The 57,671-nt window shown below is 65.7% G+C and carries 35 protein-coding genes and 1 riboswitch (1 of these 36 cut by a window edge); of the genes, 21 read left to right on the forward strand and 14 right to left on the reverse strand.

The window, feature by feature from the left end:
* From sprA to EAH73_RS15455, 3 genes are all read left to right on the forward strand, one after another.
* On the forward strand, positions 1–4,458 hold the 3' portion of the coding sequence (gene sprA / locus EAH73_RS15445; RefSeq protein ID WP_240047283.1) for a cell surface protein SprA. Its footprint begins 3,171 nt before the window's first position; the window shows 4,458 of its 7,629 coding nt (coding positions 3,172–7,629); the start codon falls outside the window, past its left edge; its stop codon occupies positions 4,456–4,458.
* Positions 4,459–4,714: 256 nt separating this feature from the next.
* Positions 4,715–5,095, forward strand: a complete 381-nt coding sequence (gene gcvH, locus EAH73_RS15450) for a glycine cleavage system protein GcvH (RefSeq protein WP_140468102.1) — start codon at positions 4,715–4,717, stop codon at positions 5,093–5,095.
* 21 nt (positions 5,096–5,116) lie between these two features.
* On the forward strand, positions 5,117–5,533 hold the full coding sequence (locus tag EAH73_RS15455) for a VanZ family protein (RefSeq protein ID WP_140468104.1): 417 nt from the start codon (positions 5,117–5,119) through the stop codon (positions 5,531–5,533).
* Between the two features lie 180 nt (positions 5,534–5,713).
* On the opposite strand, the gene EAH73_RS15460 is transcribed toward EAH73_RS15455, so the two are convergent.
* Positions 5,714–6,262, reverse strand: a complete 549-nt coding sequence (locus EAH73_RS15460) for a hypothetical protein (protein WP_140468106.1) — start codon at positions 6,260–6,262, stop codon at positions 5,714–5,716.
* Between the two features lie 351 nt (positions 6,263–6,613).
* Positions 6,614–7,513 carry a YicC/YloC family endoribonuclease gene (locus tag EAH73_RS15465; RefSeq protein ID WP_140468108.1) on the reverse strand — a complete coding sequence of 300 codons (900 nt, stop codon included), beginning with the start codon at positions 7,511–7,513 and terminating at the stop codon, positions 6,614–6,616.
* A gap of 243 nt (positions 7,514–7,756) precedes the next feature.
* On the opposite strand from EAH73_RS15465, the gene EAH73_RS15470 reads away from it, so the two are divergent.
* From EAH73_RS15470 to EAH73_RS15490, 5 genes are all read left to right on the forward strand, one after another.
* Positions 7,757–11,122 (forward strand): carboxypeptidase regulatory-like domain-containing protein, encoded by a 3,366-nt coding sequence (locus tag EAH73_RS15470; RefSeq protein ID WP_140468110.1) that lies wholly within the window; start codon positions 7,757–7,759, stop codon positions 11,120–11,122.
* A 144-nt stretch (positions 11,123–11,266) separates the two neighbouring features.
* Complete coding sequence (locus EAH73_RS15475) at positions 11,267–12,466, forward strand: glycosyltransferase (protein WP_140468112.1); 1,200 nt, start codon at positions 11,267–11,269, stop codon at positions 12,464–12,466.
* A 368-nt stretch (positions 12,467–12,834) separates the two neighbouring features.
* Entirely contained in the window at positions 12,835–15,306 is a 2,472-nt protein-coding gene (locus EAH73_RS15480; RefSeq protein WP_140468114.1) for a TonB-dependent receptor, read from the forward strand.
* Positions 15,307–15,517: 211 nt separating this feature from the next.
* Positions 15,518–16,864, forward strand: coding sequence for a PepSY-associated TM helix domain-containing protein (locus tag EAH73_RS15485; protein ID WP_140468116.1), 1,347 nt, complete (start codon positions 15,518–15,520; stop codon positions 16,862–16,864).
* A 168-nt stretch (positions 16,865–17,032) separates the two neighbouring features.
* Positions 17,033–18,301, forward strand: a complete 1,269-nt coding sequence (locus tag EAH73_RS15490; RefSeq protein WP_140468118.1) for an erythromycin esterase family protein — start codon at positions 17,033–17,035, stop codon at positions 18,299–18,301.
* A gap of 131 nt (positions 18,302–18,432) precedes the next feature.
* Here the strand turns inward: EAH73_RS15490 and EAH73_RS15495 are convergent, their stop codons facing one another.
* Positions 18,433–21,975, reverse strand: coding sequence for a gliding motility-associated C-terminal domain-containing protein (locus EAH73_RS15495; RefSeq protein WP_140468120.1), 3,543 nt, complete (start codon positions 21,973–21,975; stop codon positions 18,433–18,435).
* A gap of 98 nt (positions 21,976–22,073) precedes the next feature.
* Between EAH73_RS15495 and EAH73_RS15500 the strand changes: the two genes are divergently transcribed.
* The 3 genes from EAH73_RS15500 to EAH73_RS15510 all read left to right on the forward strand — a co-directional run bounded on the left by EAH73_RS15500 (position 22,074) and on the right by EAH73_RS15510 (position 26,118).
* The gene (locus EAH73_RS15500) at positions 22,074–23,264 is read left to right on the forward strand and encodes an endonuclease/exonuclease/phosphatase family protein (RefSeq protein WP_140468122.1); all 1,191 of its coding nucleotides are present in this window, start codon (positions 22,074–22,076) and stop codon (positions 23,262–23,264) included.
* A 138-nt stretch (positions 23,265–23,402) separates the two neighbouring features.
* Positions 23,403–24,908 carry a cysteine--tRNA ligase gene (gene cysS / locus EAH73_RS15505; RefSeq protein ID WP_140468124.1) on the forward strand — a complete coding sequence of 502 codons (1,506 nt, stop codon included), beginning with the start codon at positions 23,403–23,405 and terminating at the stop codon, positions 24,906–24,908.
* A 190-nt stretch (positions 24,909–25,098) separates the two neighbouring features.
* Entirely contained in the window at positions 25,099–26,118 is a 1,020-nt protein-coding gene (locus tag EAH73_RS15510; RefSeq protein ID WP_140468126.1) for a M28 family peptidase, read from the forward strand.
* 75 nt (positions 26,119–26,193) lie between these two features.
* Here EAH73_RS15510 and EAH73_RS15515 read toward each other — a convergent pair whose 3' ends face one another.
* Complete coding sequence (locus tag EAH73_RS15515) at positions 26,194–27,102, reverse strand: LD-carboxypeptidase (RefSeq protein WP_140468128.1); 909 nt, start codon at positions 27,100–27,102, stop codon at positions 26,194–26,196.
* A gap of 109 nt (positions 27,103–27,211) precedes the next feature.
* Here EAH73_RS15515 and EAH73_RS15520 point away from each other — a divergent pair, with 109 nt between their 5' ends.
* The 5 genes from EAH73_RS15520 (at position 27,212) to EAH73_RS15540 (ending at position 33,080) form a co-directional block, all read left to right on the forward strand.
* Positions 27,212–27,652, forward strand: coding sequence for a hypothetical protein (locus EAH73_RS15520; protein WP_140468130.1), 441 nt, complete (start codon positions 27,212–27,214; stop codon positions 27,650–27,652).
* A gap of 117 nt (positions 27,653–27,769) precedes the next feature.
* A complete protein-coding gene (locus EAH73_RS15525) occupies positions 27,770–28,999 on the forward strand; it encodes an alpha/beta hydrolase fold domain-containing protein (RefSeq protein ID WP_140468132.1) in 1,230 nt (409 codons plus the stop codon).
* Positions 29,000–29,337: 338 nt separating this feature from the next.
* Positions 29,338–31,011, forward strand: coding sequence for a MutS-related protein (locus EAH73_RS15530; protein ID WP_140468134.1), 1,674 nt, complete (start codon positions 29,338–29,340; stop codon positions 31,009–31,011).
* Positions 31,012–31,191: 180 nt separating this feature from the next.
* Positions 31,192–32,310, forward strand: coding sequence for a Gfo/Idh/MocA family protein (locus tag EAH73_RS15535; protein ID WP_140468136.1), 1,119 nt, complete (start codon positions 31,192–31,194; stop codon positions 32,308–32,310).
* Positions 32,307–33,080 (forward strand): hypothetical protein, encoded by a 774-nt coding sequence (locus EAH73_RS15540; protein WP_140468138.1) that lies wholly within the window; start codon positions 32,307–32,309, stop codon positions 33,078–33,080. Before EAH73_RS15535 ends, EAH73_RS15540 begins: the two co-directional genes overlap by 4 nt.
* Before the next feature lie 35 nt (positions 33,081–33,115).
* On the opposite strand, the gene EAH73_RS15545 is transcribed toward EAH73_RS15540, so the two are convergent.
* From EAH73_RS15545 to EAH73_RS15570, 6 genes are all read right to left on the reverse strand, one after another.
* Complete coding sequence (locus EAH73_RS15545) at positions 33,116–33,844, reverse strand: ABC transporter ATP-binding protein (protein ID WP_140468140.1); 729 nt, start codon at positions 33,842–33,844, stop codon at positions 33,116–33,118.
* 115 nt (positions 33,845–33,959) lie between these two features.
* Complete coding sequence (locus EAH73_RS15550) at positions 33,960–34,802, reverse strand: ABC transporter permease (protein WP_140468142.1); 843 nt, start codon at positions 34,800–34,802, stop codon at positions 33,960–33,962.
* A 43-nt stretch (positions 34,803–34,845) separates the two neighbouring features.
* Positions 34,846–35,880: an aliphatic sulfonate ABC transporter substrate-binding protein gene (locus EAH73_RS15555; RefSeq protein ID WP_140468144.1), complete on the reverse strand. Its 1,035-nt coding sequence runs from the start codon at positions 35,878–35,880 to the stop codon at positions 34,846–34,848.
* A gap of 41 nt (positions 35,881–35,921) precedes the next feature.
* Positions 35,922–36,953 (reverse strand): homoserine O-acetyltransferase family protein, encoded by a 1,032-nt coding sequence (metX, locus tag EAH73_RS15560; RefSeq protein WP_140468146.1) that lies wholly within the window; start codon positions 36,951–36,953, stop codon positions 35,922–35,924.
* Positions 36,954–37,053: 100 nt separating this feature from the next.
* Positions 37,054–38,436, reverse strand: coding sequence for an O-acetylhomoserine aminocarboxypropyltransferase/cysteine synthase family protein (locus EAH73_RS15565; protein WP_140468148.1), 1,383 nt, complete (start codon positions 38,434–38,436; stop codon positions 37,054–37,056).
* A gap of 350 nt (positions 38,437–38,786) precedes the next feature.
* A riboswitch (SAM riboswitch) is annotated at positions 38,787–38,902 on the reverse strand.
* Positions 38,903–39,068: 166 nt separating this feature from the next.
* Positions 39,069–39,335, reverse strand: coding sequence for a LysM peptidoglycan-binding domain-containing protein (locus EAH73_RS15570; RefSeq protein WP_140468150.1), 267 nt, complete (start codon positions 39,333–39,335; stop codon positions 39,069–39,071).
* A gap of 203 nt (positions 39,336–39,538) precedes the next feature.
* Here EAH73_RS15570 and EAH73_RS15575 point away from each other — a divergent pair, with 203 nt between their 5' ends.
* Together EAH73_RS15575 and EAH73_RS15580 are read left to right on the forward strand one after the other, a co-directional pair.
* Positions 39,539–39,958, forward strand: a complete 420-nt coding sequence (locus EAH73_RS15575) for a hypothetical protein (RefSeq protein WP_140468152.1) — start codon at positions 39,539–39,541, stop codon at positions 39,956–39,958.
* A gap of 144 nt (positions 39,959–40,102) precedes the next feature.
* Positions 40,103–42,724, forward strand: coding sequence for an erythromycin esterase family protein (locus tag EAH73_RS15580; RefSeq protein WP_140468153.1), 2,622 nt, complete (start codon positions 40,103–40,105; stop codon positions 42,722–42,724).
* Here the strand turns inward: EAH73_RS15580 and EAH73_RS15585 are convergent.
* On the reverse strand, positions 42,705–43,811 hold the full coding sequence (locus EAH73_RS15585) for a YbhN family protein (protein WP_140468155.1): 1,107 nt from the start codon (positions 43,809–43,811) through the stop codon (positions 42,705–42,707). The genes EAH73_RS15580 and EAH73_RS15585 overlap by 20 nt on opposite strands.
* Before the next feature lie 138 nt (positions 43,812–43,949).
* Positions 43,950–46,919, reverse strand: coding sequence for a TonB-dependent receptor domain-containing protein (locus EAH73_RS15590; RefSeq protein ID WP_170214092.1), 2,970 nt, complete (start codon positions 46,917–46,919; stop codon positions 43,950–43,952).
* A gap of 238 nt (positions 46,920–47,157) precedes the next feature.
* On the opposite strand from EAH73_RS15590, the gene dxs reads away from it, so the two are divergent.
* Positions 47,158–49,104, forward strand: a complete 1,947-nt coding sequence (dxs, locus tag EAH73_RS15595) for a 1-deoxy-D-xylulose-5-phosphate synthase (RefSeq protein WP_140468157.1) — start codon at positions 47,158–47,160, stop codon at positions 49,102–49,104.
* 282 nt (positions 49,105–49,386) lie between these two features.
* Here the strand turns inward: dxs and EAH73_RS15600 are convergent, their stop codons facing one another.
* The gene (locus tag EAH73_RS15600) at positions 49,387–53,379 is read right to left on the reverse strand and encodes an FG-GAP-like repeat-containing protein (protein ID WP_140468159.1); all 3,993 of its coding nucleotides are present in this window, start codon (positions 53,377–53,379) and stop codon (positions 49,387–49,389) included.
* A gap of 1,305 nt (positions 53,380–54,684) precedes the next feature.
* Here EAH73_RS15600 and EAH73_RS15605 point away from each other — a divergent pair.
* Both EAH73_RS15605 and EAH73_RS15610 read left to right on the forward strand, forming a co-directional pair.
* Positions 54,685–55,548 (forward strand): aldo/keto reductase, encoded by an 864-nt coding sequence (locus tag EAH73_RS15605; RefSeq protein WP_140468161.1) that lies wholly within the window; start codon positions 54,685–54,687, stop codon positions 55,546–55,548.
* Positions 55,549–55,702: 154 nt separating this feature from the next.
* Positions 55,703–56,272: a DUF4136 domain-containing protein gene (locus EAH73_RS15610; RefSeq protein ID WP_161599569.1), complete on the forward strand. Its 570-nt coding sequence runs from the start codon at positions 55,703–55,705 to the stop codon at positions 56,270–56,272.
* Between the two features lie 8 nt (positions 56,273–56,280).
* Here the strand turns inward: EAH73_RS15610 and EAH73_RS15615 are convergent, their stop codons facing one another.
* Positions 56,281–57,456 (reverse strand): Gfo/Idh/MocA family protein, encoded by a 1,176-nt coding sequence (locus tag EAH73_RS15615; RefSeq protein ID WP_140468165.1) that lies wholly within the window; start codon positions 57,454–57,456, stop codon positions 56,281–56,283.
* Positions 57,457–57,671: the final 215 nt, after the last annotated feature.

Below are 57,671 nucleotides of genomic sequence, written 5' to 3' on the forward strand. Positions count from 1 at the left end.
CAGGTGAACGACTCGGACCCGAGCCCGCTCAACGCGCCGACGAACAACACCACCGGCGGCCGGCTGGTCATCAACCTCGGCAACGTGAGCGAGGACCTGTTGCGCGATAGTAACCAGCACGAGTTTGAGAACGGCTTGCCCACGCCCGACCAGGCCGACCCCGCCACGCTGGTGCAGCCCACCATCTGGGGCCAGGTGAGCACCCAGCAGTTCCTGACCGATGCATTTTCGGCCGCGCCGGGGGCCCGGGCCGTGCAGGACGTGGGCCTCGACGGGCTGAACGACGTGGCCGAGCAGGCCTTTGCGGCGCAGGCGGGCAGCAACATCCCGGGCGCTTACGGGGCCGTCAACGACCCCGCGGCCGACAACTTCCGCTACCACCTCGACGGGTTTTACGACGCCAACAACGTCAAAATCCTGGGCCGCTACAAGAACTACAACGGCTACGACGGCAACTCGCCCGAGGGCAGCCAGGCCACGTCCACGGCCTACCCCGACAAGGAGGACCTGAACCGCGACAACGTGATCCAGGACGTGGAGCAGTACCACGAGTACAGCATTCCGCTGGGGCCCAGCACCGGCACCAACGCCCTGACCGTGGGCCAGAACTACATCATCGACAAGGTGACGACGCCGCCCATCACGAACAGCGGCGGCGAGTCGGTGACGTGGTACCAGTTCCGCATCCCCATCCGCGACCCCAACCAGCGCATCGTAGTGAACGGCGCAACCAGCACCACCGACTTCGGCTACAAGTCCATCCGCTTCGTGCGCATGTACATGACCGGCTGGCAGCAGCCGGTGGTGCTGCGCCTGGTGCAGCCCCAGTTCGTGGCCAACCAGTGGCGCCGCTACAACTACCCCATCGCGCAGGCCCAGAGCAACTTGCCGGTCAACATCACCACCGACGCGCGGGCCTTCAGCATCTCCACCGTGAGCGTGGAGGAAAACGGGCAGTCGGCCACGCCCGGCGCCATCCCCTACGTGACGCCGCCCAACATCATCCGCGACACCGAGTACGGCAGCTCGGCCGTGGCGCGGGTGCAGAATGAGCAGAGCCTGCGCCTGTCGGTGACGGGCCTGAGCGACGGCTACGCCAAGGCAGCCTACAAAAACCTGACCGTGAACATGCTGCGCTACAAGCGCCTGCGCATGTACCTGCACGCCGACGCCGAGGACCCCAACATCCGCGACGGCGACGTGCGCGGCTTTGTGCGCATCGGTACCGACTATACCCAGAACTACTACGAGTACTCGGTGCCGCTGGTGTTCACCCGGGCCGGCCAAACCGCGCAGCTGCAAGTGTGGCCCGAGGCCAACAACATCGATGTGGCGTTTCAGGACTTCATCGATGCCAAAGCGCTGCGCAACAAGCAGTCGCCGGTGAACTACCTGGTGCCCTTTACCGTGACGCTGCCCAGCGGGGCCACCGTGACGGTGGTGGGCAACCCCGACTTCTCGGCTGTGCAGGGCTGCATGATCGGCATTCTGAACCCGACCTCGGCCGACGTGGGGGCCAAGAGCGTGAACATGTGGGCCGACGAGCTGCGGGTGTACGACTTTGAGCAGCAGGCCGGCTACGCCGCCAACGCCCGCATGAACGTGAAGCTGGCCGACCTGGCCACCGTGACGGCCACCGGCAGCTTCACCAGCATCGGCTTCGGCGGCTTGCAGGACAAGGTGCAGCAGCGCTCGCTCGACGACGTGATGCGCGGCGACCTGAACGCCGTGGTGGCCGCCGACAAGTTGCTGCCCGCCCAGCTGCACTTGCGCGTGCCAGTGCTGCTGCAAGTGGGCGCCGAGCGCCGGGCCCCCGAGTACGACCCCCTCGACCCCGACACCAAGTTGCGCCAGAGCCTGGAGAAATTTACCGACGCCGACGCCCGCGCCGACTACAGCAAGAAGGTGATTGACATGACCACCACGCGCAGCCTCTCGCTGCTGAACGTGCGCAAGGAGCGGGTGGTGGCCGCGCCGCCCCTCGGCGGGGGCCCCGCAGTGGCCCCGCGCCAGCCCAAGCCCTGGGACCTCGAGAACATTGCCCTGAGCTACTCCATTGCCGAGCGCCAGCACTCCGACGTGCGCACCTCCAGCGACTACACGCGCTCGTTTCAGGCGGCAGCGGCCTACACCTTCCAAACCACGCCCAAAAACTACACGCCCTTCGCCCAGGTGAAGGCCCTGAGCAGCCCGTACCTGAAGTTTTTGCAGCAGATAAACTTCACGCCGCTGCCCACGCGCTTCAACTTCCGCATCGACTTGGACCGGCGCTATAACGAGCGGTTTTTGCAGCGCGTGGTGAACCCCGGCGAGGTACCCACCACGTTCGGCATTGCTGGCGTGTACCAAAAGTCGTTCTACATCAACCGCATCTACGACCTGAACTGGGCCCTGACCAAGGCCCTGAACATCGACTACACCGCCACCAACCGCGGCGTGATTGACGAGGGCGTGGGCCGCGCCGTGGGCACCAGCCAGGAGGCCATCGACAACCGCACCCTCATCCGCCAGCACCTGCTGGCTGGGGGCCGCACCACTAACTTCTTCCAGAAGATAGCGGCCACCTACCGCCTGCCGCTCGATAAGTTTCCGCTCACCGATTGGGTAAGCGCCGACGTGCGCTACGCGGCTAATTACACCTGGCAGGCGGCCTCCACGGCCCTGCGCGCCCCCAACCCGCGGCTGCTACCCGACGGCACCGCCGACCCCACCGACACCACCACTGTGGTGCTGAACCTGGGCAACACCATCCAGAACAACGCCGAAATCGGGGCCAACGGCCGCATCGACCTGGTGAAGCTCTACAACAAGGTGAAGTTTCTGAACATCATCAACAACGCCCCGCCGCCGCCCCCGCGCCCCGCGCCGACCGCCCCTGGGGCCCCTGGGGCCCCAGGGGCCCGCCCCACGCCCGACGCCACCGCCCCCCGCGACACCACGCCCGTGCTGGTGAAGGCCGTGAAGGCCGTGCTGCGCTCGCTGATGACGGCCCGCTCCCTCAACTTCACCTACGCCCGCTCCAGCGGCACGCTGCTGCCCGGCTACCTGCCCAGCACCACGGCCTTTGGCCTCACCGACTACCGCAAATCCGGCCTCCTGGCCCCGGGCATTCCGTTCATCATCGGCAAGCAATATGCCCTGCCCGACCTCTACGACTACGCCAGCCGCAACGGCTGGTACACCGGCAGCAGCGAATACCTGAACACGCCGTTCAGCAACCTGCTGACCGAAAACCTGACCCTGCGCACCACCCTAGAGCCGTTCCGCGACTTCCTCATCCAGGTGGATGCGCGCCGGCAGAAAGTGGAAAACAGCGAAGCCTACTACCGCAACCGCATTGATACGCTGAGCCTGCTGGCCGCCCGCGACCCGGTAACGGGCAACAAGATCCTGGACCCCACGCAGGCCCAGGCCCTCACTTCGGGCTCGTTCAGCACCAGCACCATCACCATCAACACGCTCTTCGGCGACCTGAGCGCCAACGGCGAAGTATCGAAGGCCTTTTCGCGCTTCGTGACCAACCGGGGCTTCATCCAGAATCGGCTGGCGCAGGCCAACCCGCCGCGGGTGGGGCAGCCCATCCCGGCCGCCGCCACGGGCTACTATAGCTACAACTCGCAGGACGTGCTCATCCCAGCCTTCCTCGACGCCTACCACGGCCGGTCTTCGGACGGCTACCGGGCCAAGAAATTCAACCTCTTCGACCAGCTGCCCATCCCCAACTGGAACATTGGCTACAACGGCCTCTCGCAGCTGCCTTTTTTCCGCAACTACTTCGCTTCCTTCACCCTCAACCACGCCTACAACTCGAGCTACAACGTGGGCTCCTACACGTCGTCCACGATCTACAACAACAACAATTTCGACTTCCCCACCCGCGCCAGCGCCACTGGGCAGTACATTCCCTACTACGTCATCGGGCAGGTGAGCATCGTGGAGCACTTGTCGCCGCTGATTGGGGTGAACTTCCAGACACTGAACAAGGTAACCGGCCGCGTGGAGTACCGCACCGACCGGGCCCTGGCCCTGAACGTCACCAACGCCCAGGTGACGGAGCTGCACACCACGGCCCTGGTCATTGGCTTCGGCTACGTCACCACCGGCCTGAAGCTGCCCTTCCGGGTGGGCGGCGAGCAGCGGGTGCTGAAAAACACGCTCAACATGAAGCTCGACCTGAGCATCAACGACAACACCACCATCCAGCGCAGCATCGTGAACGTGGTGGACCCCGCCGACGCCACCACCCTCATCTTGGCCAATGTGGGCACGCCCAGCAGCCAGATCGTGAACGGCTCGCGCACGCTCCAGCTGCGCCCCACCGTCGATTACCTGCTCAACACCCGCCTGAACCTCCAGTTCTACTACACCCAAACCATCACCACGCCCCGCGTCAGCAACGCCTTCCGCAACGCCACCACCGAAGGTGGCCTGCTGCTGCGCTACAGCCTGACGCAGTAAGTGAGGAAGCAGTCATGCTTACCTGGCGTCCGCGCAGCCGAAGCATCTTTCCCGCAGCAGTAAATCAATCGTTGAAAGATTGGATTAGCCAGCAGGAGAGATGCTTCGACTGCGCGGACGCCAGGTAAGCATGACCGCCTGTTTAGATAATTTTCCGGGGCCCTAGTTCGGGTGGCCGCGCCGGCTTGCCTACTTTTGAGCCTTGGTACGCCTTGGCTGGCCCACTTACTCATTCGCCCATTCACTTCCTCACCGCATGACCCTGCCCACCACCCTGCACTACACCAAAGACCACGAATGGATTCGCGTGGAAGGCGACGTAGCCATCGTTGGCATTACCGACCACGCGCAGCGCGAGCTGGGCGACATTGTGTACGTAGACATCGATACCGTTGACAAGGAAGTGGCCCAGCACGACGTGTTTGGCACCGTGGAGGCCGTGAAAACGGTGTCCGACCTGTTCAGCCCCATCACCGGCACCGTGCTGGAGGTGAACCCCAAGCTGGCCGACGCCCCCGAAACCGTGAACTCGGACCCCTACGGCGACGGCTGGATGGTGAAAATCGCCATCGCCAACCCCGCCGAGCTCGAAGGCCTGCTCAGTGCCGAAGCCTACGGCGAGCTGGTGGGCGCTTAGGGCCCCCAGCCCCCGCTACTGATGCCGAATCCGCTGTCCCCGGCCCGCCGGGCCTACGCCGCGCTGCCCCTGCTGTGGGCGGTCTTCATGCTGCTGCTCACCCTCACGCCGTCCCGCGACATGCCCGATACGCCGGCCTGGACGCTGCTTTCCTTCGACACGGCCGCCCACGCGGGCGTGTTCAGCGTGCTGGCTGCCCTCAGCTGGTTTTCGCTCCGGCGGCAGCGCCGCTGGCCGGTGCTGGCCCAGCAGGCCGCCGTGGTGGTGCTGGCCGGCTGCGTTGCCTTCGGGGCCCTCATCGAGGTGCTGCAATACGTGATGGCCCAGGGCCGCCACGCCGAGCTCTCGGACCTGCTCAGCGACGGCATTGGGGCCCTGCTGGCCTTGGTGCCGGCCGTTTTCCTGGCCCGCCGCCCCCCGGTGGCCGCCTGGGTATAGCCAATTCGGGTGAGTTCCAACTCTTGAACGGAGCGGTCCTCTTTTTAAACAGCCGTAGGACGAAATGCCACTCCGTTCTACGGCTGTTTGAAGAGAACCCAAAAACTGCTGCAGATTACAACGCAAAAACCCCCTCTGCTGGCAGCAGAGGGGGTTTTTGCGTTGTAACTCCGAGGTGTTCTATTTGCCGGTCTCCGTGTTGGCCTTCACGGAGAGCATGATTTGCTTGGCCACGGGCTCCCACTCGGGCTTCTGGCGGTCGGCGCAGTTGAAGGTGCAGATCATGAGCTTGCCCTGCACGTCGGTGAAGAACACCAGGGTGTACACCTGGTGGCCCATCTCGGGCTTCATAAACTCGAGGTAGCCCACTTTGTGGTTGTTGATGTTCTTCACGCCGTCGCCGAACCAGGTGGCGTCTTTGTACTGCTTGTGGTAGGTTTTGGTGAACGTAGTGGCGTACACATCCACCATGTCCTGGTCCGCTTCGTTGTCGGAGTAGTTGAAGGCCAGGCTCACCAAGTTGTTGTTGGTGAAAATGACGCTGGGGCGGCTCTGCGCCTTGGCGTAGTTGAAGTCCATCTGCTGCTCGCTCATCACCTCGAAGCCCTTGGGGATGAGGATTTCCACCCGCTCGCTGAGCACGTGCTTTTTGATCAGTTCAATCTCGGACGCGGGCCGCGCAGCCATCAGGAAAAGGCCCAGGAAGCAGAGTAAAAGTGTGGATTTCATGGGACTGGGGTTTCAGGTGGAGTTGCGAAGAGGGGGGAGGGAGGACGAAATATATAAGTCCTTCTGTAAAATTACCACATCTTGGTAAAACAAAAAATGCCCCGTTCGCCCTGAAATCCCTGGGGCCCCAAAAACCCCTTATCTGCACAGTGCAAGTCATTTAGCTAAATACGGCCAATTTACTTGAATAAGGCCTATTGCCTGATTCAACATCATTTAAAAGCAATAATTAACAACGCTTTATTGCTAGTGAGTAATATGTTGAATATGCATTATTTGCCATGAATAATGCAAATATATTTTTACCATTTAACGTTCGCTTAAACCGCTTGGCGGCGGGCTGGCACGGGCCTAGAGAATGTTGTTCAACTGCTCCTTTATTTTCTCCAATTCCTCCTTCATGCCCACCACCAGGTGCTGCACGGTGGCGTCGTTGGCCTTCGAGCCGATGGTGTTGATTTCGCGGCCGATTTCCTGGGCCAGGAAGGCGAGCTTTTTGCCCACGGCCTCGTCGGGCTGGTGGGCGGCCTGCTCGAAGTAGGTGAGGTGGGCGGCGAGGCGCACCTTCTCCTCGGCAATGTCGAGCTTTTCTATATAGTAGAGCACTTCCTGCTCGAAGCGGGTGGCGTTGAACTGCTCGTGGCTGGTGAGCTCGGCCAGGTGGCCCTGCAGGCGCTGGCGCACGTGGGCAATGCGGGCGGGGTCGTGCTGCTCGACGGCGGCCAGCTGCTGGCGGATGGTGGCCACGTAGCCCAGAATCTCAGTAGTGAGCGTGGCGCCCTCGTCGCGCCGGAACCGCTGAAGGGCCCCCAGGGCCTCGTGCAGCAGCGGCTGGAGCTCGGCCCAGGGCACGTCGTCGGCCACCGTTTCCGCGTCGCGGGCGTCTGAGGGGCTCGGGATGACGCCGGGCAGGCGCAGGGCGGCGAGCAGGGTGTCTTCGCCGGCGGGCAGGCCCAGGCCCTCGGCCACGGCACGCAGCTCATGGAAGGCGGCCACCAGGGCCTCCTTATTAAGGACGGCGGCGGTGCGGGCGGCGGCGGGCCGCACGAAGTCGAGGGCGAGGTTGACTTTGCCGCGGAGCAGCTCCTTGGCCACGGCGTTGCGGATTTCGAGCTCGTGGGGCAGCAGGAAGCGCGGCAGGCGCAGGGTGAGGTCGAGGGTTTTGGAGTTGAGCGATTTCAGCTCGACGGTGGCGGTGTAGGCGTCGGTTTCGCGGTGGGCCTGGCCGTAGCCGGTCATGGAAATGAGCATCTTTTCAGTTAACAGTTATACAGTGGGCAGTGAACGGGGCGCGGGTGGGCCCGGGGGCCCCGGCGCGGCGCGGGCAAAGGTCGGCACGGCGGGCCGGGGGCCCTAGGCCGGGCTGCTGGGGCCCCAGCCAATGTTACCAATAGATGAAGCCTATGTTAATAACACAACGATTAAGCAACATGCATTCCTGAAATCGGCCAAATGCGGGCCGGAACTTTGTAGCCGAAACCAACCCCGCATTTTATGCTCCCCAACCGTACTGTTTTCTTTCGTGGCCTCCTGCTTGTGCTCCTGGCCTGGACGACGACTGCCCGTGCGCAGGTAACCACCTCGGCCATAGGCGGCAAGGTGACCTCTGACAAGGGCGAAGACTTGATTGGCGTGACGGTGGTGGCCACCAACGTGCCCACCGGCGTCAAGCGCGGCACCGGCACCGAGCCCGACGGCCGCTTCAGTATTCCGAACCTGGGCCCCGGCGGGCCCTACAGCGTGACGGTGACCTACGTGGGCTACAAGGAGCAGACCATCGGCGGCGTGTTCCTGACCCTGGGCAACACCACCCGCCTGAACGTGGTGCTGGTGACCGAAACCCAGCAGCTGAACGAAGTAGTGGTGGTGGGCAACACGGAAGCCACCAAAACCGGCGCCGGCACCAACGTGGGCCGCGCCGCCATCCAGCAGCTGCCCACCATTTCGCGCAGCATCCAGGACTTCACCCGCCTCGACCCGCGCAACTCGAACGGCTCGTTTGCCGGCAGCTCGTTCCGCTATAACAACATCACCCTCGACGGGGCCGTGAACAACGACGCCATCGGCTTCTCGCCTTCGCTGGGCGGCCAGGGCGGCACCAGCGGCCTACCCGGTAGCTCGGCCCGCGCCAACCCCATCTCGCTCGACGCCATCCAGGAAATTCAGGCCCAGGTGGCCCCGTTTGACGTGAAGCTGGGCAACTTCACCGGCGGCTCCATCAACGCCGTGACCCGCTCGGGCACCAACGACTTCCACGGCTCGGTGTACGGCTACGGCCGCAACCAGGGCATCACGGGCCGCAGCATCGACGGCGCCGACACCAAAATCGGCTCGGCCTACCACGACTACCAGACCGGCGTGCGCCTCGGGGGCCCCATCATTAAGAACAAGCTGTTCTTCTTCGGCAACTACGAAATTGCTCGCCGCAACGAGCCCCAGTTCTACGCCGCCGGGGCCCCTGGCTCGCCTGTGTCGCTGGACCTGGCCCAGGCCATCACCAGCAAGTTGCAAGACACCTACAACTACAACGTGGGGGCCTACGGCGACTACAACATCTACGCCAACAGCAACAAGCTGTTTGGCCGCCTCGACTGGAACGTGGACGATAAAACCAGCATCACGCTGCGCCACAACTACGTGAAGTCGGAAGCCACCAACCTGGAGCGCTCCAACAGCTTGTTCAAGTTTGGCTCGCAGGACTTTGTGCAGAACAACCTGCAAAACTCGACGGTGCTGGAAGTGAAGTCGAACTTCAGCAACAAGCTCTCCAACAACCTGATCCTGGGCTACACCAACATCCACGACTACCGCTCGCTGCTGGGCGGCCAAGCCAGCGTGTTCCCGGCCGTGCAAATCAACAACGTGGGCCTGAACGCCAGCAACGGCTACCTGGGCTCGAACCAGATTCTGCTGGGCTCGGACCGCGAGGCGAGCATCTTCAACACCCGCACCAAGACCTTCGAAATTACCGACAACCTGACCTACTACACCGGGGCCCACGCCCTGACGCTGGGCACCCACAACGAGCTGTACAAGGTGGACTACGGCTTCATCAACTCCTGGAACGGCCGCATCGAGTACAACAACGTAGCCCAGTTCCTTGCCGACCAGCCCAACCGCATCCGCGGCACCTACAACGTGGCCGACAACAGCTACGCCAACAACTACAACAACCCCTCGGCTCAGTTCAACATCAACCTGTACTCGGCCTACCTGCAGGACGAGTGGACGGTGAGCGACCGCCTGAAAATCAGCCCCGGCATCCGCTTCGACCTGAGCTCGCTGCCCACCCCGCCGGCCCTGAACGCGGGCCTGGTGAATAACCCCGCCAACGACGCCCGCACCCTGAACCAGACCTACCAGCACACCAACTGGACGGATTTGAAAAACAACATCCTGGGCAAAGTGCAAGTATCGCCCCGCCTGGGCGTCAACTTCGACGTGAAGGGTGACCAGAGCGTGGTGCTGCGCGGCGGCACGGGCTTGTTCACGGGCCGCATCCCGTTTGCCTGGCTCGGCTATGCCTACTACAACAACGGCATCAACTACAACTCGGTGGATTTGAACAACATCCAGCCCAGCGGCACCTCCACCACGGGCCCCAAGTACCTGCTGAACCAGGACCCGAACCAGATTTACGCCCAGCTGCCCGCCTCGGCCCGCAGCACCACGGAAGTGAACCTGATCGACAACAACTTCAAGATGCCCCAGGTGTGGCGCTCGTCGCTGGCCCTCGACCTGAAGCTGCCCGGCGGCGTGCGCGCCTCGGTGGAAGGCCTCTACACAAAAGTGATTCAGGACGTGAAGTTTGCGAACATCAACCTGATCGACAACGCCACCTACTTCGCCCAGGGCCCCACCGAAACGCCCCGCTACTCGGGCTACACTTTCCCCGGCACCACCACCGCTGCCACCAAGGTGAACACGGCCTTCTCGAACGCCTTCTTCCTCACCAACACCCAGCAGGGCTACCGCTACCAGCTCACGGGCTCGCTCGGCAAAACGTTCGCCAACATTTTTGACGCCAACGTGGCCTACACCTACGGCAAGAGCAAGGATATCAGCAACGGCATCCGCAACTCGCCCCAGAGCAACTGGGAGCTGAACCCGGCCCTGAACGTGAACAACCCCGGCCTGGCCTACTCCAACTTCGACCTGCGCCACCGCGTGGTGAGCTCGCTGAACCTGCACAAAAACGTGGGCGAGCGGTTCACGGCCTACGCCACCGCCGTGCTGACCTTCGCCAGCGGCTCGCCGTTCACCTACGTTTACAACAACAACTTCTTCGGCAACGGCCAGCAGAACGTGCAGCTGGCCTACATCCCCGGCTCGGCCGCCGACATCACCCTGGTGTCGCGCGCCAGCTCCACGGCCGCCTACACCGTAGAGGCCTCCGGGGCCCAGTACGCCGCCCTGAGCAGCTTCATCGACAACGACCCCTACCTGAAAACCCGCCGCGGCCAGTACGCCGAGCGCAACGGCGCCCGCACCCCCTGGAACGACCAGGCCGACGTGCGCTTCATGCTGGAAACCCGCCTGGGCAACCTCTCGCCCAACGCCGCTGGCGTAACCCCCGCCGGCCACACCATCCAGATTTCGTTCGACGTGGTGAACGTGGGCAACATGCTGAACAAGAACTGGGGCCGCCAGTACTTCGTGCCGAACACCTTTAACTCGACGCTCGGCACCGGCCTCTCGCAGGTGGCCTTCGCCGACGCTGCCGGCAACATCTCGACCACCTACAGCGCCGGCACCTTCAACCGCCCCGCCTTTACCTACAACGGCTCGCCGGCCACCTACGCCATCGACCAGCTGGCCTCGCGGTGGCAGGGGCAGCTGGGCCTGCGCTACTCGTTCTAAGCCGCTCTTCTAGGTTAGCCGCGGCGGACCCGACCGCCCCGCCCGGCCCAAAAGCAAAGCCCGCCCGCAACGGCGGGCTTTACTTTTGGGGCCCCGGCGCGCCTGGCCGGGGCCCCGCGCGCGGCGGTTCCTTCGGCTTCCCTCATGAGAATCCTGCACCTGCCCAAGTGGTACCCGCACCGCTACGACGACCAGGACGGCGACTTCGTGGAGCGGCACGTGGCGGCCATTGCGGCGGCGGCCGGGCCGGCGGCGCAGGTGGCGGTGGTGTTTGCCGCCGTGGCGCGGGGGCCCCTAGCTGGCTTCATCGAGGAAGAAATTGACCAAACGGGCCCCGTGCCCACCTGGCGCTACTACTACCGCGCCCGCCCCACCGGCTGGGGCCCCCTGGACAAGGTGCTGAAGCTGGGCCTGTGGCTGGCCTGCCAGCGGCGCGGCTACCGGGCCGTGCGCCGCCACTGGGCCGGCGCGCCCCCCGATTTGGTGCACGCCCACGTGCTGCTGCGCACCGGCCTGGCCGCCTGGTGGCTGAAGGCGCGCCACGGCATTCCCTACCTCGTCAGCGAGCACTGGACGCTGTACTTGCCGGCGCGGGCGGCGCAGGTGGGCTGGGCGCGGCGGTGGCTCACGCGGGCGGTGCTGCGGCGGGCGGGGGCCCTGCACGCCGTGTCGCGGGCCCTGGCCGATGCGCTGGGGGCCCTGGGTGCCCGCGCCCCGCGCACGGCCGTCATCGCCAACGTGGTGGATGCGAACTTATTCCGGCCCAGTCCGGCCGGGGCCCCCAGCCCCGACCAGGCCCGCCGCCTGCTGCACGTGGCCGCTTTCCACGACCGGGTGAAGAACCTCTCGGGCGTGCTGCGAGCGGTGGCCGCCCTGCGCCCGGCCTGGCCCGGCCTGCGCCTGCGGGTGGCCGGCTATGGCCCCGACGAGGCCGCCCTGCGCCACTGCGCTGCCGCGCTGGGCCTCCTGGCCGACGGCACCGTGGTGTTTTTGGGCAAGCTGCCGCACGCCGCCGTGGCGGCCGAAATGGCGCAGGCCACGGCCCTGGTCTCGTTCAGCCGGGCCGAAACCTTTGGGGTGGTGCTGCTGGAGGCCCGCGCCTGCGGCCGGCCGGTGGTGGCCACCCGCGTGGGCGGCGTACCCGAGCTGTTCGCGCCCGAAGGCGCTTTCGGCCTACTCGTCGCGCCCGACGATGAGGATGCTTTGGCCGGGGCCCTGGCCGAGGTGCTGGCCCGCCCCGGGCAGTTCGACGCCGCCCGCCTGCGGGCCGATGCCGAGGCCCGGTGCAGCCCCGCCGCCGTGGGCGCGGCCTTCTGGGCCCTGTACGCGGAAGTGGTGGCGTAGCGCAGTTTAGGGGCCCCGTGGGGCACTAGCGGCAACAAGCAAACGAACAAAAGGCCGTCATGCTTCGGCTGCGCTCAGCACGACTACTTAGGGGTGGAAAGCTGTTTTTAGCGCAGTAGGGACGTGTGGTGTAGCGCTATCTTGATTGAACAGTCGGTAGGCCAAGGCGGGGCGGTCCGGCGACTTTTTCCGTCGTCGGGCCACGCTGGTGATGCCCCGGGGCCCCGTTTTGCCGGGAGAGTGGTCCGGCGAATTGCCCAAAGGGCTTCGCCGGACCACCTTGTTTTAAGCCACCCTAAATATTATTTGGAATATATCTAAACAAAGACCTAGTTTTGTCAAAGTTTTGAATCATTCTAAATAAATAGATGCGCCAACTCTTACTCCTGACGGTAGCCGTTACTTCCTTTTTGCCGGCCCTGGCGCAAGCCCAGGCCCCGGCTGGGGCTACCACCAGCCCCGTGCGCCAGCGGTTGGGCACCATCAAAGGCATCATCCGCACCAGCGACGGCAAGCCGGCGGCTTTCGTGAGCGTGGGCATCCCGAAGTCGGGCAAGGGCGCTAATACGGCCGAGGACGGCTCGTTCCAGATTACCGGCGTGGAGCCGGGGCCCCACGTGCTGCAAGTATCGTTCGTGGGCTTGCAGCCCCAGCAGCAAACCGTGGCGGTGGCGGCCGGCCAAACCACCCAGGCCGACTTTACGCTGAGCGAAAGCGCGGCCCAGCTGAACGAAGTGGTGGTGACGGGCGCCAGCACCATCAACCGGCCGGCCACGGCCAGCAAGGGCGACATTGCGCCCCTCGACTTGCCCCAGAGCATCGGGGTGGTGAGCCGCACGGTGCTGGCCGACCAGCAGGTGAACCGCCTCGGCGATGCGCTGCGCAACGTGAGCGGCGTGTCGCTAACGCAGCAGCGCGGCGGCGTGGCCGAAACGTTTTCGGCCCGCGGCTCCAGCATCGGCGTGGGCGGCGCGGGCGGTAGCATCTTCAAGAACGGCCTGGTTTCCAACACCCAGGGCTTTCCCGATGCCAGCACCCTCGAATCGGTGGAGGTACTGAAGGGCGCGGCGGCCCTGCTCTACGGCAACGTATCGGGCGGCCTCATCATCAACATGGTCACCAAAAAGCCGCGCTTTGACTGGGGCGGCTCGGTGGAGATGCGCGCCGGCAGCTACGGCTTCTACAAGCCCATCATCGACGTGTACGGGCCCCTCACCAAAAACCTGGCCTTCCGGGTGGTGGGCACCTACGAAAACGCCAAGAGCTACCGCGACGTGGTGACCCAGAAGCGCCTGTACGTGAACCCCTCGCTGCTCTACAAATTCGGGGAGAAAACCGATTTGCTCGTGCAGGGCGACTACCTGCGCTCCAACATCACGCCCGATGCGGGCGTGGGCATCATCAACCAGAACACCGATGCCCGCCTGCCGGACGAAACGCCGCGCGCGCGCTTCATCAACATGAACTGGGCCTACAACGTGACGGACCAGGCCAGCGGCTCGGCGGTGCTGAACCACCGCTTTTCGGACCAGTGGCGGCTGAGCGCCATTGCCGGCGTGCAGGACACCCGCGTGCACGGCTTCGGGGCGGCCGTGCCCAACAACACCATCGCCGCCAACGGCGACTACACCCGCACCCTGAGCGCCGTGAACACCAGCGAGCGCGACTACAACGCCCAGCTGAACCTGAACGGCAAGTTTGATACCGGCTTCCTGCACCACCAGCTGCTGGTGGGGGCCGACGCGCTGCGCATCGTGAGCACCACCACCACGTTTAAGTACCAGGATGCCAGCGGCAAGGTGGGCTCGGCGTACGACAAAATCAACATCATTGACCGCTCGAAGTACGTGGAGCGGCTGGACGTGCCCGGCATCATCGACACGGCCCGCACCACTTCGCCTTCGTACCGCTTCGGCACCTACGTGCAGGACTTGATTACCCTCAGCCCCAAGTTTAAGGTGCTGGCCGGCGTGCGCTACTCGTACCAGAAAACGCGGCAAACCACCATTGCCAACCTCGACAAGGGCCGCGAGCGCGGCGGCGTGGCCGCCGACAAGGTGGACCGGGCCTACTCGCCCAAGGGGGCCCTGATTTACCAGCCCCTGCCCACGGTGTCGTTCTACGCCAGCTACGCCAACAACTTCATCGTCAACACGGGCACCGATATTTTCCTTCAGAACCTGTCGCCCTCGCTGGTGAACCAGTACGAGGCCGGGGCCAAGACGGAGCTGTTCGGCAGCCGCCTGTTTGCCAACGCCACCGTGTACCGCTACCGCAACGGCAACTTCGCCCAAATTGCGGCCCTCGACCAGTTTGGCAAGCCCAACGGCAACACCAACATTAAGGAGCTGACCGGCGAAACCACCAGCGACGGGGTAGACGTGGACCTCAGCGGCAGCTTCGCCACCAACCTGTACTTCAACGTGGGCTACGCCTACAACTACGCCCGCTACACCAACACGGCCGGCGTGACGGGCAGCCCCGTGGAGGGCGAGCGCCTCACCAACAACCCCACCCACACCGCCAACGCCTCCCTCTTCTACACCTTTGTGCAGCCCGGCCTGCGGGGCCTCAAGCTGGGGGCCTCGGCCTTCTACACCGGCCAGCGCCTGGGCGGCAACAACAACACGGTGGGCCAGGCCCCGGCCTTCAACCGCCTCATCGCCCTGGGCGGCTTCACCACCCTCGACCTGAGCGCGGGCTACAGCTACGGGCACTTCTCGCTGCTGGCCAAGCTCTCCAACGTCACCAACCAGCTGAGCTACCTGGTGCACGACCGCTACAGCATCAACCCCATCCCGCCCCGGCAGTTCCTCACCACGGTGGGCTACCACTTCTAGGGCCGTTTTTAGGGCCCCCAGCTTGTCGCCAAGCTGTGCTTGGCCTTGCCTATGCTGCCCCTGGGGCCCCTGGGGCAAGGCCAAGCACAGCTTGGCGGTACAGGCTAGGCGGCGAAGGTGAGCGCTCCGTCGCGGCATTTCGCCCGTTTGTCCTTAATCACTTGACCCACCGGCCCGGCCGGTGGGTTATTTGCTGAAAAATCTGTTCGCCATGAAAGTATTTTTTCGCCGCATTCACCTCTACCTCGGGCTGGCCTCGGGGCTGTTTCTGGTCATGGTGTGCCTCACGGGCTCCATTCTGGTGTTTGAGCAGGAGCTGGAGCACCTCTGGCACCCGGCGCGCTACTACGTGGCGCCGGCCGGGGGCCCCCGCCTGTCGCTGGCCCAGCTCACCGCCGCCGTGCGCGCCGCCAAGCCCAAGGCCCAGCTCAGCAGCTTCAAGCTCTACGCCGACCCCACCCGCACCGTGGAAGTAAGCCTGGCCGGCGGCGGCCCCAAGGGCGGCGGCAAAGGCGAAGGCAGCGGCGAAGGCGGTGGCCGCAACGCAGCGCAGCGCGGCGAGGGCCGCGGCGCAACGGCCGGCGAGGGCCCCCGCGGCGGGCAAGGCCGCGGCGAGGGCCGGGCCGAAAGCCGCGGCGCAATGGCTGGCTCTGCCGAAGCCCGGGGCCCCGGGGGGCCTGCCGGCAAGGGTGGCCCGGGCGGCAAAGGTGGCAAGGGCGGCCCGCGCCTCTTCCTGAACCCTTACACCGGGGCCATTGTGGGCGAGCTGAAGCCCCAGGATTCGTTCTTTCACTTCATCGAGCAGCTGCACCGGGGGCTGGTGGCGGGCCGCGTGGGCAAGCTCATCATGGGCATCAACGGCATCATTTTCCTCTTCATCCTGGGCACGGGCATCGTGCTGTGGTGGCCGGCCGCGCGCAAGGCCCTCACCGCCCGCCTCACCGTGAAGTGGGGCAGCAGCTGGAAGCGCCTCAACCACGACTTCCACATCGTGCTTGGCTTCTACACCTCGGTTTTCCTGTTCATCATGGCCCTCACGGGCGTGGGCATGTCGTTCGATTGGGTGGGCAAAACCATCAACACCGTCACCCACTCGCCCCAGCAGCGCCCCGAGCCGCCCACCTCCACCGTGCCGGCCGAAAAAGGGCCCGCGTTTGGGGCCGATGCGGCCCTGGCCGCGGCGCGCCAGCAGGCCCCGGGGGCCCTCACCTACGCCGTGCAGCTGCCCAAGGAGCCCACCGGCAGCCTCCAGGTCAGCAGCTTGCGCCCCGGGGCCCTCACCGAGCGCGCCACCGACGACGTGTACTTCGACCGCTACTCGGGCCAGGTGCTGCGCCAAACCACCTACGCCCAGCAGCCGCTGGGGCAGCGCATCCGGGGCTTGTTCAAGCCCGTGCACACGGGCGCCATTTTTGGCTGGCCCACCAAGGTGCTGGCCTTCGTCATCGTGTTGCTGGGGGCCACGTTCCCCATTTCCGGCACCATCCTGTGGCTGAACCGCACGCGCAAATCGAAGAAGAAAAGCGCGCCCCGTGGGCTGGCCGTGGAGGTAGGCTAGGGGCCCCAGCGCTCAAGGGCGGCTTGGGTTTTTATTGATGGCCGTGCCGAACGCCGCCGAAGCAGCTTGCCCGCGCAAGTAATTAGGTTTACTGCGGCGGGCAAGCTGCTTCGGCGGCGTTCGGCACGGCCTGCTTTGGATAGTTACTATTACGCACCCCGCTTACCGATGAAATTTCTTAGTACGGTTGCCGGCTTGCTCCTGTGCGCCACCGCGTTTGGGCAAGACGTCCGCTCCTACGTGGCGGCGAATACGGTGCCAATCGCCACGCTCGATGCCACCTCCGACGACTACGCGGACTTAGCGCCCTTTGGCCAGGCCATTGGCGAGGCCCGGGTGGTGATGCTGGGCGAGCAGGACCACGGCGACGGCCCCACGTTTCAGGCCAAGACGCGCCTGATAAAGTACTTGCACGAGCGCAAGGGCTTCACCGTGCTGGCCTTCGAAGGCGACTTCTACAGCTTGACGGCGGGCTGGGATAAACTGGCCAAGCAGCCGGATTCCATCCGGCACTTTTTGCGGCAGAACATCTACTATAACTGGGTGGGTAGTGCAGATTGTCGCTACTTACTTGAGCAGTACATCCCGCAGAGCTTTCAGACCGGCAGCCCGCTCCAGGTGAGCGGCTTCGACTCGCAGCTTTACGCGACATACAGCCTTACGCATCTCCGGCGCGACCTGGATGGCTACCTGGTTAGCCAAGGGATGGACCGCAAATTCCCTTCGGCCGCCGCCTACCAAACGTTTTTGGCGGCAGTGCAAGGGCTGCTGGATAAGGAATCCAAGCCCGCAGCGTATCGCCCCGATATGCGCAAGGCCCTGGACAATGGCCTGCAACTCATCAGCCAAGCCCAACTCGCTGCCCACGACGCCTCTGCCTGGCCGCGCGTGATAGCCAGCCTGCAAGCGTACATCGTGCGGAGCTACCCGCTGCCGGCCCGGGACAAGGCGATGGCCGACAACTTGAAATTTCTGATGACCACGCAGCACCGGGGCGCAAAAGTCATCGTTTGGGCCGCCAATGCCCACATTATGCGATACCCGGACCAGCAGCCCGGCAAAGGCCGGGTCTTTAACTTAGTGATTCGCCAAAAAATGGGCGAGTATTTCGTGCAAGACCCGCAGTGGGCCCGGCAGACGTACGTGCTGGGCTTTGCTTCCTACCAGGGCACCGCCGGCCGGCTGGGCACGGCGCCGTACCCGGTTGCGCTGCCGGAGAAGGACGGCCTAGAAACTTGGATACCCGCGCGCATGGCCTACGGTTTTCTTGACTTTACCCCCTACAACAAGCAATTCAACAACCCAACGGCTCCTTTCTCGATGAAAAGCCCAGGGCATGCCTTGCCACCGGCCCACATTTCGCCGGTTGCGTGGAATTTGGCGTACGACGGCCTGTTCTTCATCCGCGAGATGCAGGCCACGAAAAAAAGAGAGTAGGGCCCTGCCATTTGGGGCCCCGGCTGCCGGGGCCCCAAATGGCTTGTGGTTGGGGCAATTGGGTGGAAGCAACCTTAGCCGCGGCGCGGGGCAACGGCTTGACCCGCGCCGCGGCTGGCTCGCTGGGGGCCCTATTTTATCACTTGCACCCAGCCTTTCACCTGGCGGTCGTCGGCGTCGCGCAGCAGGTAGTAGTAGAGGCCGGCGGGCAGGCCGGCGGCGTCCCAGTTGTTGTGGTAGTCGGCGGTGGCGTACACCTCCTGGCCCCAGCGCGAAAACACTTTCAGGCTGGCCGGCTGGCAGGTGAAGCGCGGCTGGAAGGTGGCGTTCAGCTGGTCGTCGTTGGCGGTGATGACGTTGGGCACGAACACGTCGCCCACTTCCAGCGGCGCAAACTGCGTAATGACCTCGCACCCCGCGTAGCGCGCCGTGAGCTTGATGCGGTAGGTGCCGGCCCGCTCGTAGCGGTGCGTGGGCGCGGCCTCGGTGCTGGCGGCGCTGCCGTCGCCAAAGTCCCAGCTGTAGGTGCCGCCGGCCAGCGCTGGCATCATCACGCAGTCGAACGGCGCGAGGCCGGCGTACTGGGGCGCGGCGGCGCACACGGGCAGGTTCAGGGGCACGTCGGTGAGGCTGGCGGGGGCCAGTACTACGCGGCGAACGGCCGTGGTTTGGCACACGCCCTGCGTCACGGCGTACGTCAGCTCGAAGGTGCCGCCTCGGTTTTGGGTGTTGGGCGGCGTGAACAGGCCGCTGGCGCTCACGCCCGGGCCGCTCCAGGTGCCGCCGGCCGGGTTGCCGCGCAGCTGGAACGGCCGCAGCTGGTCGGCGCACAGCGTAGTGTCGGGGCTGGCAAAGGCTTGCACGGGGCTGGTAACAACTACTTGCTGGGTGGCCGCGCCGCAGGCCAGCGAGTCGGCCACGGTGTAGGTGAGGGTGTGGGTGCCCGCGCCCGCCACCTGGGGCGAAAACGTGTTGCCCGTGACGCCCGGCCCGCTGAAGGTGCCCCCCGCCGGGGCCCCCACCAGTGCCACGGCCGGGCTGCTCACGCACCGGGGCCCCACCGCGGCAAATTCCGGCACGGTGGCCGGCGCCACCTGGTAGCGCACCCGCAGCGTGGCCTGGCAAATGCCGGAGGTAGTGACTTTATAGGTGAGCACGAAGGCGCCGGGGCCGGCCGCGCTGGGCACGAACTGGTAGCCCCCGCCGGCGGTGCGCTGCACACCCGGGCCGCTCCACACGCCGCCGGCGGGCGTGCCGCCCAGGGCCACCGGGGCGGCGCTGGCGCACAGGGCGCGCCGGGGCCCCGCGTCGGCTACTTCGGGCTGGAAGTCCATCTTGAAGGCCGCGTTGTTGCAGTTCGCGCTGCCGTTGCGGTTGGTGTAGGTGTTGGCGCCGGGCGGCACCGGGAAGCCCTGGGTGCCGCCGCAGCCGCCGCACACGGCCTGGTACACAATGCCGCGCTTGTCGAAGCGCGAGGTGCCGCCGTCCACGTGCTCGCCCCGCCCGCCGGCCTCGCCAAAAAACGTGGCGTAGTCGAGCCCCACCATGCCGGGCAGGAACTCGGCCAGGTAGAAGTCGGAGCCGTCGGTGGTGCGCTGGGCGGCGTCGGCCGTCACGGGCAGGCCGCGGGTGCTGCCGCCCAGGTTGCCCGAGTTGGTACTGCCGCCCCAGCCGCTCACGTAAATGCGCTCGCAGTCGTCAACCAAGAAAGCGGTGGGCACGATGTTGACGCCCGTGCCCGACCCAAACACGGTGCTGTAGAGGCTGGTTTTCAGGTCGGCGTCGAGCTTTTGGATGTACTGGCTGCCATTCGCGTTGGTGTACAGGCCGGCCGTGACGGGGAAGTTGCCGCCCAGGGTTTGGCCCAGCAAGTAGGCGTTGCCGGCCGCGTCGAGCTGCAAAAACTGCGCTTGGTCGTAGCCGGCCGTGCCCACGTAGGTGGACCGCTCCAAGGTGCGGCCGTCGGCGCTGATGCGGGCCGCGAAGCCGTCGACGCCGCCGGGCCGGGCCGCGCGGTAGGCCCCGGCGGTGGCCGGGAAGTTGGGGCTGGTGGTGCCGCCGCTCACGTACACCCGGCCCGCGTCGTCGCGCTGCACCGAGTACGCGGCGTCGGCGCCGCTGCCGCCCAGCAGGCTGGCCCACGTCACGGCGCCCAGGCCGGGCGGCAGCTTGCACACCACGCCGTCGGAAGTGCCGCCGCGGTACGTGCCGTTGAAGCCCGCGCCCAGGCCGGGGAAGTTGGGCGAGTTGGTGTTGGCCGCCACGTACACGTTGCCGTCGCCGTCGAGCAGCACGTCGCTGCGGAAGGCCTCGCCGTAGTTGGCCGCCAGGCGCTGGGTGGCGGGCACGCCCGGGTCGGGGTCCAGCACGCCGTCGTTGCCGCTGCCGCCCAGGTAGGTGCTGGCCAGCAGCGTGCCGCCGTCGGCGCTGAGCCGGGCCACGAACATGTCGGCCCCGTTGGCCAGGATGTCGGCCGAGCTGCCGCCCTGGAAGGGCTCCAGCTCCGTGCCCCCGCCGAAGCGCCGGCTCAGGGCCCCCGCGGTGGTGGGGAAGTTAGTTGAGCCGGTGCTGCCCAGGATGACCACTTCGCCCAAGGCGTTGGTCACCAGGCTGTGCGGAAACTCGGTGCCGCTGCCGCCCAGGTACGTGGCCCACACGCGCGCCGCCGGGCCGGTGGCCTGGGTGTTGTACTTGATGAGGGCCACGTCGCACAGGGCCCCAAACTTGGTTTGGAACGCGCCCCGCGTGGCCGGGTAGCCGGGCCCGAAGGCAATGCCGCCCGAGTACAGGTTGCCCGCCGGCCCGTAGGTGGCCGTGAAGCCCCAGTTGTCGTCGGTGGACCCGGTGAAGCTCGAAAAAATCACCTTCGGGTCAATGGTCAGGGCGCGGGCGTGGTCGTAGGGCCCCAGGGCGAAGCGCACCGTGCTGCCGCTGAGCGTGTAGCGGCAGGCCACGGGCTGGTGGCGGCCCTGGGCGTCGGTTTGCCAGGCTTGGGGGGCCAGCTCCGCCACGCGGCCCACGGCGGTGGTAATGGCCAGGTCGCCGGTGGCCGCGTCGAGGGCCACGGCCTGGGCGCCCTCGTAGCGCAGGGCCACGCGGGCGGCGTCGGCGCCGGGGGCCAGGGCGAAGTCGTACTCCAGCTGCTGGCCCGCGTTTTCGTAAATGGCCGCGTCGATGCCCGGCCACAGCCCGGCGTACTGCACCCGCCGGAAGCTACCCACGTTGCGCGCCCAGCGCTTGGCGTCGCTGCCCTGCAAGTAGTTGCGCACCTCGCCCGTGGGCCCCGTGGCCACCGGGTGCGCCTGCCGGCTGGCCCCTTCGAAGTGCACGGTGTAGGCATGGCCCGCCACCTGGTCGCCGGGCAGGGCGGGGGCAGTTTCGGCCGGGGCCCCGCGGTGGCGCGGCAGCGCGGCGGGGTCCACAAAGAGGTAGGTGAGGGCCGCATTTTCGAGAAACAGCCGGCCGCTGGGCAGCGCCGCCGCGTAGCGGGCGCGGGCGTCCCACTGGCCCTTGTTCTCCACAAATTCGAGCGAGGCCGCGCCGGGGGCCGACCGGACGGCCACGGCCGGTGCCGGGCGCGGTGCGGCGGCCAGCGGCGCCAACGCCGCCCACCCCGCGAGCCCAGCGCCCCATAAAAACAGTTGCCGCCCCCGTTTCGAGAAAAAGTGTTTCATAGCACTAAATTGGGCTTCAATATAAGGCCGCCGCGCCGGACTCGGGGCCCAGCGGGCGGCGCCCCGAAGTACCTTTGCCGCTCATCAGTGCTTGGGCCGTGCGCCGTTCGTTTGCTTTTAAAGTTACCCTGCTGGCCCTGGCCTGGCTCGTGCTCGCCATTGCCTGCGAGCGGGTGCCGGCGGGCACGTGGTGGCCGGCCATGTTTGGGGCCCTCACGGTGCCCGGGGCCCTGCTGCTAACGGCCGCGCTGGCCCTGTACTGGCTGCGGCGCGACTGGCGCGTGGCCCTGCTGCCGGCCGTGGCGCTGGCCCTGTGCTGGCCCCACGTGCAGCGCGGGCTGGCCATGCACTGGCCGGACGCCAACACCGCTGGGCCCGGCCAAAATGGGGCCCCGGGCCCTGATTCATTCGCTGAATTTTTGCCTGCCGCCGCGCCCGGGGCCCTGCGGCTGCTCTCGGCCAACGTGCGCATTTTCAACGTGTACGCCGAGCTGCGCGACCCGGACTTCACTTCTTCCAAGGCCTTCATCACCTGGCTGGCCGAGAGCCCGGCCGACGTGCTCTGCCTCCAGGAGTTCTACAACGAGCCCCGCGGCTCGCGCGAAAACGGGCAAGTTTTCCGCAGCGCCGAGCGGCTGGGGCGCGGCAGCGGGCGGCACGCTTTCGTGAGCACGAGCCTCACCAACCGCATCGGGGCCGAGTTTGGGCTGGCCATTTTTTCGCGCTTTCCCATCGTGCGGCGCGGCACCATCCCGTTCGGCAAGCTCAGCCAGAACCACGCCATGTGGGCCGACCTGGCCCGGCCCGCGGGCCCCGAAGGCACCGGCCGGCCCCGCCCCGATACCGTCCGCGTCTTCAACCTGCACCTGCAAAGCATGAGCCTGGCCGAGGGCGACATCGTGGACGCCTCCACCACCAAGGCCGGCCTGCGCGACAAGGCCCCGGGGTTGCTGCGCCGCTTCCGCAACGGGGCCGTGGCCCGCGCCCGCCAAACCGACACCGTGCTGGCCCGCGTGCGCCGCTCGCCCTACCCGGTGCTGCTGGCCGGCGACTTCAACGACCTGCCCTACTCGTACCCCTACGACCAATTCGCCGGGGCCCTCACCAACGCCTGGGCCGCCACCGGCCTCGGCCTGGGCGCCACCTACCACGGCCGCCTGCCCGGCCTGCGCATCGACCAGCAGTTTGCCTCCCCGCAGTGGCAAGTGCTGGGCTGCCGCGTGCACGACGAGATTTTGTGGAGCGACCACTTTCCGGTGGAAGCCTTGTATCAGTTGGCCCCAAAATAGGGCCCCGGGCCTTTGCCGGGGCGCCCGGTCGCCGCGCGGTGCGGAGCGCACAAAATGCCGAACTTTGCGCCGCCGGCCGCCCGAACGAAACAAACCGTTCCCGGGCCCGATTGCTCGCTTTCTGATTTCCTGACCTTCATGGCTCTTTCGCTTTATAACACGCTTACCCGCGCCAAGGCGCCCTTCGTGCCCGTTCAGCCGCCCGTGGTGGGCGTGTACTTGTGCGGGCCCACCGTGTACAGCGAGGCCCACCTGGGCAACGCCCGGGGCCCCGTGGTGTTCGATGTGCTCACGCGCTACCTGCGCTACCTCGGCCACACGGTGCGCTACGTGCGCAACATCACCGACGTGGGCCACCTCGAAAGCGACGCCGACACCGGCGAGGACAAGCTCGAAAAAGCCGCCCGCGCCCAGCGCCTCGAGCCCATGCAAGTGGCCCAGCACTACGCCAACCGCTACCGCGCCCACATGGCCCAATTGGGCTGCTTGCCGCCCGACATCGAGCCCCAGGCCAGCGGCCACATCACCGAGCAAATCGGTATGATTGAAGAGATTATGGCCAACGGCTTGGCCTACGAGGTGAACGGCTCGGTATACTTCGACGTGCCCAAGTACGACGAGCACCACCGCTACGGCAAGCTCTCGAACCGCAGCATCGAGGACCAGCTCGCCGGCACCCGCGACACGCTGGCCGGCCAGGACGAGAAGCGCAGCCCGCTCGACTTTGCCCTTTGGAAAAACGCCTCGCCCGAGCACATCATGCGCTGGCCCTCGCCCTGGGGAAATGGTTTTCCTGGTTGGCACCTCGAGTGCTCAGCCATGAGCCGCAAGTACTTAGGCGCTGAATTTGACATCCACGGCGGCGGGCTCGACCTGATGTTTCCGCACCACGAGTGCGAAATTGCCCAGAGCCAGGGCAGCCACAGCCACACCGACGAGGCCCGCGTGTGGATGCACAACAACATGATTACCGTAGGCGGCGCCAAAATGAGCAAGTCGACGGGTAACTTCATTACCCTCACCAACTTGTTTGTGGGCCCCACCGGCGGCCTCAGCCAGGGGTACTCGCCCATGGTGGTGCGCTTCTTCCTGCTGCAAGCCCACTACCGCAGCCCCGTAGACGTGAGCGACGATGCCTTGCAAGCCGCCCGCAAAGGCTACCGCAAGCTGATGAACGGCCTGCGCCTGCTGGCCAAGCTGGAAGCCCCCGCCGCGCCCGCCGCTGATGGGGCCCCAGCCGACACCGCCGCCGGCGACGCCGAGCTGGCCAAGCTCACCGCCGACCTGTGGGTGGGCCTGGACGACGACCTGAACACGGCCCGCAGCATTGCGGCGCTGTTCAACTTGCTGCGCAAGTTCAACGCGCTGGCCACCACGCCCGCCGCCCGCGCCGCCGTGTCCGACGAGGCCATGGCCGCTGCCACCGCCGCCTACCGGGCCCTGGTGGCCGACGTGCTGGGCCTGCGCGATGAGCCCCGCGCCAACGCCGAGGAGCTGCTGGCCCTCACCCTGGGCTTCTACTCCGAAGCCAAGGCCGACAAAGCCTACGACAAAGTGGACGTGATTCGCGCCGCCCTCAAAGACCAGGGCATCGTCATCAAAGACACCAAGGCCGGCGTGGAATGGGCTTACAGCGAAGAGTAGGGCCCCGGCGCGAAATTTGCCACAAGCGTAAAATCTGTACCAAAGGCCGTCATGCTGAGCGGAGCGCAGCGGCGTTGAAGCATCTCTACTGCGCCACCAATCAGGGTTGCTGCTGCGACGGAGGTGCTTCAACGCCACTGGGCTCCGCATGACTGTTCCGCTGCCCGACTTGACCTGATTAATTCAACCCATGCGTTCCCTTCGCCTTCCCCTGGCCGCTTTGGCGGGCCTGCTGCTGCTCACCGCCTGCCCCAGCAAAACCCCCGACGCCGGCACCGACGCCGCCCCCGAGGCCGCGCTGCCCAAGGCCCCGGTATTCAACGCCGATTCGGCCTACGCCTTCACGGCCAAGCAGGTGGCGTTTGGGCCCCGGGTGCCCAATACGAAGGCCCACATTGCCTGCGGCGACTGGCTGGTGGCCAAGTTGAAAAGCTACAAGCTGAAGGTGTTGGAGCAGCCGTTCGACGCCATGACGTTTGACGGTACCAGCATCCACGGCCGCAACATCATTGCCCAGTACCAGCCGCAGGCCGCGCGCCGGGTGGCCATCTTCGGCCACTGGGACACGCGCCCGTTTGCCGACGCCGACAAGGTGCACAAGAACGCGCCCATGGACGGCGCCTCCGACGGGGCCAGCGCCGTGGCCGTGGGCCTGGAAATGGCCCGCGTGCTCAGCCAGCAGCCCGACAGCCTGGCGCCCGCCGTGGGCGTCGATTTCATCTTCTTCGACGCCGAGGACTGGGGCTACGAAACCACCACCCAGGCCGATTTGAAGGACCAGCTGGACGAAACCAACGGCAACTCGTCGTGGTGCCTGGGCTCGCAGTACTGGGCCGCGCACTTGCTGCCCGCCAACTACAAGGCCGAGTACGGCGTGCTGCTCGACATGGTGGGCGCCAAGGGCGGCGTCTTCACCCGCGAAGGTACCTCGCGCGAAAATGCCCTGGGGCCCCTAAATAAAATCTGGAACACGGCCGCCCGCCTCGGCTATTCCGACTACTTCCGCTACCAAGACACCGGCGGCATCACCGACGACCACGTGTACGCCAACAAGGCCGGCGTGCCCACCATCGACATTTACCACTACAACAACAGCGTCGACATCTTCCCCGCCTACCACCACGCCACCGCCGACAACATGAGCATCATCGACCGCAAAACCCTAAAAGCGGTGGGCCAAACGATGCTGCAAACCCTGTACGTGGACTGATGAGCTACTGCATTTTATAAGAAAAAAGCCCCGCCAACGCGGGGCTTTTTTTGTGAAAGGCTGGCCAGCGCTGGCTCAAGAATACGTCAGCCGGGCGCCGGCAGCATCTACCGTTAGGGTGGCTTCGCGGCCCACTACCAGGGCCCTATTATCGGCCTCGTGGCCCACGGCGAAGCCGTAGCCGACCGGGAAATTGTACAGCTGGGCGTAGTTGTTGATGATTTCCAAGGCCGAGTGGCCGAAGGGCACGGCGTTGTCGTGCATTTGCGAGAAGTGGCCCACCACCAAGCCCGCCAAGCCCGCCAGCTGGCTGCTGCGGTGCAGGTGCAACAGCATCCGGTCGATGTGGTAGAGGTACTCGTCGAGGTCCTCGAGGAACAGAATCCGGCCCGCAAAGCTGGCCTGCGAGCCCGTGCCGGTGAGCGTGTGCAGCAGGCTCAGGTTGCCGCCCACTAGGGCCCCAGTGGCCGTGCCGGGCCGGTTCAGCGGGTGCGCCGGGGCCACCAGCCCGGCATCGGGGGCCCCAAACAGGGCGTGGCGCAGGCTTTCCAGCGCCTCTTCGCCGCCGGGCTGGTTGAAGAGCACCGGCACCGGGCTGTGCAGGCTGGCGAAGCCGCGGCGCAGCAAGTGGCAGTTGAGCACGGTGACGTCGGAAAAGCCAGCCACCCATTTCGGATGCTGCGCAAATTGCTCAAAGTCAAGCCCGTCCACGATGCGGGCGGTGCCGTAGCCGCCGCGGGCACAGAAGATGGCGCGGATGCTGGGGTCGTCGAGCTGCTGCTGGAAGTCGCGGCGGCGCAGGTCGTCGTCGCCGGCAAACTGGTGGCTTGCAGCCCCGATGCTAGCGCCCAGCACCACCTCCAGGCCCCAGCCGGCGAGGGTGGCGAGGGCCCCGGCCAGGTCGGCGGGCGGCACTTTGCGGGCGGGGGCCACAATGGCCACGCGCTGGCCGGCCTGCAGCGGCGGCGGAAAGAGAATCGGCATAACGAAACCAGGGAAAAGGGCCCGCAAAATAACGGCCGCCCCGCGCCCCGCCCGCGGCAACCCCGCCCGCCGGGGCCCCGTTTGCCCCAGGCACCCCACTGCTTCCGCTATGAAAATCCTGCCTTCCCTCGCCGCCGGCCTCGCCGGGGCCCTGGTCCTCACCGCCCTCCACGAAACCGTGCGCCGCTTGCGCCCCCACGACGCGCCCCGCATGGACCTGCTCGGCGAGCGGGCCCTGCGCCAGCTGCTGGCCAAAGCCGACGCCGACCAGCCCGGCGACCAAGAAGCCTACTTCCTCACCATGGTCGGCGATATTGCTGGCAATGCCCTCTACTACAGCTTGGTGGGCAGCGGCCCACACGCCCAGCGGCGCGGCCTGCTGCTGGGCCTGGCCGCCGGCGTGGGCGGCGTGGTGCTGCCGGGGCCCCTGGGCCTGGGCAGCGCGCCCAGCGCCCGCACCCCCCAAACCCAAGCCATGACCGTGGCGTGGTACACGGTGGGCGGCGTGGTGGCCGGCGCCGTGGCCCGGGCGCTGCGCCGGCGGCGCTAAGCGTCGGCGGCGCTTTAGCCGTTATTTACCTGCCGTGTGCCACCTTGCGGCCGGAGTAGTCAATAAGCAGCTCCACAGGTCGTTAATCTTGGTTATTCACGCTTTTTTCTTCTGATAATGAAAGCAACCTTACTCTTAGTGGTGCTGTGGCTGCTGGCCGCCGGGGCCCCCGCCATGGCCCAAATCGACACCACCCGCGCCCGCTACTACCAGCCCGTGTTTGCCAACGTGGACGTGACCCGCAACGTGACCTACGGCTCGGCCCCCACCTTCTCCGGCACAACCCAAACGCTGCTGATGGACATTTACCAGCCGCAGGGCGACACGGTGAAGCGCCGGCCGGTCATCATTTTTGCCCACCAGGGCGGCTTCTTGCTGGGCTCCAGGGTCGACCCCTACATGGTGGCCGTGTGCACCCGGCTCGCCCGGCTCGGCTACGTCACGGCCAGCATTGAGTACCGGCTGGGCTTTCCGCTCACGGGCTTCCCGCTGGCGTTCACCGACACGGTGGGCCTGGCGCAAGCTGCCATCCGGGGCGGCCAGGACCTGAAAGCGGCCGTGCGCTTTTTCCGCCAGGACGCGGCCACCGCCAAAACCTACCGCGCGCACCCCAACTACATCGCCGTGGGTGGCTCGTCGGCCGGGGCCTTCGCGGCCCTCGAAGTGGGCTACCTGGACAAAGACAGCGAAGTGCCGGCCTACGCGAACATTGCCAGCCTGGGCGGCGTGGAAGGCCAGAGCGGCAACGCCGGCTACAGCAGCCTCCCGCTGGCCGTGCTCAACCTGAGCGGCGCCACCCAAACCCCCAGCTACATCGAGGCCGGCAACGCCCCGCTGTGCAGCGTGCACGGCACCGCCGACCGCACGGTGCCGTACCTCCAGGGTAAAATCGGGTCCAGCCTGCCGCCCAAGTACGTGTACGGCAGCGGCCGCCTCAACCCCCGCGCCGCGGCCCTGGGCATCACCAACACGCTGCGCACCCTCAAGGGCGCGGGCCACATCCCGTTCGAAACCAACGCCGCCTACGCCGACACGGCGTTCTGGACGATGCGCGACTTCCTGCGCCCCCTGCTGCGGCAAACCGGCACCGTGCTGGCCGCCCGCGCCACCGCCCAGGGCCCCCAGGCCCAAGCCTACCCCAACCCCGCCACCGACGCCGTGCAGCTCAGCATCCCCGCCGCCTGGCGCCAGCTCGGCGAAGCCCAACTGCTGGACATGACCGGCCGCGTGGTGCGCCGCCTCGACTCCCGCACCGCCGACCTGCGCGTGGCGCGCGGGGCCCTCACGGCCGGCGTGTACTCGCTGCGCTTCCCGGGCCAGGCCCCGTTGCGCATCGTGTTCGAGTAGCGCCGCGGCACTGCCGGCGCGCGGCTAAAAAATAGGGCCCTGGACAAAATGCTAGCACAGGGCTTTCGAAAACCTGGGGCCTAAGACAAATTGTCGGAACAGCGCGTCTGGGGCCCCAGGGCGGTCAAGTACTTAATTCCTGATCGTGTAAAAGGCTCACTAGTAATAATATTGCTTGCTGGGTACGGCTTGGAACTGCGGCGGTTTTGGCCCGGCTAGCTGCTACGCCCAACGTGGTACTTTCCTTGATGAGGGTTGCTGAGCTACTTTTTGCGCGGCCCGCAACTACCCGCGGTACCACCTCACCCCCCACGCCCGGGTAGCTGCCCCTGCTCCTCATGTGGACTTCTTCCCGCAAGCGCTTGCGCCGCTTGGAGGCGGCTTGGCACCAGCCGGCTGCACGCTCCCGCCACTTCCCCGTGGTGGCCCGCTACTACAACCAGGTGCAGCACGAGCCCGCGTACCAGCGCTTGCCCGACCAAACCTGGGAGGACCTGAACGGCGAATTGCTCTTCGGACTGCTCGATGCCACGGTGAGCCCGGTCGGCCAGCAATGCCTGTACCACCGCCTGCGCAGCCCACTCGCCGACGAGGCTGCCTTGCACGAGTTTGATGCCGCCGCCACCCTGCTGGCGCAGCAACCCGCGGCCCGCGGGCAAGCCCTGCTCGCCCTAGACCAGCTGACGGCCCACGAGGCGTACTACCTGACCGATTTGCTGCAGGGGGAGCCCCTGCCCACGCTGCCCGGCGCGCGCTTTGCGCCGCTGCTCGCGCTGGGGCTGCTGGCCACGTTGCTTGGGGGCTTTTGGCTGCCCGCGCTCTGGTTGGGTACGCTGGCGTTTGCCCTCACCAATGCGGTGTTTCATTTCTGGCAGCGCCCGCGGATTCAGCGCACTGTTCGCCCGCTGCTGCAATTGGGCCGCTTGCGTCGGGCAGGCCGAGCGCTGCACCGGGCAGCCCTGCCTCTGCGGCCGCTGCAGTTGCTGGCCGTGCCCCTGGCCCAACTAGGGGCCCTCGTGCGGCAAGTAACGTTCTTTAATGTGGAAGCCACTTTGCAAAGTGACATGGCTGCCGCCGTCTCGCTGGTGCTCGACCTGCTCAAGATGCTGCTGCTGCTCGACGTGCTGCTGTACGCCCGTTGCCGGGTGGCGGTGCAGCAGCACGCGCCCGCGATTCGGACGGTCTTTGAGGCCGTGGGCTACGTCGATTGCGCCCTGGCGGTGGCTAGCTTCCGCCAGCGCCACGCCACCTGCGTGCCCCACTTTGGGCCGGCGGCCGAGGGCATCCAGATGCAAGCGGCCTACAACCCGCTGGTGCCAGGGTGTGTGCCGAATGACCTCACCTTAGCCGGGCCCGGCGTGCTGCTCACCGGCTCGAACATGGCGGGTAAAACTACCTTTATGCGCACGCTGGGCGTAAATGCCCTGCTGGCCCAGACGATAGCTTCGTGCCCGGCCACTGCCTACCGCGCCCCTTTTTGCCGCGTTCTCACCAGCCTCAGCCTGGCCGATAGCCTGCCCACGGGCAAAAGTTATTACTTGGTAGAAGCCGAAACCATGCGGCAGCTGCTGCTGGCCTGCGACGCGGCCCTCGGTAGCTACCTGCTGCTGCTCGACGAGCTGTTTAAGGGCACGAACACGCAGGAACGCATCGCCGCCAACAAGGCCGTGCTGGCCTACTTGCAGCCGCGCAGCTGGGTAGTGGCGGCCACCCACGACGGCGAGCTGGGGGCCCTCTTGCAATCGAGTTTCGTCGAATACCACTTTTGCGAGACGGTCACGGATGAGGATTGGTATTTCGACTTCCGCCTCAAAGCCGGGCCGCTCACCACGCGCAATGCCATCCGGTTGCTGGCGCGCCTGCACTACCCGGCGCAGGTGGTAGCGGAGGCGCAGGCGCTCAGTGCCACGCTGGCCACGCGGCCGCAGCCCAGCAGCGCGCAACCGCCCACGCCGGGAGAACTTGACGCCGTGGCTGATTCGACCAGCTGCGAAGACCGTTCATTCGAATAAACGATTCATTGTGTAGATATTAACTAGATAGTGCATGCTCGCGGCGCTTCCCCGGCTAGGCTACGCTGCGCATTGTGTTTGAATAGCTGCCGGCACTTGCGCCGGAAACCTGCGCGCCCTGCTCACGAAGGAACGGAACGGCTAATTACCTTTCGGATAACCGAAGACCTTTTAGCGAGCATGGGCACTTATTCGAGGCGCAACTTCATCGAGCAAATGGGCTGGGGGCTGGGGGCCGCGGTGGCGCTGCCGCCCCTCGCGGCCATGGCGCCTGCGCGGGCGCCGCTTGGGGCCCCCCGGCAACTGAACATCGCCCTCTGCGGGCTGGGCCGCTACGCCAACGTGCTCAAAACCGGGCTGGCGGCGTCGCAGCACTGCCGCCTGGCGGGCATCGTGACCGGCACCCCCGCCAAGGCGGCGGAGTGGAAACGGGCCTACAACATCCCCGACAAAAACAGCTATACCTACCAAACCTTCGACCAAATCAGCGCCAACCCGGCCATCGATTTGGTGTACATCACTCTCCCCAACGGGCTGCACAAAGAGTACGTTTTGCGGGCCGCCAAGGCAGGCAAGCACGTCATTGTGGAGAAGCCGATGGCCTTCACGGAGAAGGACTGCCGGGAAATGATCGAGGCCTGCCAGAAGGCGGGGGTGCAGCTGGCGGTGGGCTACCGGCTGCACTACGACCCCCACCACATCGAGCTGAAACGGCTGGGCCAGGGCAAGGTATTTGGCCAGGTGCGCCTCATTGAGGCTTCGCTAGGCTACCGGCTCGAAGGCATCAGCCCCGACGATTGGCACCTGAAAAAGGCGCTGGCCGGCGGCGGGCCCCTCATGAACCTGGGGGTGTACTGCGTGCAAGCCGGCCGCTACACGCTGGGCGAAGAACCCAGCGCGGTAACGGCCCAGTTCGGGCCGGTCACCCTGCCCCAGCTATTCAAAGAGGTGGAAGAAAACATTACTTGGCAGCTCTACTTCCCCAGCGGGGCCGTCTGCACCTCCTCCAGCACGTCCAACTGCAACATCGACCGGTTCTTTGCCACTGCCGACGAAGGCTTTTTTGAGCTGGAGCCCGCGCTCAGCTACGGGCCTTTCAAGGGCCGCACCAGCCAAGCGGCGTTCAATTTTCCGGTGGTCAACCAACAGGCGGCGCAGCTCGACGACATTGCCGCCCACATCCTGGCCAAAACGCCCTTGCCCGCCCACATCTCCGGCGAGGAAGGCCGCAAGGACATGCGCGTAATCGAGGCCATTTACCAAGCGGCCCGCACGGGCCAAAAAGTCACGCTGGCATGAGCACTCCCAAGAAGTGGGCTTTTTCCCTGCTGACTTCCGGCGCGTTGCTGCTGCTGGTCACCGCGCTGCTGGTTCTAAACCCGGGCTTCTTGTACGCCAACCGGACGGCGACGCCCCACTACACCATTTACCACAACCGCCCCCTGGACCCGGCGCTGCTGCCGCGCCTGGAGCAGGCCCGGGCGATAGATCAGCAAAGCAGCTGGTTCGATCCAACCCTCCGCCTGAACATCTGCCTGAACGACGGGTCGGCGTACCCCGGCCTAGTGGAGAAGCTGCGGGGCCCCGCGTTTGGGTGGAGCATCTACCGCAGCGTTGTGCTCAACGGGGAGGCGAATCCTCAAGCCAACTACGTGGCTTTGAATGGGTACAAATGGGATTTCGTCCAACTGCTCGCCCACGAAGCGGCCCATTGCTACCAGCTGCGCCGGTTGGGCATCTGGCAAATGAACCCACTCATTCCGCAGCACCCAATGTGGAAACTGGAAGGCTACGCGGAGTACGTCGCCCGCCGGGGCCCCAATTACCTGCCCTTGCGCCAGCAGGTCCAGCAACTGCGCCAAGCGCAGCAAGCAGCGCCGCACGAGTGGGGAATAGCCTTGGCCGACGGCACCACCGCCAGCCGTGAATATGCGGGCTACCTCGCCCTCACCACCTATTGCCTGGACGTTAAGAAAATGACCTACCAGCAATTGCTGGCCGATACCACTTCCGAGCAGACGGTTCACCGCCAACTAGCAAGCTGGTACCAACGGGGAGAAGGCAAATAATCGCCGCCTGCTCTAATAGGAATTCCCTGGAGCGCTTACGCCGCCACGCCCAGGGCCTCCAGCAGCAGTTGCTTCTGGGCCTGGAAAGCGGGGGCGGTGCGGCGGCGGGGGCGGGGCAGGTCCACGTTGAAAGTGTGGTGCACGCGGCCGGGGCGGCTGCGCAGCACCACCACGCGGTCGGCCAGCACGAGGGCTTCCTCCAAGTCGTGGGTGACGAGCACGAGGGTGGGGCGGTCGTCGGCCCAAATGCCGAGCAGGTGCTCCTGCAAGTCCATTTTCGTGAACGGGTCGAGGGCGCTGAAGGGCTCGTCGAGCAGCAGCAGGCCCGGCCGCGCCACCAGGGCCCGCGCGATGGCCGCCCGCTGCGCCATGCCGCCCGAGAGCTGCCGCGGCCACGCGTCGGCAAAATCGGCCAGGCCCACCCGGGCCAGGGCCCCCGCGCTGCGGGCGGCGCGCTCGGCGGCGGGCAGGTGGGCAATGCCGAACGCCACGTTCTGGCGCACCGTGAGCCAGGGCAGCAGCCGCGGCTCCTGAAACAGGAAGCCCACCGCCGGGTGGGGCCCCGCCACGGGGGCCCCGTCGATGAGCACGCGGCCGGTGCCGGGCGCCTCCAGCCCCGCCACGATGCGCAGCAGGGTGCTTTTGCCGCAGCCGCTGGTGCCCACCAGGGCCACGATTTCGCCGGGCTGCACCTGCAGGCTCACGTCGTGCAACGCCACCACCTGGGGCCCAAACTGCTTGCCAAGGTGCTCGATGCGCAGCATGGTTGAAGGGGAAGAATGTGGAAAAGATTGTGGAGATGTGGAGAACGAAGGGGGCGTGGCACCGCGGGGCGGGAAGGCGACACGGCCGCTTTCATCCTGCGCGGTGCCGCGTTCCTCAGCTTGGCCCGCTGCCGTGCGTGTCTTGCCAGCGGAGCAGGCGGCGGCTGAGCCAGGCCAAGCCGGCGTCGGTGGTGCGGCCCAGCACGGCGAAGAGTAGGATGCTGGCCAGGATGGTTTGGGGCCGGCCAGTCATCTGGCCGTCCACCAGCAAGAAGCCCAGGCCTTTGTTGGCCCCCATGATTTCGGCGGCCACCACGAACATCCAACCCAGGCCCAGGCCGTTGCGCAGGCCCACCAGGTAGGCCGGCAGCGTGGCGGGCAGAAACACGCGCCGCACCAACTCCAGCCCCGACAGCCGGTACATGCGGCCCACTTCCACCAGCTTGCGGTCCACGCCCTGCACGCCGCTCATCAGCCCCAGGTACACCGGGAAAAACACGCCCACGGCAATGAGCACCACTTTCGAGGTTTCGTAAATGCCCATCCAGAGAATGAACAGCGGCACCCAGGCCAGCGACGGGATGTTGCGCACGCCCTGCAGCAGCGGGTCGAGTAGGCGGCGGGCCAGCGGCGCGTAGCCCGTGAGGGCCCCCAGCGCCGTGGCCGCCAGGCTGCCCAGCGCGAAGCCCGCGCCCACCCGCGCCAGCGTCAGGCCCAGGTGGGGCCACAGCTCGCCGGTGCGGGCCAGCTCAGCAATGGTGGCCAACACTTTGGAAGGCGCAGGCAGCAGGTTGGGCGGCAGGGCCCCGGTGCGGGCCAGAATTTCCCAGAGCGCCAGCAGGGCTAGGGGCAACACCGCGCCCAGCGGCCACTGCCAGCGCCGCGGCGCGCGCGGGTTGGCCACCGGCTGGGCCGCAGCGCGGGTAGGCGGCGCTAAAACGAGGGCGGAATTGGACATAAAAAAATCAAGGTTGAAGCCAGTTGGCTAGGGCCCCGGGGCCCTAGCGCGCCGCCACGGGCGCGGCGGGTAGCTTGTTCACGTACTGCGGGTCGACCAGCGCCTTCAGGGTTTGGGCCACGTCCACGCTAGCTTCAATGGTACCGGTTTTCTTGAGCACGTCGCCGGCCGCCCCGATGGTGGCCAACTGCGGGGCCCCAAAGCTGTTGACGGAGAAGTCGGTGCGGGCCAATTGCTTGGCGGCCACAGCCGGGCTTAGCTTGGCCTCGGCGGCCAGGGTTTGCTGCAGCTCGGCGGGGTGCTGGCGGGCCCAGGCGCGGGCCTGCTCGTAGGCGCGCAGCACGGCGCCCACCAAGGCCGGGTTGTCCTTGGCGAAGGCTTCGCGGACGTTCAGCACGCCGTAGCTGTTGAACTCGGGGTTGCGGTAGAGGAGCTTGGCGCCCGACTCCAGCTCGGCCTTGGCCATGTGCGGGTCGAGGCCGGCCCAGGCGTCCACGTCGCCTTTTTCGAGGGCGGCGCGGCCATCCGGGTGTTGCAGCGGAATCAGCTCGATGTCCTTCTCGCTCATCCCAGCTTGGTCGAGGGCGCGCAGCAGAAAGATGTAAGGGTCAGTGCCTTTGGTGGCGGCCACGCGCTTGCCCTTGAGGCCCGCCACGGTGGCAATGGTCGATTTGGGCCCCACGCACAGCGCCGTCCACTCGGGCTTCGAGTAAATGTAGATGGCCTTGAGTGGGTTGCCGTTGGCGCGGGCCACCAGGGCCGCTGCCCCAGCCGTCGAGCCGAAATCGACGCTGCTGCCGTTGAGGAATTCCAGGGCCTTGTTGCTGCCCTGGCTCAGCACCCATTCCACCTTGATGTTCTGCTTGGCGAGGTCTTTTTCCAGCCAGCCCTGCTGCTTCAGTACCAGGCTAAGGGGGTTGTAGTAGGCGTAGTCGAGGCGCACAGTTTCGGGCGCAGCGGCGGTGCCGCCAGTGCTGTTACTGCCGCTGCCACAGCCGGTTAGCAACCCAGCCACAGCCAGCACACCGCACAAAAGGACCCGCGGCCCGCGCAGGGCCGATGAGAAGGAAAAGGTCATGTTCAAGAAAATAAGGGAATGATGTGCCCGGCCCCCGGGGCCTATTGCGCCAGCGCCGGGGCGTAGAACCGTTCCAGCCGCTGCGCGATTTGCACGGTTTCCAGCAAAAAGCCGTCGTGCCCAAAGCCCGAATCGAGCTCGGTGTACAGGGCCCCGGGAATACCCTGCGCCAACTCCCGCTGCTCGCTGACGGGAAATAGCACGTCGGACGTGATTCCCAGCACCAGCGTGCGCGCCTGCACGGTAGCCAGGGCCGCCGACACGCCGCCGCGGTGGCGGCCCAGGTGGTGGGTGTCCATGGCCCGGCCCAAGGCTACGTAGCTGTAGGCGTCGAATCGCGCCACGAGCTTGTCGCCCTGGTAGCGCTGGTAGGTGCTGGCGCGGTAGTCGCGCAGGCGCGGGTCGTCGTCGGCCTCGGTTTGGGTGGCGGCGTAAGCGTCGTAGCCGCGGTAGCTGAGCAAGGCAATGGCGCGGGCAGCCCGCAGGCCTTCGTCGCCGCCGCCGGGCTCGTTGGCGTGGTAGGAAGGGTCGGCTTCGATGGCCAGCCGCTGGGCTTCGTTGAAGGCGATGCCCCAGGCCGAATGCCGGGCATTGGTAGCAATAACCACCAGGTGGTCAAACGCTTCGGGCTGCGCCACGGCCCACTCCAGGGCCTGCTGGCCGCCCAACGAGCCGCCAATCAGGGTGTGGACGCGGTCCAGGCCCAACTCCTGGCGCAAGGCCTCGTGGGCCCCCGCCAGGTCGCGGATGGTGAGCAGCGGGAACTCCTGGTAGCGCGGCCGGCCCGTGGCGGGGTCGGAGCTGAGCGGGCTGGTGCTGCCGTAGCACGAGCCCAACACGTTGGCACACACAATGAACCAATCGGCGGGGTCGAAAAAGCAGCCCGGCCCAAACAAGCCCGGCCACCAGTCCAGCACGTCGGCGTTGGCCGTCAGGGCGTGGCACACCCACACCGCGTTGTCGCGGGCCGCATTCAGCTGGCCCCAGGTGCGGTACGCCACGTGGGCCCCAGCCAGCTCCGCGCCGCTCTCCAGCGGAAACGGGTCGGGCAATTCAAAAATGTGTTCGGGCATGGCCATATGGGAGTCGAAACCTGTCTAACGCTAAAACCCAGGGCCCCGGCGGCGGCTGCCGGGGCCCTGAGCCTCAGGTACTTTATGCGCCGGGGCGGGGCTACACCTCCAGCGGCTGCGCGTGCTGCGCCGCGGGCTCCGGAATGGACTCGTCGGTGTGCGCGTCGCCCTTGGGCGTGGCCTGGCTGGCGGCGGCCAGGGCCTGGGCCAGGTCGGCGGTGATGTCGTCGATGTGCTCGATGCCCACCGAGAGGCGCAGCAGTGTGGGCGTCACGCCCGATACCAGTTGCTCCTGCTCGCTCAGCTGCTGGTGGGTGGTGGCCGAGGGCTGGATGATGAGCGTTTTGGCGTCGCCCACGTTGGCCAAGTGGCTGATGAGCTTAAGGTTGTCGATTAGGGCCACGGCCGTTTCCTTGGTGCCGTGCAGCGTGAAGGAGAGCACACCGCCGAAGCCGCGCTTGAGGTACTTGGCCGCGTTGGCGTGGTGGGGGCTGCTGGCCAGGCCGGGGTAATTCACCTGGGCCACGCCGGGCTGCTGCTCCAGCCATTGGGCCACCTTCAGGGCGTTTTCCACGGTGCGCTCCACGCGCAGGCTCAGGGTTTCGAGGCCTTGCAGCAGCAGGAACGAGTTGAAGGGGCTGATGGCGGGGCCGAAGTCGCGCAGGCCCTCCACCCGGGCCCGGATGGCGAAGGCGATGTTGCCAAATGGCCCGTTCTTACCGAATACATCGTTGAAAATCAGGCCGTGGTAGCCTTCGCTAGGCTCGGTGAACTGCGGGTACTTGCCATTGCCGAAGTCGTAGGTACCGCCGTCCACAATCACGCCGCCCACGCTGGTGCCGTGGCCGCCGATCCACTTCGTAGCCGACTCCACCACGATGCTCGCGCCGTGCTTGAGGGGCTGGAACAGGTAGCCGCCCGCACCAAACGTGTTGTCCACCACCAGCGGCAAATCGTGCTTTTTGGCCACGGCCGCAATGCGCTCAAAGTCCGGCACGCTGAAGCTGGGGTTGCCAATCGTTTCCACGTACAGGGCCCGGGTGTTCTCGTCGATCAGGGCCTCAAAACCGTCGGCGTCGTCGCCGTCCACGAAGCGGGCCTCGATGCCCAAGCGCTTGAACGCCACCTTGAACTGGTTGTAAGTGCCGCCGTACAGGTACGAGCTGGCCACAATGTTGTCGCCCTGCTTGAGGATGTTGTTCAGGGCAATGAACTGGGCCGCCTGGCCCGAGCCCACGGCCACGGCCGCCACGCCGCCTTCGAGGGCCGCAATGCGCTGCTCGAATACGTCGGTGGTGGGGTTCATCAGGCGGGTGTAGATGTTGCCGAACTCCTTCAGGGCAAATAAGTTAGCGCCGTGCTCGGCGCTTTTGAACACGTAGCTGGTGGTTTGGTGAATGGGTACCGCCCGCGAGCCAGTCGTAGGGTCGGGCACCTGGCCGGCGTGGAGTTGGAGGGTTTCGAAGTGCAGGGGAGCGGACATAAAAAGGGAGGGTTGAAAAACCGTAAAATCCTGAAAAAGAAGGGGTGAGCTGGTTGGAGCCGGGGGCCCTGGGCCGCGCCGGCGAGCAAAAAAGCCCGTGTGATTGCAGTGGGCCGGGGGCCCAGCGGGGTGCCCAGCGGCCCGGGGCGGCCCAGCCGGCCGCTACCCAAAAAACCAGTGGCAGGAGGTGGCGGGCAGGGCCCGCAGCATCAACCTAGCCGCAACAACACGGGCCCCAACAGCACATTCGCATTCGGCCGGCCGCGGCCAACGCCAAAAAGCCCAGCACCGGCAAGGCCGGCTGGGCAAGGGGGGTCGAATGGGAAACGGGGGGGTTGTTCATGGCACTCCGGTTATATTTCCCGCAGCGGCCGGGGGGCCGAGGGGTAGGATGTGGCACCTTTCGCGCGGTCGAAGGTTGCCAGCGGGTCGTAGAGCCTAGTCTCTCGCCGCTTCTGTATAAGATGAAACGCTGCACCGCCGCGAGGGGGAGCGTACCGGGTTGGTAATGGCAAATATAGAAGCGAAAATTTTGCTTCTGCAAGCGGTTGCTCAATTTTTTTTGCCGGGGGCCCAAAAAAGCCCGGACCAATGGCCCGGGCTTTTCTTGCCTTTTTTCTGCAAAAAAGAACCTAGATACTAGGTAAGGTCAACACCTGGCCTACTTCAATGAGGTCGGGGTTGTTGCCGATGAGGTCTTTGTTGGCCTCGTATAGCTGGTGCCACTTGGCGGCGTCGCCGTAGTGGTTTTTGGCAATTTTCGAAAGGGAGTCGCCGCTCACTACCGTGTACGTGTTTGCGTCGTTGCTACCGAAGAGGGCATCGGCGCCGCTAGCGGGTTGGGGAGCATCGACCGGCTTTTTTTCGCCTTCGGTGTTCAGGAAATCCATCAAGCCCATGGCGTGGGGGTGGGGGGTTAAGTGAAAACGGGTAAAATCTGGCCCGGGGCCCCAAAAGCTGGAGGTGCCGGGGCAGTTGGCGGTTTTTACGCAGGGCCAAGCATAGAAGTTGTCGAATAAACTATTTAATTGTCTTGCCGTAAGCAGGGCCGTCGGCAAGGGCCGATGCATCACCCTTACCCCATTACCACTACTACCCTTTCATGAAAAACTCCCAACTGGTTGCCCGCTCTTTTTTGGCCAGCTTCGCCCTGCTGCTCTCCCTGTTTGTGGTGGCCTGCGGCAACGATAAAGGCAAAGTAGAAGCCGTGAACATGCTGTACGGCACTGACAGCAAGGTGTGGAAGACCGCCAAAGAAACCGACGCCACTGGCGACAAAGTGAAGCAGACCGATGCCCAGAAGCAAGAGGAACTGCGCATTTTTGCCAACGGCAACTACACCATGACGAGTGCCGCCGAGTCGGTATCGGGTAAGTACACCTTCGACCAAGCCGCCAAAACCATCACGATGACGCCCCAGGGCGCCACCGCCGGCAACCAGTTCACGGTGGAAACCCTCACCGACGACAAGCTGACTTTGGTGGGCACGAGCGGTGCCAAGCTGATGCTGGAAAAAGAATAATTCCCGCCCAAATCTTTGAAAAAGCCCCGCGCCAATTTTGGCGCGGGGCTTTTTTTGTGGGCGTGCTAATGCAGCGAACACGCAGAAGGTGGTTCTTTGCGTTTGGCATTTTGCTTGGTTTAAACTTTTCTTTTGGCTTGACGAATGGCGTGGTTCCGAATGTTGCTGCTGTGGGGCGCGTGCCTGGGGGCCGCCGGGGTGCGGGCCCAAACTCCGGGCGCGCCGGGGCCCCGGCCGGTGCCGGCGCGGGCGCTGCGCAGCCTGAGCCCGGCCGATACGTCGTTTGCGGAGCTGGAATTTCTGCGGGCGGAGATTGGCGGGGCGCGGGTGGTATTTCTGGGCGAGCCCACCCACGGCGAGGGCAACGTACTGGCAGCCAAGGCGCGGCTGGCGGCGTTTTTGCAGCAGCGCCTGGGCTTCACCACACTGGCAATGGAGAGCGGCTTCTTTGAGCTGCACAAGGCCCAGCAGAGCATCGCGGCGGGTAAGTCGGTGGCCAAGAACCTGGCCAGCAGCGTGTTTCCGGTGTGGACGGCCACCCGGGAGTTTCAGGCTGTGGGGCCCCTGCTGGGCCCCGATGGCCTGCGCCTGATGGGCTTCGACCCGCAGCTGAGCGGTGACTACAGCGACGACCTGGCCGACGACCTGGAGGATTTCTTGGAGCCCGAAAAGGGCACCGACGCCGTGGACTACGAGCTGCTGGGCGACGTGGTGGACTACATGGCCGCGCACTACGCCGTGCCGCCGGCCCCCAAGCCGGCCGAGTTCCAGGCCGTGCTGGCCCAGGCCGACCGGCTGCTGCGCAAGGCCGCCGGGGCCCCCGCCGCCGGCCGCCGCACCGAGGCCGCTTTCTGGCAGCAGTGCTTGCGCAGCCTGGGGGCCCTGGCCCGCGACTACGCCGCCCACGACCCCGGGGCCAAAACCGCCGACACCTTCGTGGCTGCCGACAGCAACCCGCGCGACGCCCAGATGGCCGACAACCTGCTGTGGTACCTGCGCCAGCACCCGGCCGAAAAAGTGATTTGCTGGGGGGCCCTGCCGCACTTCGCCAACCACGTGGAGGTGCTCGGCAGCGAAGAACTGCGGGCCTACCAGCCCATGGGACGCGCCATAAAAACGGCCCTGGGGCCCAACCAGGTGTACATAATGGGCACCCTGGCCGGGGGCGGCACCCACGGCCTGGTGGGCACCGAGGGCGCGCCCGTGCCCCCGCCCGCCGCCGGCACCCTGGAGGCCGAGCTACTGGAAAAGGACGGGCCCCTGGCCTTCGTCAGCCTGAAGCACGACGCGCCCGGCTTGCAGCTTACCACCTACGCCTTTGACTACCAGCCGCTGGCGGGGCCCTGGAGCGAGGTGGTGGACGGCTTTTTGTTCTTCCGGAGCGTGGAGCCGCCGCACTTGGCCCTGCCCGACAGCGCCGCTGGGGCCCTAGCGGCGGCCACGGTGGCCGATACCACGGCGGCGGCTGTGGCGGCCCGTGCCGCGCCGCCCGGCTCGCGCAACCCCGCCGCCGGCCGGGGCGGGGCCCTGGTGCGCGCCGCCGCCGCGGCCCCCGATGTGTCGGGGGTGCGCACGGTGCGCGGGCAGGTGCTGGACGCGCGGAGCCGGGCGGGGGTGCCCTACGCCTCGGTGGTGGTGCCGGGGCAGGGCAAGGGCACCACGGCCAACGGCCAGGGACGCTTCTCGTTATCGCTGCCGGGGCCCACGCCGCTGCAAGTGAGCAGCTTGGGCTACGCCACGGCCGTGGTACAGTCGCCGCGCGGCAACGAGGAACTGACGGTACAGCTCACGCCCTCGGCCTATGCCCTGGACGAGGTGCGCGTGCCCACGGTGCCGCCCAGCCCACTGGCCATTATGCAGGACGTCATCAAGAACATCCCGGCCAACTACGAGCAGCAAGATTACGCCACGGAGGTGTACGCGCACCGCCGCATCAGCAACTTTGATACCCTGCGCTACGAGACCGAAACCGTGGGCCGGCTGCGCGTGCCGGCCGGCTACCGGCACTTTGTGGGCGGTTTGATCGGCGGGGGCGAGCGGACGAACTACGAAATCCAGCAGCGGCGGGTACTGGTGCAGCAAGGGGCCCCCATCAACCCGGTGGCCATCTACAGCGCGGTGCAGGGCGACTACGCCAGCGCCGCCGACCCGGTGCGCACGTCGCCGCTGTTCGTGGCCCGGTCCCTGCGGCGCTTTGTGTTCAAGCTCGACAGCGTGCGCGGCGAGGGCCCCGAGGCGGTGTACTTGCTGAGCTTCGCCGCCAAGAAGGCCGACCGCCGCAGCACCGGCACCAACCTGATGGGCGTATACCAAGGCCATCTACTGGTGCGCCAGCGCGACTACGCCGTGCTGCGCTACGAGGCCTTGTGGCAGGTCGATACGGCGGTTTTCAACGGCGAGGCGCGCAAAAACCGGGGCCGCGCAACCCTTAAGGACCGGGTCTTTACTCAAGTATTCACATCGGACCGCACCACCCACGTGGTGGACTACGCTAAGGGCCCTAATGGCCGCTACTACGCCCGCCGCAGCGTGGGCCAAAGCCAAAGCACGGGCCGCGTGCTGGGCAAAGCACCGTTCTATTACCAAAGCCTGAGCGAACTGTTCTTCAAACCGCTGCCCGAGGCGGGGCCCCTGCCGGCGCCCACCGCCAAGGCCAAAGGCCCGGCGACCCCCGTGCCCGAAGTGCCGTACCGCCCCGAGTTCTGGAACACGTACGCGCGGCCCGGTGGGGCCCTGGCGGCGCCGGCTACTCGGCCGCAGCCGTAGGGCCCCCAGCCGGGCGCGGGCTGAACACCCGCGCCAGCCAGCGCGGCAAGTAGGCCACGCCCAGGGCCAGGTAGAAGTAGTACGTGACGATGCGGTAGAGCAGCACGAGGAAGCTCGTCATGGCCGCCGTGCCGATGAAGCGGCCAAAAAACGTGGGAAACGCGCCCTCGGCGATGCCCGCGCCGCCGGGCGTGATGGCCAGCAGCAGCACCACTTTGTAGGTGATGTTGCGGGCAAAAATGAAGAGAAACGTGCCCGTGCTCATGGGCACGAAGGCGGCGATGAGGCAGCCGATGACGGCGTAGCGGGCCGTCCACACGAAGGCCGTGCTCAGGCAGGCGCGCCACCAGTACAGGGCCCCCGCGCCGCGCAGGTGGTTGGAGGCGTTCACCATTTCCTGGCCCTGGCGGTAGGCCAGCCGCCGGAACCGCCGCAGCCCGCGCACCGAGGCTAGCCGCACCAGCAGCCGCCGCACCGAACGTGGGTTCACGAGCAGCGCGTAGAGCAGCAGCCCCGCGTAGGCCGACACGGCCGCGTAGCTCACCACAAACAGCACCCGCAGCGTTTGCACAAATGCCGATTGCAGGCCCTGCGGGTACAGCCCTGCGCCTGCTAGGGCCACCACCAGCGGCACCATCAGTACGTAGTACAAGTTATCGAGTAGAGCCGTAACGAGCGTATAAGCCAGTGACTTGCCCAGCGGGATGCCTTCGCGGGTGAGGATGATGGGGGCCGCCGCCGTGCCGCCCGCCGCCGAGGGCAGCACGCACGAGGCAAACTCCCACACCACAATCACCCCGAACGACTGCCGCCAGCTCAGGGCCCGCTCCGTGATGTGGCGGATGCGGTAGATGTAGCCCAGGTCGCGGGCCCAGAGCACGAGCAACGTCACGAGCAGCCACTCCCACTTGGCGTCGAGCAGCGGGGCCAGGTCGCCGGGCTTGTAGGAGCGCCAGAACAGAAAGCCCACCACGCCCAGCCCAATCAGGGCCGGCACCACAATGCGCGACGGCCGCAGCTGCCGTAGCAGGGCGGCGTCCTGGTCGGCGGCGGGGCCAGTGGGCGGCAAGGGGGCGGGAGCGGGCATGGGGGCGGGGGTGTCCGGGCAAAAGTACGCGGCCATCTGCCGGGGCTACACCCCTCCTACGCAAAACGCCCCGCTGCGACGAACAGCGGGGCGTTATCAAAATGTGGCTGGGCCAACCGGTGGTAGGGGCCCCAGGCGCTAGGGGCGCCCGCCGGGGCTGCCCGCCGGCGTGATGCCGCCCGGCGACGTGGTGCCCGGCGAGGGCGTGCCCACCGGCACCGTGGTCTTTTGGGCCGGGGTGGCCGGCTTTGTCTTCGAGCTATCGGCCGGGGTCGTGGTAGCGGGTACCGGGGCGTTGGCCGGGTCAGGGGCCGCCGGCAGGCCGGTAGGCGTACCCGCACCGGGAATCAGGGCTGGCGTGGCCGCAGGTGCCACGGTGCCGTCGGGCTGCACCGCACCGCCAGCGGGGACCACGGCCGGGGCCGTGCGCGTCGTATCGGCGCGGGGAGCGGCCGTGGCCGGACGGGCCCCGGGGGCCCCAGCGGGCCGGCCGCCGCCCTGGCGGGCACCGCCGCCGCCTTGGCCACCGCCGCCGCCTTGGGCGCCAGTGTCACCGCCGAGGCCGCCGCCGCCGTTGTCACCGCCTTCTTTCAGGTCGTCGTTGTTCACGCCCTTGCGGTTGCGGGGGCGCTGGTCCACCGTCAGCTTGCCGATGCGGTAGCTTATGTTCACCTTAAAGCTCATGTTGTGCAGCACGTTGGTGCTGTTCTGCACGAGCAAGGGGCTCGTGATTTCGTTGCGGATGTTGATGCCGCTCGTGAAGAAGTTCTCGGCCCCGATGCCGAAGCTGCCGCGCTTCTCGGCGAAGTCGCGCTTCACGCTCAGGCTGTAGATGCCGAAACCGCTTTGAAAGCCCTGGAGCTGCACCTGGCGCCCGCGGTAGAAGGCAAAGGCCTGCAGGCCCCACACCTTGGTGAGGGCGTAGGAGCCAAACAAGCGGCCGCTCACCACGAAACCTTCGTTTTTGGCCGCCCGGTCAACATCGGTAATGCCGTTGTTCAGCACGGCGTAGTAGCCGTCTACCCCGCCGTTGACGCTGAATTTGCTGCCCGAGTTCTTGCTGACAAACACGCTGCCGCCGTAGGCATCTTCATTACCAATGTTTTGGTAGGTGATGTACACTGCTCCGGGGAAGTAGGTGAGGCCCAGTGGTGTGTTTACCGTGGGTGCATCAGTAATGGGCGTGCGCACCGACTGGATAGAACCCGTGGTGTTGCGCACGAAGCCCGAGAAGTTCAAGTTGGCCCCCTTGAGCGCCGTGCTGTAGCCTACCTCGTAGTTGTTGGTATACTCGGGGCTCAGCTCGGGATTGCCCTGGGTTTGAATCAACGGATTCGATGCCTGCACGTTGGGGTTCAGGAACTGCAACGACGGGCGCTGGATGCGGCGGTTATAAGCCAACTTCAGCACGTTGCCGTTGGCGAGCTTGCGCGAGAGGTTCACGCTGGGCACCAGCACGCCGTAGTTCGGAATATTGCCCACCGCGCCCTGGCCAAAATCGGCCGAGATGGTGGTGTACTCGTAGCGAACGCCGGGCTTCAGGGTGAAGCCTTTAGGCAGGCTCATCGTGTAGGCCACGTAGCCCGAGGCCACGTTCTGGTTGTAGTTGAACGAGTTATTGGGCTGCGTGAGCTGGCCGTAGTAGCTGTAATCGCTGTTGACGGTGCGCTTGATGTCCTTCACGCCCAGCTCCAGCAGCTGGTTTTTCACCGTCGGCGTCTGGTAGTCAATTTGAGCCGTCAGCTCTTGGTTCGAGCTCAGGTTGTCGTTGCCCGAGATGCCCGTGCGGCTCGCGTCGCTGGCGGCGTAGATGTCGTTGTTGAAGTTGTAGGTGCGGTTGTTGCGGCTGAAGAGTGTGAGTACGCTCAGCTCGCGTTGCTCCACCTCGTAGGTGTGGGTGTAGTTCAGGCTTGCATCCACCGTGCCCGACTCGTCGGTGGTTTTCACGTTGCGCGTCGATGTGGTGGGGGCCCCCGATGAAGTTACCAGCGCCGTGTTGGTGGCCAGCGCGTCCTGGTAGTTGGTGGCGTTGCGCGTGCCGTAGCTCACCGACGCCGCCAGCGAGTTGTGCTTGTCGATGTCGTAGTCCCACCCAAAGGTGTAGCGCCCAAACAGCTGGTTCTGGCGCGTGTCGGCTGCCTGCGTGGTGCGGGTCTGGTTGCGCGTGCCGTTGGTGGGGTCGACGTTAGTAATCAGCTGGTCGTTGCTGAAGCTGCCGGGCGTGTTGTAGCCGGCGCGCCCGAAGCCCCCGAGCGAGAAGCCCATTTTGCCAGTGCGGTAGCTGCCGTTCAGGCCCAGGTTGGCCGAGCGGGTGCCCACGCTGGCGTCAACGCCGAGCTGGCCGCCGCGCAGGTTGTTCTGCTTGGTCACGATGTTGATGATGCCGCCCGAGCCTTCGGCATCGTACTTGGCCGAGGGCGAGGTAATCACCTCCACGCTCTTGATCTGGTCGGCCGGAATCTGCTTCAGCGCGTCGGCGATGCTGTTGGCGGCAATCGTGCTGGGCTTGTTGTTGATCAGCACCCGGATATTGCTGGAGCCGCGCAGGCTCACGTTGCCGTCCAAGTCCACGCTCAGCAGCGGCACGCGCTTCATTACGTCGGTGGCGTCGCCGCCGCGAGTGGTCTGGTCGTTTTCGGCGTTGTACACCGTGCGGTCCACCTTCTCCTCAATCAGCGGCTTTTGGGCCACTACCACCACCTCGCCCAGCTTCTGGGCTGCGGCCGTCATGGGCAGGGTGCCCAGGGCCACCACGCCGCCCGCCGCGGGCACCACCACGCCGGGGCGGGTAATGTCCTGGTAGCCGAGGAAGCTCACCTTGATGGTGTAGGTGCCGGGCGGAATGCCGGGCAGCACAAACTTGCCGTCGTCGCCGCACACGCCCCCGTTCACGGGGGTGCCGGCCGCGTCCAGCACCGCCACCGAGGCGTACGACACGGGCTTGCCGTTGGCGCCGTCCGTCACGGTGCCCGTGAGGCGGCCCGCCACGCGGGTAGGGGCCCCGGGCAGGGCGGGGCGGGCGGGGGCCTGCTGGCCGTGGCCAGAAGAAATGGTGCCAACTAAAGCCGTGGCTAGTAGCAGGGTAGAAGGAAGAATTCTCGGTTGCATATATTTTGAGTAGCCCCCAAAGTGCGTATTTGGAGGAAAAAGGTTGCACCGCGCACCGGTTTTTTTGCGAAACCCCGACCAAGAGCCGCATTGTCCCGACGTAAGCTTATTTTTGGGCCAGTTGTTGCGGAGGTCCACAACTGCCTCGCCGGCCCCTTCGTACCTTTACTGCTGGCCGGCCAATCTTTTTGCGGGCCAGGCGGTTGCATACCGCCTCCCACCCCGACGCTTGCCTCTGATGACAGTTGAACCCGGCCCGCTCCTGGCGGCGATAAATTCGCCCGACGACCTTAAAAAGCTCGCCCCCGAGCAGTTAGTGCAGCTCAGCGACGAACTGCGCGAGTTCATTGTGCACACGGTGAGCATCTACGGCGGGCACTTCGGGGCCTCGCTGGGCGTGGTCGAGCTGTCGGTGGCGCTGCACTACGTCTTTAATACGCCCTACGACCAGCTGGTGTGGGACGTGGGCCACCAGGCCTACGGCCACAAAATCCTTACCGGGCGGCGCGACCGGTTCCCCACCAACCGGCGCTACGGCGGCATGTCGGGCTTCCCCAAAATGTCGGAAAGCCCTTACGACGCCTTCGGTGTGGGCCACAGCAGCACCAGCATCGGGGCGGCGCTGGGCATGGCGGTGGCTTCGGATTACAAAAAAGAGTTTGACCGCCAGCACATTGCCGTAATTGGCGACGGCGCCATGACGGCCGGCATGAGCTTCGAGGCCCTGAACCAGGCCGGGGCCCTGAACAACAACATGATTGTCGTGCTCAACGACAACTGCATGAGCATCGACCCCAACGTGGGGGCCCTCAAGGAATACCTGACCGACATCACTACCTCGCGCACATACAACAAGGTGCGCGACGAGCTGTGGAACGTGCTGGGCAAGCTCAGCAAGTTTGGCCCCAACCCCCAGCAGATTGCCCGCAAAGTGGAAGCCGCCATGAAGGCGACTCTGATGAAGCAGAGCAACCTGTTCGAGGCCCTCAATTTCCGCTACTTTGGGCCCGTGGACGGGCACGACGTGCAGCACTTGGTGGAGGTGCTCAACGACCTCAAGGCTATTCCGGGGCCCAAATTGCTGCACTGCGTAACGGTGAAGGGCAAGGGCTACGCGCTGGCCGAAAAGGACCAGACGCTGTGGCACGCCCCGGGTTTGTTCGACAAGATTACGGGCGAGATTTTCACCAAAATCCCCGATAAGCCGCAGCCGCCTAAGTACCAGGACGTGTTCGGCCACACGCTGCTGGAGTTGGCTGAGGCCAACGACAAAATCATGGGCGTGACGCCGGCCATGCCCTCGGGCTCGTCGCTGAACATCATGATGGCCGCCATGCCCACCCGCGCCTTCGACGTGGGCATTGCCGAGCAGCACGCCGTTACGTTTTCGGCCGGCCTGGCCACCCAGGGCCTGGTGCCGTTCTGCAACATCTACTCCTCGTTCATGCAGCGGGGCTACGACCAGGTGATCCACGACGTGGCCCTGCAAAACCTGCACGTGGTGTTCTGCCTCGATCGCGCCGGCTTTGCCGGGGCCGATGGCCCGACGCACCACGGCTGCTACGACCTGGCTTTCATGCGCTGCGTGCCCAACATCGTGGTGGCCGCGCCCATGAACGAGCAGGAGCTGCGCAACCTGATGTACACCGCCCAGCTGCCCGAAAATGCGGGGCCCTTTAGCATCCGCTACCCCCGTGGCGAGGGTGTGATGCCGGAGTGGCGCACGCCGCTGCAGCGCGTGGCCGTGGGCACGGGCCGCGTGGTGCACGAGGGCGAGGCTGGCGGGGTGGCCATCCTCACCATCGGCCACATCGGCAACTACGCGGTGAAGGCCGCCGCCGCCCTGGCCGCCGAAGGACTCGACGTGGGCCACTACGACCTACGCTTCTGCAAGCCGCTCGACGAGGAAATGCTGCTGTCCGTGGCCCGCCGCTACCGCGCCATCGTGACGGTGGAGGACGGCTGCCTGCCCGGCGGCTTCGGCTCGGCGGTGCTCGAATTTTTGGCCGACCACGGCCAGCACCTGCCCCTGCGCCGCCTCGGCATTCCCGACCGCGTGGTGGAGCACGGCACCCAGGACCAGCTCTATAAGGAGTGCGGCTTCGACGCCGCCGGCATCGCCCAAGCCGTGCGCGAAATGGCCGCCTGCATTCCCGCTGGCCTGCCCGAGCCCGCCCTGCGATAAGTTAACAATACTGCTTGGTTATAAGAAATCCCCGCGGCACGGAGCCGCGGGGATTTCTTATAACCAAGCAGTATTGTTAACTTATTAAAGTGGCTGCGCCCAACCCAGGTCCGTACCCGTGAGGCGCTGGAGCTGTCATTCAAACTGCCATTGCCTGGATAAGCTAACCCGACGCAAAAAATTGGTTTGACCAGTGTGGCTACCATTTACACTGATCTGAGAAGCGCTTTAGGTCACCACTTGGCTAACTGGTTTTTAATGCGCTTCAGCTAGCGGGTAGCCTTACTGCTTGACTAAGCGCAACTGCTGGGTACCCGCGGCAGAGCGTAGGCGCAGCAAATAAAAGCCGCTGGCGTAGCGGGCCGTGGTCCATGTGAGCTGCTGAGCCTCGCCCGCCGCGGCCTGCCCGCCGGGCAATTGCTCCACCAATCGGCCCGTTACATCGTAGACGGCCAGCGAGTAGGTGCCGGCCTGGGGCAGCGTAAAGCTGAGCGTGACCTCAGTAGTGAATGGGTTGGGATAAGCCTGCGCCGCTAGGGACTCGGCGCCCAGGCGCTCGGTGGTGACTAGCAGTGCATTTGTGGTGCTGGTGCTCGCGCTAGCTGGCACGTAGCGCAGGCTGGCGCCGGGGATGGCCTGCTTGCTCACGCCGGGGCCCTGGTAATTGACGCTGAGCTGGTTGCCGCCCCCGTTCTGGAAGTAGGTGACGGTGAGCAGGTGCGTGCCGGCCTGCAGGCCGACGGTGCCGCTGCGCTCCTGCGCGCCGTGGCTGCCGTCGTTGTCGACCACCAGCTGCGAGCCGATGAAGAGCTGCGAGCCGTCGTCGGAGGTGGTGAAGAAGGTGTACTGCCCGTCGGCGGGCACGGTCACGTAGCCCGAGTAGCGCAGGGCGTAGCCGTAGCTGCGCTGGGCCAGGCTAGCCGCGTCGAAGCCGGGGGCGGTGCCGGTTTGCTTGGGCGTGAGGCCGGCGAAGTCGGGCAGGCCCGTGAAGTTGGCGCCGCTCGCTTCGTAGTACTGGTAGCGCAGGCCGGCCACCGTGCTGGCGGGGTTTTCGGGGGCACGCAGGAAGCTAGCTGGCACGTAGCGCAGGCTGGCGCCGGGAATGGCCTGCTTGCTCACGCCGGGGCCCTGGTAATTGACGCTGAGCTGGTTGCCGCCCCCGTTCTGGAAGTAGGTGACGGTGAGCAGGTGCGTGCCGGCCTGCAGGCCGACGGTGCCGCTGCGCTCCTGCGCGCCGTGGCTGCCGTCGTTGTCGACCACCAGCTGCGAGCCGATGAAGAGCTGCGAGCCGTCGTCGGAGGTGGTGAAGAAGGTGTACTGCCCGTCGGCGGGCACGGTCACGTAGCCCGAGTAGCGCAGGGCGTAGCCGTAGCTGCGCTGGGTCAGGCTAGATACGTAGAAGCCGGGGGCGGTGCCGGTTTGCTTGGGCGTGAGGCCGGCGAAGTCGGGCAGGCCCGTGAAGTTGGCGCCGCTCGCTTCGTAGTACTGGTAGCGCAGGCCGGCCACCGTGCCGGCGGGGTTTTCGGGCGCACGCAGGGCGAGCGAGGTGCAGGCCGTGAGCACCACCGCGTTGGAGGGGGCCGAAGTTTCGCCGTTGAGGCTAGCCGTGGCGGTGTAGGTGCCGGGCGTGCTCGTCACCAGCGGGTTGGTAGTGCTGCTACCGGGTGCGAAGCTGAAGCTGGCCCCGCCCACCGGCGTGGGCGTGTTGTTGGGGGTGCCGCTGGCGGTGAGGCGCACTAAGCTGTTAGCCGCCGCGCCCTGATAGGCAGTAAAGAAGCCGCCCGCCAGCACCTGCCCATCGGCCTGCACGGCCACGCTGTACACATTAGCATTGGGCCCCTGGCCGACGGCGAAGCTGTTGTCGCGGCTACCATCGGCGTTGAGCCGAATCAGGAAGTTGGCCGCCGCGGTCCTGAAGCCATCGAACTCGCCGCCCACCAGCACCTTGCCATCGGGTTGCACGGCCACGCTGTTCACTAAATTAGAAAAGTCTTGTGTGCCACCTTGGCCGTTATTAAAGCTTGCGTCGGGGCTGCCGTTGGCGTTGAGGCGAATCAAGTGGGCCGGGTCTTGGTTGACGTACCCCACGTTGCCCCCGGCTAGTATCTGGCCATTGGCCTGCACGGCCAGGCAACGCACGTCCCCCGTGATGCTCGGGGTAAAGTTGGCGTCGCGGCTGCCGTCGGCGTTGAGGCGCACCAAGCCGTTGGCCGTCGCGCCCTGGTATCTTCTGAATTCGCCGCCCACCAGCACCTGCCCATTGGCTTGCACCACCACGCTGTATACGAAGCTAGTACTGAAGCCAGCGCTCGTAGCGAAGGTGGCATCGGGGTTGCCGGTGGCGCTAAGCCGAATCAGGTTGAAGGCAGGCGTGCCGTTGTAAGTAGTAAAGGTGCCACCAGCCAGCACCCGTCCATCGGCCTGCACGGCCACGCTTTCCACTGGGTAGTTGAAGCCTGCGCCGGTAACGAAGCTGGCATCGCGGGTGCCGTCGGGGTTGAGGCGCACCAGGCGGTTGGCCGGCGTGCCCTGGTAAGTAGTGAAGCGCCCGCCCACCAGTACCTTGCCGTCGGCCTGCAGGACCACGCTATTCACGTAGTCGTTGAAGCCCGCACCGGTAGCAAAGCTGTTATCGCGGGTGCCGTCGGCGTTAAGGCGCACCAGGCGGCCGGCCGCCACGCCCTGGTAGGTGGTGAAGCGCCCGCCCACCAGCACCTGGCCGTTGGCCTGCGCCACAATGCTCAGTACTATCTCATTGAAGCCGGAGCCGATAGTAAAGGCCGGGCTAGCCGCGCTGGCCGTGAGCGTGCGCGGCTGGCACACATCTAGTGGCCCAGCCGGGCTTAGGGTGGCTACCAGCCCCGCCGGGCGCGGGGCGTAGGTAAAGCTCGTGGCACTCGGCACCGCGCTGCCCGTGGCTGGCACCAGCGTCAGGGGGGCGCTGGCGGCATCTACTGGCACGCGCACCGTGAGGCTGGTGGCGCTCTGGGCCGCAATCAAGCCTAGCCCGCCCGTGCCGAAGCGCACGCCGCGCACCCGGTCGAGGCCCGCGCCCGTGATGGTTACGAGCGTGCCCGCCGGCCCGCTCGCGGGCATAATGCTGCTAGCCGCCAGCGGAGAAACTGTCGTGTTTAGCAGAACCCCGAGCGTGTTGCCAGCGGAATTGGCCACCACTAGGTCGAGGCGGTTGTCGCGGTTAATATCGGCTAAGGCAATATCGTAAGCCCCCGCGCCTACGCTTAGCGCCACGGCCGCGCCCAGCGCACCCGTGGCACTGCCCGGCAGCACGTACACCTTGCCCTGGTTAAAGTCACCCACCAGCACATCGGGGTAGCCGTCGCCGTTCACGTCGCCCACAGTCAGCCCGCTCAAGAAAGTGCTGGTGGCCGTGGCCTGGTAAGCCACGGCCGCGTTGAAGGTGCCGTTGGCATTGCCAGTCAGCACCTTCACCCCGGTTGCTGAGAAGCCAGACACGATGATGTCCAGCTGGCCATCGCGGTTGAGGTCAGCCGTTTCGATAAAGGGAGAAACCTGCCCCACGGGGTAGCTGACGGGCTTAGCAAACCCGGTGGCCTGGCCCAGTAGCACGTACACGTTGTTCTGATCCGTTTCGCTGATTGCCAAGTCGGCAAAGCCATCGTGGTTGAAGTCGGCCACGCTTAGGCCGCGCTGGTGGCTGCCGGCCTCGTAGGTCGAGGCCGCATCGAAGGTGCCCGCGGCAATACCGGGCAGCACGCTCACCTGCGTGTTCACGGTCGTCGTCACGGCATCCAGAACGCCATCGCGGGTTACATCGTATAGCTTTAGGCTATAGCTATTGGAGGGCGCGTTGTTTGCGTACGCGCCGTTTGGGTAGGCGCTAGCGGCCTTCAGCGTGCCGCTGCCGGTGCCCAGCAGCACGCGCACGTTGGGGCCGCTAGCCAGCACCACATCCAGTTTGCCATCGTGGTTAACGTCGGCCAGCGCCACCTCCTCGTTGATGCCGCCCACGGGGTAAGCCACGGCCGCCGCAAAGCCGCCAGCGGCCTGCCCCAGCAGCACGTTCACGTTATAGTTACTCGTGCTCACTAGGTCGAGCACGCCGTCGCTGTTAAGGTCGCCGGTGGCCACGAAGTTGTTTGCGCCACTGACGGGGTAGGTAGCCATGGGGCCAAAAGTGGCGGGCTGGGCCTGGACTGCGCCGGCCGTGGCGAGCAGTAGCCCCAGCGCCGCGAGGGGGCGGGCCAGGCAGCGCGGCGCTTGCCGCGGGTGGACTATAGAGGAAAAGTTGAGCATAAGCTTGCGTGAGTGAGAGGAGTGAAGAAAAAAAGAAGGCTGCGCAACTACAGCCAGACAGGGTAACTACTTTACAATAAGACGAGAGTGCACGCAGCGTGCAGGGGGTAGAATGGTCGGCGGCTAGCCTGCGTCATGCAGGTGGCCCCAGTGCGGCCGGGCTACTGACGATAGGGAGGTACCGTAGCGGGTAGTGTGTCTGCGGGACTAGATGGCCAAAATGGCCAACACAGCCGGACTTATGAGCGGAGCAAAATGAATGCTTAGCAGAGGTGGCGCGTGTGAAGAAGGCAACAAGGCACGGAGACGCAGCCACCCGAAGCAGTGACTGTTTAGGCCAAATTTGTTTGCTGACTTGTAAAGGGTAGGAGGGTAAAAGGCCGCAAGCCCGGCACCAAGAACTCGTGATCCGGTGTGGTGCAAAACTGCGAAGTGTTTAAGAACAAGTAGGACAAATCCTTGCCAATCTTTGCTATGTGCCAAAATCTTGTCATTTGGCAAGATTTTGGCGAGATAACGGCTGCACTAAATCAGCTGCTGGCTAGTATTGGTGCCTAGGTAGCGGGCGGGGAGGCTAACTCGGTTTTGTTACCTGCGGCTACCTGCAGCATGAAAAGGGGGCAACCGGTCCGATTCGCTGGCCGAGTTTCTGCCAAACGATTGCGATGCTGGTATTTTTTCAAAATGGCAAGGATTTATACCAGTCGCCAAAAACAGAATAGGCGTCATTACCACAATCCAATTGCAATGGGATTCGTCGTGTCTTGGCTATTGTACCCTATTGCAAAACGATCTACTGCTCTGCTTTTGATGGTGTCATTTCCAAGTGCCCTGTCCAACGCGACCTAAGTGTCCGCGGCGCTCAAGGACAGCAGCGAGCGATTACCATTACCCAGCTAGCTTGAGTCTGACTGCCGCCCCACCTGCGCGAAACGGCTCTAGCCGGTCCCAAGTGGGCCGCTTGGTATATAGGCATAGCGGCAGCCCAGCCCTTGCAGCCGGGTCTGGGTGCCTGCGGGGCCGCATTCATCGGCTACCAAAAAGCAACACGTAGCACAGCCACTGCCAAGGCGGTACAAGACAGGAGAGCATGGCAGCCCAAAATTGAAATTAGAAACTTCATATTTTGTTGACAGTAAAATATATAGATATTGGATGCACTGGATCTACCGGGGCTGGCCAGCGGCTAGGCTGGGGCCAGATAGCCCCCGGCCCCAGCCCAGCCGCTGAAACAATGTGGGCCGCGCGGTGGTAAGCCAATGCGCCGGGCTACTCGGCGTCCACTGCTTTATCCTGATAATTCCGATGGCAACCACCACCACAACGTACCCCGCCACGTTCACCATCGGCGGCGACCTCACCGTGAACCGCCTCGGCTACGGCGCCATGCGCATCACCGGCGAAGGCATTTGGGGCCCCCCGGCCGACCACAACGAGTCCATCCGCGTGCTGCGGCGGGCCGTGGAGCTGGGCGTGAATTTCATCGACACGGCCGACAGCTACGGCCCCAACGTGTCGGAAGAACTGATTGCCGAGGCGCTGCACCCCTACGCCAAGGGCCTGGTCATCGGCACCAAGGGCGGGCTGCTGCGCACGGGCCCCAACCAGTGGCCCGTCGATGCCAGCCCCAAGCACCTGGAGGAAGTGCTGCACGGCAGTCTCAAGCGCCTGAAGCTCGACCAGATTGACCTTTACCAGCTGCACCGTGTAGACCCCAACGTGCCGTTTGAAGACACGCTGAAGTTCTTGCAAAAGGCCCAGCAGGACGGCTACATCAAGCACATCGGCCTGTCGGAAGTGGACGTGGACCAGATCAAAAAGGCCCAGGAATTCGTGGAAATCGTGTCGGTGCAGAACATGTACTCGGTGGACAACCGCAAGTGGGAGCCCGTGCTCGACTACACCCGCGACAACAACATCGCCTTCATTCCGTGGTACCCGCTCTCGGGCGGCAACAAGGAGGCCCTGGCGGCCCTCGACCAAGTGGCCCAGAAGCACGGCGCCACCCAGCAGCAAATTGCCCTGAGCTGGCTGCTGCACCACTCGCCCAACATCCTGCTCATCCCCGGCACTTCCAAGGTGAAGCACTTGGAGGAAAACATGAAAACCGCTGACATTCAACTATCGCCGGAAGATATGGCGGCTTTGGATAAAATTAAAGCGGCTTAGTTTTAGCTATTAAGCTGATTGAAAGGGGCCCCGCAACGGTAGTTGCGGGGCCCCTTTTTGTGGCCGCGCCGCCGGAGAAATGAATTCCTCGCCGGCTGCGTTTAAAGAGTACCTGTTGCGGGACGCTACCCCGCCTTTACAATTGCTCCTCGCCATGTCCTTTCTATCCCAATTGCTAAGAATACCGCTGCTAGCGCTGGCCCTGGGGCTGGTGGCCGGCGCGCCCGCCCAGGCGCAGGTGACCAACACCGATCAAAAAGCCGACGCCGACTTCACGCGCTACAAGACCTACAACTTCATGGACGAGACGGCGCGGAAGGATTCGACGGCGGCCGACCTGAGCGCGAATATCTTCGACCTCAAACGGGCCGTGACGCGCGAGCTGGAAGCCCGCGGCTACCAGCGCGCCGCCCAGCCCGACCTGCTCGTGCACATCGGCGTCGCCACCCAGCTGCTCACCCAGACCCGCGAAACCAACTTCTTGAACGACGGGGCCCCGTACTACATCGGCCAGCGCAACTTCCGCTGGCAGGCCCAAAACGTGCCCATCGGCCAGTACCGCGAGGGTACCGCCACCATCGACGTGGTGGATGCCGCCCGCAAGGAGCAGGTGTGGCAGGGCACCACCACCAGCATCCTGTCGCGCAAGTCGCGCAAGGCCGCCCAGCAGATTGACAAGGGCGTGGCCGAGGCGTTTGCCAAGTTCCCGGGGCAGGCGCGCTAGGGCCCCGGCTACTTGCCGGCGCTGGTGCGGTCGATGAGCTGCACCACGTCTTTGGTGGATACTTTCTGGCCGGTTTCGGCGGCGCGGTAAATGGCTTCGAGCAGCTGCACGTCGCGCAGGCCCATTTCGCCGGGCACGCGGGTCGGCTTGTTCTGCAGGATGCAGGCAGCAAAGTCGTCCATTTGGGCGGCCTGCTGGTTAATGTTCGGCAGGTCAAGCCGGCCGTCGTTCTGGCTGGTTTTGCCGGCTAAGCCGCCGTAGCCGAAGGCCGGCGTCAGCTCCGCCCAGCCCTTGGGGCCCTCGATGCGCAGACGGCCTTCCATGTTTTCGGTGTAGCGGGTGCGGCAGTCGGCGGTGGCGCCGTCGGCGAATTGAAACTGCCAATCGAGCCCCGCCTCCACGTCTTTGAACAGCTTCGGGTCGGGGTTCGCCGTGAACTTGGCCGTGACCGACACCGGCACCTGGCCCTTGGTGTAGAGGCAGCCCTGCACGCAGTAGATGCCCATGTCCATCAGGGGGCCCCCGCCGCTCAGGGCCCTATCCACGCGCCAGCTGGGGGTGGTCAAACTAAAGCCGTTGTCGGCCGCCAGGTGCCGCACCGGCCCGTAGGCTTCGCGCTGGCCCAGGCGCATCATTTCCTGGTTGTGCGGCTCGAAGTGCAGCCGGTAGCCCACGCTGAATTTTTTGCCCGCCTTCTGCACCGCCGCTACCATGCGGCGCGCGTCGGCCGCCGACGTGGCCAGCGGCTTCTCGCAAATGACGTGCTTGCCCGCCTGCGCCGCCCGCACCACGTACTCGGCGTGCATAGCGTTGGGCAGCACCACGTACACAATGTCGATGGCCGGGTTGTCAATCATCCGGTCGAAGGTTTTGTAGTCGTACACGTTCGCGTCGGGGATGCTGTACTGCTGCTTCCACTTGGCGGCCTTGGCCGGTGTACCCGTCACGATGCCCGCTAGCCGGCAAAACTTGGTTTGTTGCAAGGCCGGAGCCAGCTGCCCGGCGCTGTAGCCGCCCAGCCCCACCAGCGCCACGCCCAATTTGCGGTCGGCCGCGGGGGCCCCGGCCAGCCAATCGAGGGGCCCCGCCAGGGCGTGGGCGCCCACCAGCGTAGCTCCCGCGCCAAGCGAGAGCGTACGCACAAAGTCGCGGCGGGAAGTAGCGGAAGCAAGGAAGTCGTTCATGGCGCGCAGCAGGTTGGGGTAGAATCAGCTTACCCCGCGCAGCCGCGCCGGGTTGCGGTCGAGCTTGCGCAAACGCCCGTTTTACAAGCGCCCGCTCAAGCGAACCAAGCGCAACGGTTGTGCTTCGCTGCACGCTGCATCTCTACGGCGGCAGTAACTGAAATACTTGCGCGGGAGAGATGCTTCGCTGCGCTCTGCATGACCGGTTTTAGTTA

Origin of the sequence: Hymenobacter nivis (genome assembly GCF_006439025.1) — a bacterium.
In the GTDB taxonomy this organism is placed as follows: domain Bacteria; phylum Bacteroidota; class Bacteroidia; order Cytophagales; family Hymenobacteraceae; genus Hymenobacter; species Hymenobacter nivis_A.

Bases quoted from the DNA above. Each gene is read 5' to 3' on its own strand.
- EAH73_RS15535 (WP_140468136.1), top strand. From the start codon at position 31,192: ATGGGCACTTATTCGAGGCGCAACTTCATCGAGCAAATGGGCTGGGGG.
- EAH73_RS15490 (WP_140468118.1), top strand. From the start codon at position 17,033: ATGAAATTTCTTAGTACGGTTGCCGGCTTGCTCCTGTGCGCCACCGCG.
- EAH73_RS15600 (WP_140468159.1), bottom strand. From the start codon at position 53,379: ATGCTCAACTTTTCCTCTATAGTCCACCCGCGGCAAGCGCCGCGCTGC.
- gcvH (WP_140468102.1), top strand. From the start codon at position 4,715: ATGACCCTGCCCACCACCCTGCACTACACCAAAGACCACGAATGGATT.
- dxs (WP_140468157.1), top strand. From the start codon at position 47,158: ATGACAGTTGAACCCGGCCCGCTCCTGGCGGCGATAAATTCGCCCGAC.
- EAH73_RS15465 (WP_140468108.1), bottom strand. From the start codon at position 7,513: ATGCTCATTTCCATGACCGGCTACGGCCAGGCCCACCGCGAAACCGAC.
- EAH73_RS15570 (WP_140468150.1), bottom strand. From the start codon at position 39,335: ATGGGCTTGATGGATTTCCTGAACACCGAAGGCGAAAAAAAGCCGGTC.
- cysS (WP_140468124.1), top strand. From the start codon at position 23,403: ATGGCTCTTTCGCTTTATAACACGCTTACCCGCGCCAAGGCGCCCTTC.
- EAH73_RS15585 (WP_140468155.1), bottom strand. From the start codon at position 43,811: ATGCCCGCTCCCGCCCCCTTGCCGCCCACTGGCCCCGCCGCCGACCAG.
- metX (WP_140468146.1), bottom strand. From the start codon at position 36,953: ATGCCCGAACACATTTTTGAATTGCCCGACCCGTTTCCGCTGGAGAGC.
- EAH73_RS15590 (WP_170214092.1), bottom strand. From the start codon at position 46,919: ATGCAACCGAGAATTCTTCCTTCTACCCTGCTACTAGCCACGGCTTTA.
- EAH73_RS15545 (WP_140468140.1), bottom strand. From the start codon at position 33,844: ATGCTGCGCATCGAGCACCTTGGCAAGCAGTTTGGGCCCCAGGTGGTG.
- EAH73_RS15480 (WP_140468114.1), top strand. From the start codon at position 12,835: ATGCGCCAACTCTTACTCCTGACGGTAGCCGTTACTTCCTTTTTGCCG.
- EAH73_RS15510 (WP_140468126.1), top strand. From the start codon at position 25,099: ATGCGTTCCCTTCGCCTTCCCCTGGCCGCTTTGGCGGGCCTGCTGCTG.
- EAH73_RS15470 (WP_140468110.1), top strand. From the start codon at position 7,757: ATGCTCCCCAACCGTACTGTTTTCTTTCGTGGCCTCCTGCTTGTGCTC.
- EAH73_RS15575 (WP_140468152.1), top strand. From the start codon at position 39,539: ATGAAAAACTCCCAACTGGTTGCCCGCTCTTTTTTGGCCAGCTTCGCC.
- EAH73_RS15525 (WP_140468132.1), top strand. From the start codon at position 27,770: ATGAAAGCAACCTTACTCTTAGTGGTGCTGTGGCTGCTGGCCGCCGGG.
- EAH73_RS15580 (WP_140468153.1), top strand. From the start codon at position 40,103: ATGGCGTGGTTCCGAATGTTGCTGCTGTGGGGCGCGTGCCTGGGGGCC.
- EAH73_RS15610 (WP_161599569.1), top strand. From the start codon at position 55,703: ATGTCCTTTCTATCCCAATTGCTAAGAATACCGCTGCTAGCGCTGGCC.
- EAH73_RS15460 (WP_140468106.1), bottom strand. From the start codon at position 6,262: ATGAAATCCACACTTTTACTCTGCTTCCTGGGCCTTTTCCTGATGGCT.
- EAH73_RS15520 (WP_140468130.1), top strand. From the start codon at position 27,212: ATGAAAATCCTGCCTTCCCTCGCCGCCGGCCTCGCCGGGGCCCTGGTC.
- EAH73_RS15565 (WP_140468148.1), bottom strand. From the start codon at position 38,436: ATGTCCGCTCCCCTGCACTTCGAAACCCTCCAACTCCACGCCGGCCAG.
- EAH73_RS15615 (WP_140468165.1), bottom strand. From the start codon at position 57,456: ATGAACGACTTCCTTGCTTCCGCTACTTCCCGCCGCGACTTTGTGCGT.
- EAH73_RS15555 (WP_140468144.1), bottom strand. From the start codon at position 35,880: ATGACCTTTTCCTTCTCATCGGCCCTGCGCGGGCCGCGGGTCCTTTTG.
- EAH73_RS15530 (WP_140468134.1), top strand. From the start codon at position 29,338: ATGTGGACTTCTTCCCGCAAGCGCTTGCGCCGCTTGGAGGCGGCTTGG.
- EAH73_RS15515 (WP_140468128.1), bottom strand. From the start codon at position 27,102: ATGCCGATTCTCTTTCCGCCGCCGCTGCAGGCCGGCCAGCGCGTGGCC.
- EAH73_RS15540 (WP_140468138.1), top strand. From the start codon at position 32,307: ATGAGCACTCCCAAGAAGTGGGCTTTTTCCCTGCTGACTTCCGGCGCG.
- EAH73_RS15550 (WP_140468142.1), bottom strand. From the start codon at position 34,802: ATGTCCAATTCCGCCCTCGTTTTAGCGCCGCCTACCCGCGCTGCGGCC.
- EAH73_RS15605 (WP_140468161.1), top strand. From the start codon at position 54,685: ATGGCAACCACCACCACAACGTACCCCGCCACGTTCACCATCGGCGGC.
- EAH73_RS15485 (WP_140468116.1), top strand. From the start codon at position 15,518: ATGAAAGTATTTTTTCGCCGCATTCACCTCTACCTCGGGCTGGCCTCG.
- EAH73_RS15475 (WP_140468112.1), top strand. From the start codon at position 11,267: ATGAGAATCCTGCACCTGCCCAAGTGGTACCCGCACCGCTACGACGAC.
- EAH73_RS15495 (WP_140468120.1), bottom strand. From the start codon at position 21,975: ATGAAACACTTTTTCTCGAAACGGGGGCGGCAACTGTTTTTATGGGGC.
- EAH73_RS15455 (WP_140468104.1), top strand. From the start codon at position 5,117: ATGCCGAATCCGCTGTCCCCGGCCCGCCGGGCCTACGCCGCGCTGCCC.